Source organism: Variovorax sp. EBFNA2 (genome assembly GCF_033802765.1).
GTDB classification, from domain to species: domain Bacteria; phylum Pseudomonadota; class Gammaproteobacteria; order Burkholderiales; family Burkholderiaceae_C; genus Variovorax; species Variovorax paradoxus_H.
This window is the reverse complement of sequence record NZ_CP138496.1, coordinates 5071042-5127759: the sequence shown is the minus strand read 5'-3', so window position 1 is coordinate 5127759 and position 56718 is coordinate 5071042. Positions and strand designations below refer to the sequence as shown.

Annotated in this window: 46 protein-coding genes (2 of these 46 cut by a window edge); 28 read left to right on the top strand and 18 right to left on the bottom strand. The window is 69.3% G+C overall.

The window, feature by feature from the left end:
* Nucleotides 1-991 carry the 3' portion of an OpgC domain-containing protein gene (gene opgC, locus RZE79_RS24095; RefSeq protein ID WP_319357144.1) on the top strand. 152 nt of this gene lie to the left of the window's left edge, so the window shows 991 of its 1143 coding nt (coding positions 153-1143); the start codon falls outside the window, past its left edge; its stop codon occupies nt 989-991.
* A 47-nt stretch (nt 992-1038) separates the two neighbouring features.
* Nucleotides 1039-1848, top strand: a complete 810-nt coding sequence (locus tag RZE79_RS24090) for a hypothetical protein (RefSeq protein WP_319357143.1) — start codon at nt 1039-1041, stop codon at nt 1846-1848.
* Here RZE79_RS24090 and RZE79_RS24085 read toward each other — a convergent pair whose 3' ends face one another.
* The 3 genes from RZE79_RS24085 to RZE79_RS24075 are packed head-to-tail and all read right to left on the bottom strand — an operon-like array spanning nt 1849 to nt 4025.
* Nucleotides 1849-2625, bottom strand: coding sequence for an SGNH/GDSL hydrolase family protein (locus RZE79_RS24085; protein ID WP_319357142.1), 777 nt, complete (start codon nt 2623-2625; stop codon nt 1849-1851). It abuts the gene before it with no gap.
* A 46-nt stretch (nt 2626-2671) separates the two neighbouring features.
* Entirely contained in the window at nt 2672-3433 is a 762-nt protein-coding gene (locus RZE79_RS24080; RefSeq protein WP_319357141.1) for an anti-sigma factor domain-containing protein, read from the bottom strand.
* A 16-nt stretch (nt 3434-3449) separates the two neighbouring features.
* Nucleotides 3450-4025 carry a sigma-70 family RNA polymerase sigma factor gene (locus RZE79_RS24075; RefSeq protein ID WP_319357140.1) on the bottom strand — a complete coding sequence of 192 codons (576 nt, stop codon included), beginning with the start codon at nt 4023-4025 and terminating at the stop codon, nt 3450-3452.
* Nucleotides 4026-4216: 191 nt separating this feature from the next.
* Between RZE79_RS24075 and RZE79_RS24070 the strand changes: the two genes are divergently transcribed.
* The 6 genes from RZE79_RS24070 (at nt 4217) to RZE79_RS24045 (ending at nt 11124) form a co-directional block, all read left to right on the top strand.
* The gene (locus RZE79_RS24070; protein WP_153282432.1) at nt 4217-4777 is read left to right on the top strand and encodes a DUF3455 domain-containing protein; all 561 of its coding nucleotides are present in this window, start codon (nt 4217-4219) and stop codon (nt 4775-4777) included.
* Between the two features lie 97 nt (nt 4778-4874).
* Nucleotides 4875-5414 (top strand): hypothetical protein, encoded by a 540-nt coding sequence (locus RZE79_RS24065; protein WP_319357139.1) that lies wholly within the window; start codon nt 4875-4877, stop codon nt 5412-5414.
* 31 nt (nt 5415-5445) lie between these two features.
* Nucleotides 5446-6747: a hypothetical protein gene (locus RZE79_RS24060; protein WP_319357138.1), complete on the top strand. Its 1302-nt coding sequence runs from the start codon at nt 5446-5448 to the stop codon at nt 6745-6747.
* 71 nt (nt 6748-6818) lie between these two features.
* Entirely contained in the window at nt 6819-9011 is a 2193-nt protein-coding gene (locus RZE79_RS24055) for an ATP-binding protein (RefSeq protein ID WP_319357137.1), read from the top strand.
* Entirely contained in the window at nt 9008-9628 is a 621-nt protein-coding gene (locus RZE79_RS24050) for a response regulator transcription factor (RefSeq protein WP_101493265.1), read from the top strand. The genes RZE79_RS24055 and RZE79_RS24050 overlap by 4 nt, the downstream gene beginning before the upstream one ends.
* Before the next feature lie 146 nt (nt 9629-9774).
* On the top strand, nt 9775-11124 hold the full coding sequence (locus tag RZE79_RS24045) for an MFS family transporter (protein ID WP_319357136.1): 1350 nt from the start codon (nt 9775-9777) through the stop codon (nt 11122-11124).
* 46 nt (nt 11125-11170) lie between these two features.
* Here the strand turns inward: RZE79_RS24045 and RZE79_RS24040 are convergent, their stop codons facing one another.
* On the bottom strand, nt 11171-12649 hold the full coding sequence (locus RZE79_RS24040) for a rhomboid family intramembrane serine protease (RefSeq protein WP_319357135.1): 1479 nt from the start codon (nt 12647-12649) through the stop codon (nt 11171-11173).
* 33 nt (nt 12650-12682) lie between these two features.
* Entirely contained in the window at nt 12683-14080 is a 1398-nt protein-coding gene (argH, locus tag RZE79_RS24035) for an argininosuccinate lyase (protein ID WP_319357134.1), read from the bottom strand.
* 57 nt (nt 14081-14137) lie between these two features.
* On the opposite strand from argH, the gene RZE79_RS24030 reads away from it, so the two are divergent.
* From RZE79_RS24030 to RZE79_RS24010, 5 genes are all read left to right on the top strand, one after another.
* Nucleotides 14138-15223 carry a sensor histidine kinase gene (locus RZE79_RS24030; RefSeq protein WP_373696582.1) on the top strand — a complete coding sequence of 362 codons (1086 nt, stop codon included), beginning with the start codon at nt 14138-14140 and terminating at the stop codon, nt 15221-15223.
* The gene (locus RZE79_RS24025) at nt 15220-15972 is read left to right on the top strand and encodes a LytTR family DNA-binding domain-containing protein (RefSeq protein WP_319357133.1); all 753 of its coding nucleotides are present in this window, start codon (nt 15220-15222) and stop codon (nt 15970-15972) included. Before RZE79_RS24030 ends, RZE79_RS24025 begins: the two co-directional genes overlap by 4 nt.
* Nucleotides 15969-17243, top strand: coding sequence for an AI-2E family transporter (locus RZE79_RS24020; RefSeq protein WP_319357132.1), 1275 nt, complete (start codon nt 15969-15971; stop codon nt 17241-17243). The genes RZE79_RS24025 and RZE79_RS24020 overlap by 4 nt, the downstream gene beginning before the upstream one ends.
* Before the next feature lie 67 nt (nt 17244-17310).
* Nucleotides 17311-18492, top strand: coding sequence for a DUF1624 domain-containing protein (locus tag RZE79_RS24015; RefSeq protein WP_319357131.1), 1182 nt, complete (start codon nt 17311-17313; stop codon nt 18490-18492).
* Between the two features lie 10 nt (nt 18493-18502).
* Nucleotides 18503-19828 (top strand): OprD family outer membrane porin, encoded by a 1326-nt coding sequence (locus RZE79_RS24010; RefSeq protein ID WP_319357130.1) that lies wholly within the window; start codon nt 18503-18505, stop codon nt 19826-19828.
* A 13-nt stretch (nt 19829-19841) separates the two neighbouring features.
* Here RZE79_RS24010 and RZE79_RS24005 read toward each other — a convergent pair whose 3' ends face one another.
* Entirely contained in the window at nt 19842-20300 is a 459-nt protein-coding gene (locus RZE79_RS24005; RefSeq protein ID WP_319357129.1) for a helix-turn-helix domain-containing protein, read from the bottom strand.
* A gap of 120 nt (nt 20301-20420) precedes the next feature.
* Between RZE79_RS24005 and RZE79_RS24000 the strand changes: the two genes are divergently transcribed.
* Nucleotides 20421-21350 carry a nitrilase family protein gene (locus RZE79_RS24000; protein ID WP_319357128.1) on the top strand — a complete coding sequence of 310 codons (930 nt, stop codon included), beginning with the start codon at nt 20421-20423 and terminating at the stop codon, nt 21348-21350.
* On the opposite strand, the gene RZE79_RS23995 is transcribed toward RZE79_RS24000, so the two are convergent.
* Nucleotides 21268-22590 (bottom strand): MFS transporter, encoded by a 1323-nt coding sequence (locus tag RZE79_RS23995; RefSeq protein ID WP_319357127.1) that lies wholly within the window; start codon nt 22588-22590, stop codon nt 21268-21270. The genes RZE79_RS24000 and RZE79_RS23995 overlap by 83 nt on opposite strands.
* Nucleotides 22577-23110, bottom strand: a complete 534-nt coding sequence (locus tag RZE79_RS23990) for a GNAT family N-acetyltransferase (RefSeq protein WP_319357126.1) — start codon at nt 23108-23110, stop codon at nt 22577-22579. The genes RZE79_RS23995 and RZE79_RS23990 overlap by 14 nt, the downstream gene beginning before the upstream one ends.
* A 48-nt stretch (nt 23111-23158) precedes the next feature.
* Between RZE79_RS23990 and RZE79_RS23985 the strand changes: the two genes are divergently transcribed.
* Complete coding sequence (locus tag RZE79_RS23985) at nt 23159-24085, top strand: LysR family transcriptional regulator (RefSeq protein WP_319357125.1); 927 nt, start codon at nt 23159-23161, stop codon at nt 24083-24085.
* A gap of 13 nt (nt 24086-24098) precedes the next feature.
* Here the strand turns inward: RZE79_RS23985 and RZE79_RS23980 are convergent, their stop codons facing one another.
* From RZE79_RS23980 to ppc, 5 genes are all read right to left on the bottom strand, one after another.
* Entirely contained in the window at nt 24099-25358 is a 1260-nt protein-coding gene (locus RZE79_RS23980) for an MFS transporter (RefSeq protein WP_192195413.1), read from the bottom strand.
* A 211-nt stretch (nt 25359-25569) separates the two neighbouring features.
* Nucleotides 25570-26112, bottom strand: a complete 543-nt coding sequence (locus tag RZE79_RS23975; protein ID WP_153282449.1) for a hypothetical protein — start codon at nt 26110-26112, stop codon at nt 25570-25572.
* 35 nt (nt 26113-26147) lie between these two features.
* On the bottom strand, nt 26148-34403 hold the full coding sequence (locus tag RZE79_RS23970) for a GH36-type glycosyl hydrolase domain-containing protein (RefSeq protein WP_319357124.1): 8256 nt from the start codon (nt 34401-34403) through the stop codon (nt 26148-26150).
* Nucleotides 34400-34618 carry a hypothetical protein gene (locus RZE79_RS23965; protein WP_153282450.1) on the bottom strand — a complete coding sequence of 73 codons (219 nt, stop codon included), beginning with the start codon at nt 34616-34618 and terminating at the stop codon, nt 34400-34402. The genes RZE79_RS23970 and RZE79_RS23965 overlap by 4 nt, the downstream gene beginning before the upstream one ends.
* Before the next feature lie 166 nt (nt 34619-34784).
* Complete coding sequence (gene ppc, locus RZE79_RS23960; protein ID WP_319357123.1) at nt 34785-37631, bottom strand: phosphoenolpyruvate carboxylase; 2847 nt, start codon at nt 37629-37631, stop codon at nt 34785-34787.
* Nucleotides 37632-37688: 57 nt separating this feature from the next.
* Between ppc and hemC the strand changes: the two genes are divergently transcribed.
* From hemC to RZE79_RS23940, 4 genes are read left to right on the top strand one after another with little or no spacing between them, the layout of a single operon-like run.
* Nucleotides 37689-38642 carry a hydroxymethylbilane synthase gene (gene hemC, locus RZE79_RS23955; RefSeq protein WP_319361272.1) on the top strand — a complete coding sequence of 318 codons (954 nt, stop codon included), beginning with the start codon at nt 37689-37691 and terminating at the stop codon, nt 38640-38642.
* A 19-nt stretch (nt 38643-38661) separates the two neighbouring features.
* Nucleotides 38662-39432, top strand: a complete 771-nt coding sequence (locus RZE79_RS23950; protein WP_319357122.1) for a uroporphyrinogen-III synthase — start codon at nt 38662-38664, stop codon at nt 39430-39432.
* Complete coding sequence (locus RZE79_RS23945; RefSeq protein ID WP_153282453.1) at nt 39429-40535, top strand: uroporphyrinogen-III C-methyltransferase; 1107 nt, start codon at nt 39429-39431, stop codon at nt 40533-40535. The genes RZE79_RS23950 and RZE79_RS23945 overlap by 4 nt, the downstream gene beginning before the upstream one ends.
* A gap of 7 nt (nt 40536-40542) precedes the next feature.
* Nucleotides 40543-41829, top strand: a complete 1287-nt coding sequence (locus RZE79_RS23940; protein WP_319357121.1) for a heme biosynthesis HemY N-terminal domain-containing protein — start codon at nt 40543-40545, stop codon at nt 41827-41829.
* Between the two features lie 34 nt (nt 41830-41863).
* Here the strand turns inward: RZE79_RS23940 and RZE79_RS23935 are convergent, their stop codons facing one another.
* Nucleotides 41864-43432 (bottom strand): MFS transporter, encoded by a 1569-nt coding sequence (locus tag RZE79_RS23935; RefSeq protein WP_319357120.1) that lies wholly within the window; start codon nt 43430-43432, stop codon nt 41864-41866.
* A gap of 110 nt (nt 43433-43542) precedes the next feature.
* Between RZE79_RS23935 and RZE79_RS23930 the strand changes: the two genes are divergently transcribed.
* Nucleotides 43543-44421 (top strand): LysR family transcriptional regulator, encoded by an 879-nt coding sequence (locus RZE79_RS23930; protein ID WP_099795549.1) that lies wholly within the window; start codon nt 43543-43545, stop codon nt 44419-44421.
* 63 nt (nt 44422-44484) lie between these two features.
* On the opposite strand, the gene RZE79_RS23925 is transcribed toward RZE79_RS23930, so the two are convergent.
* On the bottom strand, nt 44485-47706 hold the full coding sequence (locus tag RZE79_RS23925; protein WP_319357119.1) for an Rne/Rng family ribonuclease: 3222 nt from the start codon (nt 47704-47706) through the stop codon (nt 44485-44487).
* Between the two features lie 547 nt (nt 47707-48253).
* Between RZE79_RS23925 and RZE79_RS23920 the strand changes: the two genes are divergently transcribed.
* The 4 genes from RZE79_RS23920 to RZE79_RS23905 are packed head-to-tail and all read left to right on the top strand — an operon-like array spanning nt 48254 to nt 51451.
* Complete coding sequence (locus RZE79_RS23920; RefSeq protein ID WP_319357118.1) at nt 48254-49354, top strand: RluA family pseudouridine synthase; 1101 nt, start codon at nt 48254-48256, stop codon at nt 49352-49354.
* The gene (locus RZE79_RS23915; RefSeq protein ID WP_319357117.1) at nt 49347-50030 is read left to right on the top strand and encodes an HAD-IA family hydrolase; all 684 of its coding nucleotides are present in this window, start codon (nt 49347-49349) and stop codon (nt 50028-50030) included. The genes RZE79_RS23920 and RZE79_RS23915 overlap by 8 nt, the downstream gene beginning before the upstream one ends.
* Nucleotides 50031-50040: 10 nt before the next feature.
* On the top strand, nt 50041-50409 hold the full coding sequence (locus RZE79_RS23910) for a Rieske 2Fe-2S domain-containing protein (RefSeq protein WP_062475569.1): 369 nt from the start codon (nt 50041-50043) through the stop codon (nt 50407-50409).
* Nucleotide 50410: 1 nt separating this feature from the next.
* Nucleotides 50411-51451, top strand: coding sequence for a S49 family peptidase (locus RZE79_RS23905; protein WP_319357116.1), 1041 nt, complete (start codon nt 50411-50413; stop codon nt 51449-51451).
* Between the two features lie 13 nt (nt 51452-51464).
* Here the strand turns inward: RZE79_RS23905 and RZE79_RS23900 are convergent, their stop codons facing one another.
* The 3 genes from RZE79_RS23900 to RZE79_RS23890 are packed head-to-tail and all read right to left on the bottom strand — an operon-like array spanning nt 51465 to nt 53979.
* Complete coding sequence (locus tag RZE79_RS23900) at nt 51465-52631, bottom strand: MFS transporter (RefSeq protein WP_319357115.1); 1167 nt, start codon at nt 52629-52631, stop codon at nt 51465-51467.
* Nucleotides 52632-52633: 2 nt separating this feature from the next.
* Nucleotides 52634-53401 (bottom strand): SAM-dependent methyltransferase, encoded by a 768-nt coding sequence (locus RZE79_RS23895; RefSeq protein WP_319357114.1) that lies wholly within the window; start codon nt 53399-53401, stop codon nt 52634-52636.
* The gene (locus RZE79_RS23890; RefSeq protein ID WP_319357113.1) at nt 53398-53979 is read right to left on the bottom strand and encodes a Maf family nucleotide pyrophosphatase; all 582 of its coding nucleotides are present in this window, start codon (nt 53977-53979) and stop codon (nt 53398-53400) included. Before RZE79_RS23890 ends, RZE79_RS23895 begins: the two co-directional genes overlap by 4 nt.
* Before the next feature lie 86 nt (nt 53980-54065).
* On the opposite strand from RZE79_RS23890, the gene RZE79_RS23885 reads away from it, so the two are divergent.
* The 4 genes from RZE79_RS23885 to RZE79_RS23870 all read left to right on the top strand — a co-directional run.
* Nucleotides 54066-54623, top strand: coding sequence for a DUF177 domain-containing protein (locus tag RZE79_RS23885; RefSeq protein ID WP_153282461.1), 558 nt, complete (start codon nt 54066-54068; stop codon nt 54621-54623).
* 173 nt (nt 54624-54796) lie between these two features.
* On the top strand, nt 54797-54979 hold the full coding sequence (gene rpmF / locus RZE79_RS23880; protein WP_007830466.1) for a 50S ribosomal protein L32: 183 nt from the start codon (nt 54797-54799) through the stop codon (nt 54977-54979).
* Nucleotides 54980-55040: 61 nt separating this feature from the next.
* A complete protein-coding gene (gene plsX, locus RZE79_RS23875; protein ID WP_373696502.1) occupies nt 55041-56138 on the top strand; it encodes a phosphate acyltransferase PlsX in 1098 nt (365 codons plus the stop codon).
* A protein-coding gene (locus RZE79_RS23870; protein WP_319361268.1) for a beta-ketoacyl-ACP synthase III crosses the window boundary here: on the top strand, nt 56138-56718 show its 5' portion. 397 nt of this gene lie beyond the right edge of the window; only the first 581 of its 978 coding nucleotides appear in the window; it begins with the start codon at nt 56138-56140; its stop codon lies beyond the right edge, outside the window. The genes plsX and RZE79_RS23870 overlap by 1 nt, the downstream gene beginning before the upstream one ends.

The following is a 56718-nucleotide window of genomic DNA, read 5'->3' as shown; positions in this document are numbered from 1 at the left end:
GGCCGGGCTGGTCTACAGCCGCATCGGCCACGTGCGCGGAGTCGACTCGATGCGCCAGGCGTTCTGGCGGCGCGTGCTCAAGGTCTACCTGTGCCAGGCGGCGATCCTGCTCTTCCTGTTCACGGTGATCGCGGCGCTCGGCGTGCACATCGACCAGCCGGCGGTCAAGAACCTCGTCTCCTATTACCTGGCGGAGCCGCGCGACGGCTTCCTGTTCGGGCTGCTGCTGATCTACGAGCCGCCGCTGCTGGACATCCTGCCGATGTACATCTTCTTCATGCTCATGAGCCCGTGGGTGCTGGCTTTTGCCATGCGCCACGGCTGGACGCTCGTGATGGTGGCCAGCGCCGCGGTCTGGGCGATGGCGCAGTTCGGGCTCAGCGAATGGGTCTACGGGCTGGCGGTGCGTTATCTCGGCGTGCCGGTGCCGTTCCACGAGATGGGCGCCTTCAACACCTACGCCTGGCAGTTCCTCTGGTTTGCCGGCCTGTGCCTGGGCGCCAGCCGCAACGCGCCCGACGCGCGGCCGCTGCGCTTTCCGGCCTGGCTGCTGGTGCTGGCGGCGGGCATTGCGCTCTACGGTTTCTACTGGCGCCACACGGGCATCAACGGCCAGGCGCCGTACGGTGGCGACGTGGAGATGAACCTGCTGTTCGACAAGTGGCAGCTCGGCCCCCTGCGGATCGTGAACCTGGTGGCGCTCGGCATCCTGGCGGTGGGCTTCGGGCCGTGGCTCATGCGCAGGATCCCGCGCCTGCACTGGCTCGAAGCCATGGGCTCGGCCTCGCTGCCGGTGTTCTGCGCGCACCTCGTGGCGGTGCTGCTGGTACTGGCCTTCTACGGCGACAACCAGATGGCGCGCCCCTGGTGGGGCGACGGCCTGCTGCTGGCGGCGGTGTTCGCGGGGATGTACTTCGTGGCGCGCTTCACGCGCGGCGCCGACGTGCCGCCGCCGGCGGACGATGTGCCTTCGCAGCCTGCGCCGGCGTAGGCGACGGCCCGAGGCCGCGCTCGTTTTTTGAGAAGAGGGAGAGGGCGATGATCGATTCCGTGGTTTGGAAACGTGCGCTAGCGGTTTGCGTGCTGGCGTGGGGCACGGCGGCGCATTCGGCGCTGCCGGAGGCGGTGCAGCAGGAAGTGCAGCGGTGGCTGGATTGCTACAGCCCGAACTACTCGTCGGCCTGCGAAATCGCACTCGACAGCAGCTCCGCCCTTGGCCGTGTGCGCCGTGGTTCGGCGCTCCTGCTGGGCTCGGAGGTCGATGCCGCGACCCGCGCCCGCGCGATGGAAGGCCTTCGCTCGGCGGCGGCAGAGGGCTATCCGCCTGCCTACGAATCCCTCGCGGTTTTTCTCGGGCGTGGCGCCGGCTGGAGCGAGGGCCTGCGCTGGCGCTGGCTCGGGGCCGAGCACGGCCATGCCGACGCGGCGAAACAGCTGAGCGGGCGCATCGGCCTCGATGGGGCGGACCGTCAGTCGGCGGCCGACCGGATGTTTTTGTCGTGGGTCTACTGCCACCCGGCATCGTTCGACAGCGACGGTCCCGTGATGAGCCAATTGAACACGGCGCGCAAGGCCTCACCGGGGGCAGACCTGGCGCAAGTGATCGCCCAGGTCCACGCGAAGCGGCTCAACGAAGGCAAGGCGAAGGCCGAGAACTTCCTGGGCGGCTGCGTGCCGGGCGCCTACTACCTGGGCAGCCTGCCGCCCGACGACCAGGCGTGGGTGCGCAAGACCGTGCGTGCGCGCATGGTGCAGACGCTGAAGAACATCAAGGAGGCGGTGCGCAAGTTCCCCGACCTGGAGCTGCTCACGCTCCCCGAATACCAGGACCTGCTGCCCCCGCCCTGATCAGGGCGCGTTGGCAGGCGAGACCGGCACCGAAGGCGGCATCGGCAAATGCGGCGCCACCACCGACTGCCAGAGCCGGTAGCCCTCGTCCGTCAGGTGCAGCCGGTCGCCGCGAAACAGCTCGGGGCGTGGCCGGCCATCGGCGCCGAGCATCGGCGTGTGGATGTCGATGTACTCGCTGTTGGGCAGCAGGTTCAGGTAGGCCGAGATCACGTGGTTGGTCTCGCGGATCTGCGGCATGAGCTGCTCGCGCGACGGGCTGGGCTTGATCGAGATGAAGCTGATGCGCACATCGGGCAGCTCGGCGCGCACCGTGTTGGCAAAGCGCGCGAAGCTGTCGAGCACCTGCAGCGGCGTGCGGCCTTCGGCCAGGTCGTTGTCGCCCGCATAGAGCACCACCTGCCGGGGCTTGTAGCGCACCACGAGGTCGCGCGCGAACAGGGCGCAGTCGGCCAGCGTCGAGCCGCCGAAGCCGCGGTTGACGATGCCGCCCGGCACGCGGGAAAAATCCTGCGAGAGGCGGGTCCACATGCGCACGGTGGAACTGCCGACGAACACCACGCCACCGGGTTGCGGAAAGCGTTCCTGGTCGGCGCGCGCGAAGGCGGCCAGTTCGTTGTGCCAGCGGGCCTTGGCGGCAAGGTACGCGGGGGCGGTGTCAGCGGCCGTCGAACCATCGGCTTCGTAGGGGAAGGCGGCGGCCGCGGTCTGGGCCTGGGCGGTGAAGGCAGCGGTTGCCAGCAGCAAAGCGGCGGTGGCCGCCAGCGCGGATTTCATCGAAGGCATCGGAAAGAAGACGAAAGCGGAGAAATTCAGGACAGAGTCAGAGCGTTTTTTCGATCAGCGGGCCATGGAACAGCACCGGCCCGGTCGGGCCGCCCGCGCTCGGGACGCCGCCCTTGGGCTCCAGGCTGATCGCCAGCGCCGGCACGCGCACATCGGATTCCGAGGCGGCCAGCCGCAGCGCCGGTGCATTGTCGAGCACGCCGAGCGAGCGCGGCGCGCCGCCGGGCGGCAGGGCCCACAGCTGCAGCGACTTGTCGGTGCCTTCGCGGAAGGTGCCCACGCGCTGCAGCACCAACTGCTTCTTCTTCGGGTCGAAGGTCACGAGCATGGAGGCGGCGGCCTTGTCGTCGGACAGCACGGCCACGTACTGCACGGCGGGCGCGTTGATGAGTTGCTCGCGCAGGTTCAGGCCCACGCCCACGGCCAGCACGGCCACGAGCGCGCCGGCCGCGGCGGCGCCGCGCCACAGCGCGAGGCTGCGCAGCCAGCCGCCAGTCGATGGAGCCGTGGGTGTGGTGATGGGCGCGGCCTTGTTGCGCTGCCGCTCGAGGGCTTGCTGCGCCTGCTCGGCGTCGATCAGGTTGCGGATGCGGGTCCAGACGGCCGGGTCGGGCGTGACGGGCTGCTGCAGCTCGGTCATGCTGGCCAGCCGGCCCTGCCAGACCAGCGCGGCGGCGCGCACGGGCGCCTGCTCGCGCGCCAGGGTTTCGAAGCGGCGGCGGGCGCCGCCGCGCAGCGTGCCGAGCGCATGGCTCGCGGCCAGCAGTTCGAGCAGTTCGGGATGGGCAAGGAGGTTCATGGGGCGGTCCTCGGGGTCAGGCGAAACGGCCCATGCAGGTGCGCAGCTTGTCGAGCCCGCGCCGGATCCAGGTCTTCACGGTGCCCAGCGGCAGCTTGAGCTGTTCGGCCAGTTCGCTGTGGCTCAGCTCGCGCAGGTAGGCCAGGCTGACCACCTCGCGCTGGCGGCCCTCGAGCTGGCTCAGGCACTGGTGCAGCGCCCAGGCCTGTTCGCTCGCATCGGCCATGTCGGCCGGGTTGGGCGTGTCGGATTCGAAGGTGTCGGCCATGAGCTCGTCGAATTCCTGCGTGAGCTGGGCGCGGTCTGCGGTGCGTCGGCGCAGCAGGTCGAGCGAGCGGCTGCGCACGATGAGCCCCAGCCAGGCCATCGGCGGACTCAGCGAGGCGCGGTAGTCGCCGGCCACGCGCCAGACGGTGAGGAAGGATTCCTGCAGCACGTCTTCGGCCCATTCGCGCTGGCGCACCACGCGCATCGCCAGCCCCATGAGGCGGGGCGAGGTGCGGTCGTAGAGCTGCCGCAGGGCGGCTTCGTCGCGATGGCCGATCCGGTCGATCAGCGCCATCAGTTCGGCGTCGGGGCTGGGTGCGGTCATCGGCGGATTGTGGGGCATCGGTGCGCATGCCCAAGGTACGGCCCGACGGTGCGGGCGGATTCAATCGCACCCGGCGTGAATCCAACGGGCCTTGCGCTGCGTACAGGGGGACGGGGAGGCGTCGACATGCAGAACTCCAGACGGCGGCCCTTTCTTTTTTTCACCATCGATCAGACACCGAGGAAACGACCATGCACATCCGCACCCTGACCGTCCTGGCTTCCACCACCGCAGCGGCGCTTGGCCTGGCCGCCTGTTCCGGCATGGGCGCCAAGCCCATGCCGATGTTCTCGCAGGCCAGCCTGCCCGACGCCGTGAAGGTGCCCGCCGGCCACCGCGTGGCCATGGAAACCGTGGGCGCGGGCGACATCACCTACGAATGCCGCGCCAAGGCCAACATGCCGGGCCAGCACGAATGGGTGTTCGTCGGCCCCGACGCCAAGCTCATGGACCGCGCCGGCAAGCAGGTCGGCAAGTACTACGGCCCGCCCGCCACGTGGGAGAACGCCGACGGCTCGAAGGTCACGGCCACGCAGGTGGCGGTGGCGCCGAACGGCACCGGCAACATTCCGCACCAGCTGGTGAAGGCCAACCCCGCCACCGGCATGGGCGCCATGCAGGGCGTGAGCTACATCCAGCGCGTCGCCACGCAGGGCGGCGTGGCCCCTGCCGCCGCTTGCGGCGCCACGAACATGGGCCAGAAACAGGTCGTGAAGTACCAGGCCGACTACATCTTCTACCGCGCCAGCTGACGCTGGAATGAGCCCCGTCCCGCTGCCGCTTTGAAACATTCGGCAACGTATACTGCGCCGCAAAACGGAGTGGGACCGCGTGCGCGCGGGGGCGGGAATGAAGCAAATTGCGATCGTGATCGCGCTCTGCGTGGGCGCGTGGTTCTTCTTTGTCGGCGGCCGCAAGCTCGACGAGGCGATGGTGCGCGACTACTACCAGAAGGACGCCCACGCCATCTACTCGCGTGACGCCGACGCGATCTGCAAGAAGCTCAGCCGCAAGGCAGTGATCGAGAGCAAGGTCACGGCCATGGGCCGCACCCTCGAGACCACCCAGAACCGCGACGAAGCCTGCGACTCGGTGAAGGAAAACATCGAGCTGTTCCGCACCGTCGGCGAGCGCATGGGCGGCATCCTCACCATCGAGTACGACTACCACATCGACAGCATCGAGGTGGCCACCGACCGCAAGAGCGCCATCGTCACGGGCACCAGCGTGCTGAAGATGGGCGAGTCGGTGCTGCAGTACAAGAGCGCGTTCACCCAGCGCCTGGAGCGCGAACTCGGCCAGATGCGCCTCGTGCATTCCAGCGGTGCCACCGTGGTGCGCCTGGGCGGCGCAGGCGCGATGAGCCAGAGCGATTTCTTCCGCAAGTAGCCGCAGCAGCAGCCGCAGAACAGGCCCCGCCATGATCGACCGCGACTCCCTGCCGCCGCCCCCGCCGTTCTGGCACCGGCTCAACAGCTTCTTCGCCTTTCCGTTGCAGCTGCGGCCGCTGGCCTACGGCCTGGTGCTGTCGTTCTGCAGCCTGCTGTTCGAGGCCGTGTTCTTCCTGCCCGATGCGCTGGCCTTCATCGTCATCGAGGTCGGCATCATCCTGGCGGCCAGCCGCTATGGCTTCAAGGTCATTGCGCTGGGCGCGCGCGGCATCCGCGACTCGGCCGACTTCGGGCGCGAATCGAGCGACGAGTGGACCTACCTGCCGTGGAAGCTCTTCGCCATCTCGCTGGTGCAGACGATGCTCATCGGCTGGCTCGCGTGGTACGAGCCGGTGCTGGGCACGCTGGGGCTGTTCATCATGTCCTTCACCTTCCCGGCGGCGGTGCTCGTGTTGGTGCAGTCGGGCAGCTTCTTCCAGGCGATGAACCCCGCGCATGTGATGGACGCCATGCGCACCATCGGCTGGCCTTACGCGCTGCTGTGCTTCTTCCTGTTCCTGCTGAGCACGGGCGCGCAGGTTGCGATCTCGATGGTGCTGCCGGTGTTCGACGGGCGCATCGTGCTGCCGATCGTCAACTTCGCCTTCATCTATTTCGGCTGGGTGATGGCGAGCCTGCTGGGCTACGTGATGTACCAGCACCATGACGCCTTCGGCATCGACCTTGCGCCCGGCGCGGGCGCCGACGAGGGCGCACCCGCCGACCGCCGCACGCCCGCGCAGATCGCCGCGCAGCGCACCGACGCCGAGGTCGCGCAGTGCATCACCGACGGCGACCTGGCTGCTGCATTGGGCATTGCCTACGAGGCGCAGCGCACCGCCGACACCGACGACCTGGCCGCGCAGCGCCGCTACCACCGCGTGCTGGCGCTCATGCCCGACAAGAAGGACACGCTGTTCGACCACGCGCGCCGCTTCATTCCGCTGTTGATGCGGCGCGACCTCACGTCGGACGCATTGAAAGTCTTCAAGGCCTGCCGCGCGATCGACAAGGCCTTCGTGCTCGACGACCCGGCGATGGTCATCGCCATGGCCCGTGCCGAATGGCGCGGCGGCGACGCCCACGGCACGCTCGCGCTGCTGTCGGGTTTCGACAAACGCTTCCGCGGCCACGCGGCGATCCCGCAGGCCTACGAGCTCGCAGCCCGCGCGCTGGTGCAGGGGCTGGGACGCACGGACATGGCGCAGCCGATCCTCACGACGCTCGAAGCGCGCTACCCGGAGAGTGAGCAGACGCAGGAAGTGCGCTGGCTGCTGCGGCCGGCGGCCTGACGGGAGGCCGGCCCACGGATCAAGGCAAAATTCCGCACGCCGCGCCGGCCGGACCTGCGGACCCGCCTCCCATGCCGCCCCTCACGCCCGAACCGTCCCTTCCTGCTTCTTCATCGCCACCGCCCGTGCGCTCCCGCCGCCGCGCGATAGCGGGCTGGGCGACTGCCCTTGCGCTGGCCTTGCTGCTGATCGCCGTGGCCGGCCAGTGGGCTGCGCGGCGCGAGGCGAACTTCCAGGCCGACTCGATCCGCCGCGCCATGGAAGTGCACGTGCTCGGCCTGCGCGATGCCGCCGGCAAGTACGGCTACCTGCCGTTCACCGCCGGCATGCACCCCGACGTGCTCGCCGTGCTGGCCCGCCCGCAGGACGCCGCCACGCGGCAGCGCGCCAACCACTACATCGAGGAAGTGAACCGCCTCGCGGGCTCCGACGCGCTGTACCTGACCGACCCGCAAGGGCTCACGCTCGCCGCGAGCAACTGGGCCACGCCGCAGAGCTTCGTCGGCGAGTCGTACGCCAACCGGCCGTACTTTCTCGACGCGCGGGCCGGGCGCCAGGGGCTGTTCTACGGCGTGGGCCAGACGACGGGCGAGCCGGGGCTGTTCATGTCGGCGCCGGTGCGCGCCGAGGGCGGCGGGGGCGAGGTGCTGGGCGTGATCACCGTCAAGGTCAGCCTGCGCCAGCTGCACGACGCCTGGGCCTTCGTGCGCGATCCGATCCTGCTGACCGACGCGCGCGGCATCGTGTTCCTGAGCTCGGTGCCGGGCTGGATGTACCAGGCCACGCGGCCGCTGAGCCCGGCCGACCTGGCCGGCATCGAACACGACCAGCAATACGGCGCGCGCACCCGCTTCGCGCCGCTGCCGTGGCGCGTCGAACCCATCGAAGATGCGCCGGGTTACCTCGTGCGCACGACGGTCGGCGGCAAGGCGCGCCGTTTTCTCGCCGTGGACGAGCCTTTGCCCGACCTGGGCTGGACCTTGACGGTGATGGCCGACCACGCCGAAGTCACCCGCGCGCGCGAGCGCACCTGGATGCTCGGCCTGCTGGGCGCTGGCGTGCTGCTGCTGGGCGCGCTGTACTGGCGGCTGCGGGAGCGCCGCTTTGCCGAGCAACGCGATGCGCGGCGCGACCTCGAGCTGCGCGTGCGCGAGCGCACCCACGAGCTGGACCAGGCCCACGCCTTCCGCAAGGCGATGGAAGACTCGCTGCTGGTCGGCATGCGCGCACGCGACCTGCAGGGCCGCATCATCTACGTCAACCCGGCCTTCTGCGAGATGACCGGCTACGGCGCCGACGAGCTGCTGGGGCGGCTGCCGCCGTACCCCTACTGGCACCCCGACGACGTGACGCAGCACTGGTTCCACTACGAGGCCATGATGAGCGGGCAGCCGGCGCGCTCCGGCTTCGAGTCGCGCCTGCGGCACCGCGACGGGCACGAGGTCATCACCATGGTCTACACCGCGCAGCTCATCGACGCCGACGGCCGGCACAGCGGCTGGATGAGTTCGGTGGTCGACATCACCGAGCAGAAGCGCGCCGAGCTGCGCCAGCGCCAGAACGACGAGCAACTGCAGCACGCGCAGCGCCTGGCCAGCCTGGGCGAGATGGCGTCCACGCTGGCGCATGAACTCAACCAGCCGCTGATGGCGCTGAGCAATTTCGCCAGCGCCGCCAAGGCCTTCGCCGAGCAGGGCAACCAGCCGCTGCTGGCCAGCAGCCTCGACGAGACCGTGGCGCAGGCCAAGCGCAGCGCCGAGATCGTGCGGCGCATCCGCGGCTTCGTGCGCCAGCGCACCGCCGGCACCGAAGACTGCGCGGTGGCCGCGCTGGTGGCCAACGCGCTGGCGCTGCTGCAGGGCGAGATGCGCCAGCGGCAGGTGCGCGCCGAGGTGCGCGTGGCGCCCGCGCTGCCGCCCGTGCGCGGCGACCGCGTGCTGCTCGAGCAGGTGTTGCTGAACCTGCTGTCGAACAGCCTGCAGGCGATGGAGCAGGGCACGCCGCCCGACCGGCGCGTGGTCGAAGTCGAGGCCGAACTGTGTGAGGGGCGCGTGCACATCCGCATCGCCGACCACGGCCCCGGCATCGACGCCGCGCTGGCCGAGCAGGTCTTCGCGCCGTTCTTCACCACCAAGGCCGGCGGCCTCGGGCTGGGCCTGAACATCTGCCGCACCATCGTGGAGGCCCACCGCGGCCGGCTGTCCTTTGCCGACCGGCCCGGCGGCGGCACGGTCTTCACCCTCGAACTGGAGGCTTCCCCGTGAACGCACCCCTGCTTGCCAACCACCTGTGCGTCGTCGACGACGACGAGGCCGTGCGCCGTTCTTTGGGCCTGCTGCTGCTGTCGCGCGGCCATGCGGTGCAGGCCTTTGCCTCGGGCGAGGCCTTCCTGGCCGGTGCCGACCTGCAGCGCCCGGGCTGCGCCATCCTCGACCTGCGCATGGAGGGCATGAGCGGCCTGCAGGTGTTCGACGCGCTGCGCGCCCAGGACAGCCCGCTGGTCGTGATCTTCCTGTCCGGGCACGGCGACATCCCGATGGCGGTCGAGGCGGTGCAGAACGGCGCCTTCGGCTGGCTGGAAAAACCTTGCAACGACGAGCGCCTGCTCGACAGCATCGCCAAGGCGCTGCAGAAAGCCGAAGAGGTCGCCGTGCGCCGCCAGGCCCGGCAGGCCGCGCAGGCGCTGTGGGCCAAGCTCACACCGCGCGAGATGCAGGTCGCCCGGCTCGTGGCCGAAGGCCTGCCCAACAAGCGCATCGCGCAGGAACTCGCGCCGCTGGAGCTGCGCACGGTGGAAACGCACCGGGCGCACATGTTCGCGAAGCTGGGTTTTTCGAGCAGCCTGGAGCTGGACCGCTTCCTGCGGGAGCACGGTCTCTAGAACTTAGGGTTTACCCCTGCGTACGGGTACGTAGCCCGGCGGCGGGGGGCCTACGGACGACAGCGCGGCCCCGGCGGACCAGACTCCCCGGCACGGCTTTCCGCGGGCTTCGCGGGGGCTGAAGCCAGAGACAAGGACCCCCTCGCATGACCGCCATTGCCAGCAGCAGCACGAGCGCCGGCGCCTCCAGCCCGGACGCGACCAGCGACAACCACACCCCCTACACCTTCGAGGAAAAGCGCAAGCGCATCTTCGCCATCTTTGCCGCCTCGTCCGGCAACCTGGTGGAGTGGTTCGACTTCTACGTCTACGCCTTCTGCGCGATCTACTTCGCGCCCTCGTTCTTCCCCAAGTCGGACCCGACGGTCCAGCTGCTGAACACCGCCGGCGTGTTCGCCGCAGGCTTCCTGATGCGCCCGATCGGCGGCTGGATTTTTGGCCGGCTGGCCGACCGCAAGGGCCGCAAGACGTCGATGGTGACCTCGGTCGTCATGATGTGCGTGGGCTCGCTGGTCATTGCCTGCCTGCCCACCTACGCGCAGATCGGCGCCTGGGCGCCCGCGCTGCTGCTGGCCGCGCGCCTGCTGCAGGGCCTGTCGGTCGGCGGCGAGTACGGCACCACCGCCACCTACATGAGCGAAGTGGCGATGCGCGGCCAGCGCGGCTTCTTCTCGTCGTTCCAGTACGTCACGCTGATCGGCGGCCAGCTCCTGGCCGTGGTGGCCGTGGTGGTGCTGCAGCAGCTGCTCACCGAGGCCGAGCTCAAGGCCTGGGGCTGGCGCATTCCCTTCGTGCTGGGTGCCCTGGCGGCCGTCGTGGCGCTGATGCTGCGCCGCACGCTGACCGAGACCGCCAGCACCAAGACCCGCGCCGCCAAGGGCGCCGGCAGCGTCGCCGAGCTGTTCAAGCACCACAAGCGCGCCTTCCTCGTGGTGCTGGGCTACACGGCCGGCGGCTCGCTGATCTTCTACACCTTCACCACCTACATGCAGAAGTACCTGGTGAACTCGGCCGGCATGTCGATCAAGACGGCCAGCAACGTGATGACGGCCTGCCTCTTCCTGTACATGTGCATGCAGCCGCTGTTCGGCGCGCTGTCGGACCGCATCGGCCGGCGCAGCAACATGCTGCTGTTCGGCGCCCTGGGCATGCTGATGACAGTGCCCGTGCTGAGCAACCTGCAAAGCGTGAGCAGCCCGCTGGTGGCCGGCGTGCTGATCACGCTGGCGCTGGCGGTGGTGAGCTTCTACACCTCGATCAGCGGCATCGTGAAGGCCGAGATGTTCCCGCCCGAAGTGCGCGCGCTGGGCGTGGGCTTGTCGTACGCGGTGGGCAACGCCATCTTCGGCGGCAGCGCTGAGTACGTGGCGCTGGGCCTGAAGTCGATCGGGCACGAGTCGTACTTCTACTGGTACGTGACGGCGATGATGGGCGTGGCCTTCCTGGTCAGCCTGCTGCTGCCGAAGCAGGCGACGTACCTGCACAACGACAAGTAAGCGCAGCGGCGTTTCGTCAACCGAACCCGGCCTCGTGCCGGGTTTTTTACGTGCGCTGCAACGCGCGCGTGACCATGTCGTTGGGCGCCAGCCGCAGCAGGTGCGGCAGCAGGCCCATCGCCCGTTCGCGCTCGCCCGCGTGCAGCAGCCCGTTGGCGCACACCGAGAGCGTGTCGGCCAGCTCGGGGTGGTCGGGCGCAATCTTCAGCAGGATGCGGCAGAGCTTGTCGGCGTCGCCGAACTGGCGGATGCGCGCGAAGCGGCGCGCCAGCCGGGCCATGTCGTCGGGCTTCAGGCGCACGCCGGGTTTGGCCTGGTCGAGGTAGGTCGTGAAGCTGCCGTGCTGCAGCGCCAGCGTGTCTTCATCGGTGGCGGGCAGGCGGAAGATGCGCCGCGCGGCCTGGTGGAAGTCGTCGCTGGCGGGCTGCAGGCGCGCGGTGTTGAACCAGGCGCGCAGCGTGTCGGTGTCGCCGGGGCGCAGGGCGGCGGCGGCGCGCCACTCGGCACACGCGGGCTCGAACTTCATGGCCGCCGACAGCTTGCGCGCGGCGGCCACGTGCAGGTCGAAGCGGTGGTCGTCGGTCACCATTTCCGACTTCACGGTCTCGGGCGTTTTCACGCGGCCCAGCCACATGGCGCCGGCCATCAGCGCCGCGCCCGTCAGCAGGCCGCCCAGGTGGGCCATGTAGCCGACGCCCTGGTCACCGAGCCATTGCTGCAGCAGTTCGTTGGCGATCCAGGCCGGCAGCAAGAGCAGGGCGGGCGCGGTGACGTAGCTGAAATAGAAGAACAGCTGGTAGAAAAAGCGGATGCGCCGCAGCCGGTACATCACGGCGTACATGCCCATCAGCGCCGAGATCGCCCCCGAGGCGCCCAGGCCGTGGCCGCCGACGCCGGCATAGGCCCAGCTGGCCAGCAGCGACGAGCCGACAGCGCCGAGCAGGTAGAAGCACAGGTAGGTGCCGCGCCCCAGCGCCAGTTCGACCGAGAAGCCGAACAGGAAGAGGAACAGCATGTTGCCCAGCAGGTGGCCGGTGTCGGCATGCAGGAAGGCGGCGGTGACCCAGGTCCAGGGCTTGAACGCGGCGCCCTTGTTCTGGTCGAGCGACCAGCGCTCGGTGAAGGGCGCGGGCAGCATCGCCTCGTACTGGCGGCGTTCGCGCTGCCATTCGTCGAAGCGCGGGTTCGCGGGCGTCACGACCTCGTCGGCGCGCAGCTTCTTCAGGAAGGGCTGGTCGTTCTGCAGGGCTTCGAGCAGCTGCGGGTACGCCTCTTCATGCCCCAGCATGCGGCGCGCCATCTTGCCGCGCTTGGGATCGGTTTTTTCGAGCCACTCGACGAAGGGCGGCAGCTCCAGTTCGGGCAGCACGCCCTGCATGTAGAACTGCGCGGCGCGCTCGCGGCCGTTGTCTTCGCTGCGCTGCGGACCCCAGAACACGATCATGTTCAAGAGGATCAGCAGCACCGTCATCCACGGCGGGTTGTGCCAGCTCGGTTTGTTTTCGAGCGGGATGGCGTAGAACATGAAGTGCGGCCCTCGGTGGTGTGGCCGCGGGCTTCAGCCCAGGCGGGCGCGGTGGCGGGCGACTTGCGCTTTGACCTGCACGGGCGCGGTACCGCCCAGCACGTTGCGCGCGTTGAGCGAGCCGCGCAGGCTCAGCACGTCGTACACGTCCTTCTCGATGTTCGGGTTGAACTGCTGCAGCACCGACAGCGGCAGCTCCGACAGGTCGACCTGGTGCGAGGTGGCGGCCTTCACGGCGTGGGCCACGGTTTCGTGCGCGTCGCGGAAGGGCAGGCCCTTCTTCACGAGGTAGTCGGCCAGGTCGGTGGCGGTGGCGTAGCCGCGCAGCGCGGCGGCTTCCATGGCCTCGGGCTTCACGGTGATGCCGCCGATCATCTCGGCAAAGATGCGCAGGGTGTCCTTGAGCGTGTCGACGGTGTCGAACAGCGGCTCCTTGTCTTCCTGGTTGTCCTTGTTGTAGGCCAGCGGCTGGCCCTTCATGAGCGTGATGAGCGCCATCAGGTGGCCGACCACGCGGCCCGTCTTGCCGCGGGCCAGCTCGGGCACGTCGGGATTTTTCTTCTGCGGCATGATCGACGAGCCGGTGGTGAAGCGGTCGGCGATGTTGATGAAGCCGAAGTTCTGGCTCATCCAGATGATGAGTTCTTCGCTCAGGCGGCTCACGTGCACCATGCACAGGCTGGCGGCGGCGGTGAACTCGATGGCGAAGTCGCGGTCGCTCACGGCGTCCAGGCTGTTCTGGCAGACGCTGTCCATCTTCAGGGTGCGCGCCACGAGCTCGCGGTCGAGCGGGTAGCTGGTGCCGGCCAGCGCGGCGGCGCCCAGCGGCAGGCGGTTGACGCGGCGGCGCACCTCGCCCATGCGCTCGGCGTCGCGGCTGAACATTTCCACATATGCCAGCATGTGGTGGCCGAAGCTCACGGGCTGGGCCACCTGCAGGTGGGTGAAGCCGGGCAGGATCACCTCGACGTTCTTCTCGGCGATGTCGACCAGCGCCTTCTGCAGGTCGACCAGCAGGTCGCCGATGAGGTCGATTTCGCCGCGCAGCCACAGGCGCACGTCGGTGGCGACCTGGTCGTTGCGGCTGCGGCCGGTGTGCAGGCGCTTGCCGGCGTCGCCGACCAGCTGGGTCAGGCGGGCCTCGATGTTCAGGTGCACGTCTTCGAGGTCGAGCTTCCATTCGAAGCTGCCGGCCTCGATCTCGCTGCGGATCTGCGTCATGCCGCGCTCGATGGCGGCGTGGTCCGTCACGCTGATGATGCCCTGGGCCGCGAGCATGCCGGCGTGCGCCAGCGAGCCCTCGATGTCGGCTTGCCAGAGGCGCTTGTCGAAGAAGACGCTGGAGGTGTAGCGCTTCACCAGGTCGCTCATCGGTTCGGAGAACAGGGCCGACCAGGCTTCGGATTTCTTGTCGAGTTGGTTTTGGGTCATGGGAGCCGTCCAGGAAGGCAATAATGGGTTGGTCACCCGATGGATCTGATGTCTGCGATGCGCAACCCGGCGATTTTATCGGCCAGCTCCCCCTCCACGTCCGCTGCGTCGCCGGAACGCGTGCGCGCGCCCGTGCGCGGCGGCCCGGCGCTGTTCGACGCCTGCCAGATCGGCGTGGTGCTGCGCACCGTGGTGTTCGTCGAAGCAGTGGTCGCGGTGGCGACGCTGTTCGTCGTCGGCTCCTTCGGCGAATGGCTGGTGCAAGCGGCCACGGTCACGGGCGGCGCGCTGCCCGCCACGCTGCTGTGGCTGGTGGCGGCCTGCGGGCTCAAGAAGCAGTTGCGGCGCCTGCCGCCCCCGGGCCAGTACGCCGCGGGCGCCGTGCTGGGCGCCGTGGCCTCTCTTTATGGCTGCGGCCTGCTGCGCCTGACCGGCGTGATCGCCAGCGCGCCCTGGCTGGCCAGTGCGCTGGCCGGCGCGCTGTTCGCGGGGCTGGTGATGGCGGCGATGGTGCTGCGCGCGCGCGGCCAGACGCCGGCCGCCACCACGGCCCGGCTCGAAGAGCTGCAGTCGCGCATCCGCCCGCACTTCCTGTTCAACACGCTCAACAGCGCCATCGCGCTGGTGCGCGAAGAGCCGGCCAAGGCAGAAACCATGCTCGAAGACCTGGCCGAGCTGTTCCGCCAGGCGCTCACCGTGCCCGGCGAATCGGGCACGCTGGCCGACGAGATCGCGCTGGCCGAGCGCTACCTCGCCATCGAGCAGGTGCGCTTCGGCGACCGCCTGCGCATCCGCTGGGACCTCGATGCCGCCGCCAGCGACGCGCGGCTGCCGCCCCTGCTGCTGCAGCCGCTGGTCGAGAACGCCATCAAGCACGGCGTGGAGCCCAGCCCCGACGGCGGCAAGCTGCGCATCCGCACCGAGCGGCGCGGCGGCATGGTCGTGATCGAGGTGGTCAACAGCCTGCCGCCGCTGCGCTGGGCCGACGAACCGCTGCCGCGCGGCCACGGCATCGCCCTGGACAACGTGCGCGAGCGGCTGCGCCTGCTGCACGACATGCAGATGCAGTTCAGCGCCGGCATGGACCAGAAGAACTACCGCGTACGCATCGCGATTCCCGCAGACTCTGCCGAATCCCCATGAGCCTCAAGACCCTGATCGTTGACGACGAAGCCCTGGCCCGGTCGCGCCTGCGCACGCTGCTGCGCGACTGCACCTCGCCCGCTGCCGAGGTGACGGCCGAGGCCGCGCAGGGCGAAGAGGCGCTGGCGCACCTGGCCGCGATGGACTTCGACCTGGTGCTGCTCGACGTGCACATGCCCGGCGTCGACGGCATCGAGGTGGCGCGCGCATTGCGCCATCGGCCCGACGCGCCGGCCGTGGTGTTCGTGACGGCGCATGCCAGCCACGCGGTCACGGCCTTCGAGCTGGAGGCGGTCGACTACCTCACCAAGCCCGTGCGCGCCGAGCGGCTGCAGCAGGCGCTGCAAAAGGTCGAGCGCTTCCTGAAGGAGCGCCGCGCTGCCGAGCCCGCTGCCGATGCCGCGCCCGAGTGCGTGCTGATCCAGGACCGGGGCCGCGCCGAGCGCGTGCCGCTGTCCGAGGTGCTGTACCTCAAGTCCGAATACAAGTACCTCACGGTGCGCACCGCCACACGCAGCCACATCCTCGACGGCTCGCTCAACGATTTCGAAGAGCGCTACCCGAACCGCTTTTTGCGCGTGCACCGCAACGCGCTGGTGGCGCGCGCGGCGATCCGCGCGCTCGAACGCTACGACGACGGCGAAGACGCCGACGGCTGGGCGCTGCGGCTCGATTCGGTGCCCGAACCCGTGGCGGTGTCGCGCCGCCAGCTGGCCGCCGTGCGCGAGATGCTCAAGGAGTCGCGATGACCGATGAAACCCCGGCCGGCCCGAAGCCCGCGCCCCCGCGCCCCGTGGCCGCCGACGAACCGCCGCCTGCGCCCGCGCCGGTCCAGGTGCCGGTACCGCCCCCCGAAGCCACCGCGCCTGCTGCACCGGTCGCGCCGAAGGACGATGCGAACTCCGCGCTGCGCAAGCGCCTCGTGCTGCACATGCCGGTCGACGTGCGCAGCGCCTCGCTCGTGGTGCTGGCCGTGCTCGCCAGCGTGTTCGCGCTGCGCTGGGGCCAAGCGGTGTTCGTGCCGCTGATGCTGAGCCTGCTGCTGAACTACGCGCTGTCGCCGCTGGTCGAGCGCCTGCACCACTGGTACGTGCCGCGCTGGATCGGCGCGGCGGTGATCCTGCTGGGCCTGTTCGGCGGGCTCGGGTGGACGGGCTATTCGCTCTCGGGCAGCGCTTCGCAGCTGCTCGACTCGCTGCCGGTCGCGGCGCAAAAGCTCGGCCAGGCCATGCGCCGCAACAAGAACGCCAGCGCCACGCCGCTGGACAGCGTGCAGCAGGCCGCCGCCCAGCTCGAGAAAGCGGCCGAAGAAAACTCCGCCCGCGTGGCCGCGCGCAAGGGCGTGGCGCGCGTCGTCATCGAGCGGCCGGGCTTCAACGTGCGCGACTACCTGCTCAGCGGCACGGTCGGCCTGCTCAACGCGATGGGGCAGCTCACGCTGGTGGCTTTTCTCACCTACTTTGCGCTGTGTTCGGGCGACACCTTCCGGCGCAAGCTCATCAAGATCACCGGGCCCAGCCTGCAGAAGAAGAAGGTCACGGTGCACGTGCTGGACGACATCACGCGCAACATCGAGCGCTACCTGCTGGTGCAGATCCTGGTGAGCGCGCTGGTGGGGCTTGCCACCGGCCTCGCGTTCTGGCTCATCGGCGTGGAGAACGCGGCCGTGTGGGGAATCATCGCGGCCGTGACCAACCTCATTCCGTACATCGGCTCGGTGATCGTGCTGGTGGCGGCCGGGCTCATGGCCTTCCTGCAGTTCAGCAGCATCGAGATGGCACTGCTGGTGGGCGGCGTCTCGCTGGCCATCCACACCGTGGTGGGCAACCTGCTCATGCCCTGGCTCACCAGCCGCACCAGCCGCATGAACCCGGTGGCGGTGTTCGTGGGCGTGATCTTCTGGGGCTGGCTGTGGGGCATCTGGGGGCTGCTGCTGGGCATCCCGATCACCATGGTCATCAAGTCGATCTGCGACCGGGTGGAAGACCTGCAGCCGATCGGCGAGCTGCTGGGCGAATAAACCGGCCCTTCAGGAAGGTGCATCGTCCGATGCTGTAAATTATTGCGAATACATTCGCAATAATTCAATGTCCGACGTTTCATCCGCTTCCTTGCCACCCGGGGCCGGCGCCCCGGCCCGGCTGCTTTCCATCGACGCGCTGCGCGGCCTCGTGATCCTGTTCATGCTGCTGGACCACGTGCGCGAGACCTTCTATCTGCACCACCAGGTGCCCGACCCGATGCTCGTGGCGCAGACGCCGGCGGCGCTGTTCTTCGGCCGCCTGCTGGCGCATCTTTGTGCGCCGGTGTTCGTGTTCCTGGCCGGACTGTCGGCCTTTCTCTACGGCGCGAAGCAGGCGGACGGCCGCGCGGCGGCGTCTTCGTTCCTCTGGAAGCGGGGACTTTTCCTCGTGCTGCTGGAGGTCACGGTCGTCAACTTCGCGTGGACCTTCCAGTTCCCGCCGGCCACGGTGTTCCTGCAGGTGATCTGGGTGATCGGGCTGTCGATGCTGGCCTTGTCGGCGCTGGTGTGGCTGCCGCGCCCGGCGCTGATCGTGGTGGGCGTGGTGCTGGTGGCGGGGCACAACCTGCTCGACGGCGTGCACTTTCCGGTCGGCCATGTGCTGCACGTGCCCTGGGCCGTGCTGCACGACCGGGGCTGGATCGAGGTGTCCGATGCCCTGAGGCTGCGCACCTCGTACCCGCTGCTGCCGTGGATCGGCATCATCGCGCTGGGCTACGTTGCGGGGCCGTGGTTCCTGCCCGGCACCGATGCGCCGCAGCGCCAGCGGCGGCTGCTCGCGGGGGCCGTGGGCCTGCTCGTCGGCTTCGTGGCGCTGCGCGCGCTCAATGCCTACGGCGACAAGCCCTGGGCCGCAGGCGACAGCGCGCTGACGACGGTGATGGCCTTCCTCAACGTCACCAAGTACCCGCCGTCCTTGCTGTTCATCGCGCTGACGCTCGGCGTGGGGCTGTGGCTGCTGCGGCTGTTCGAACGCCGGCAGGGCGAGGCATGGCTCGCGCCGCTGGCCGTGTTCGGCGCGGCGCCGATGTTCTTCTACGTGCTGCACCTGTACGTGCTCAAGTTCCTTTACCTCGGCGCAGAGGCGATCTGGGGCCCCAACCAGGGCCGTCTGTTCGGCTTCGACGCCATGTGGATGGTGTGGCTGGCCACCGGCGTGCTGGCCTTCGCGCTGTACCCCGCGGTGCGCGCCTTTGCCGCCCTGAAGGCACGGCGCCGCGACATCGCGTGGCTCAAGTACCTGTGAAGGGCCGGCGATGAAGCGGTTCTGCGGCGCGGCCCTCGCGATGCTGGGCACGTCCGCCCTGGCGGCCGAAGGCGGTGGCTTTGTCGAGGACACGCGTTGGCGCGTGCTCCAGCGCAGCGTGTACGAGCACCGCAGCTACCTGCACGGCGACCGGAGCAACGGCGGGCGCAACGCCACGCTGCCGAAGGCGCGGCGCAGCGACCACGCGCAGGAGTGGGGCTACGGCGTCATGGGCACCGTCGAGTCGGGCTTCACGCCGGGCTGGATCGGTTTCGGCATCGACGCGCACGCCTCGCTCGCGCGCAGCCTCGACGGCGACGACCTGCGCGTCGGCAAGATCCGCATGCTGCCGGTGGACGGCGCGGGCTACGCGCAAGACGGCATCGCGCGCGGCGGCCTGGCGCTGAAGGCGCGCGTCTCCACCACCGTGCTGACGGTGGGCGAGCAACGCGTGAAGACGCCGGTCTTCAGCGCATCCGATTCCCGCCTGCTGCCAGAGACCATGCGCGGCTGGCTGCTCACGAGCCGCGAGTTCGACACGCTCACGCTGCAGGCCGGCCGCTTCACCGGATCGACCGACCGCCATGCGCGCGGCACGAACAACCCGCTGATCGTGAACTACCTCGATCCGAAGTCACCGCGCGGCGACGTGTTCGACTTTGCCGGCGGCACGTGGAAGGGCAGCGCGTCGCTGTCGATCACGGCCTACGTCGGACGGCTGAAAGACACCTGGCGCACCGGCTACCTGGGCGCCCAGTACACGGTGCCGCTGCAAGACAAGCGCGCGTTGTCCTTCGACCTGCAGGTGTATCGCAGCAAGGACACGGGCCGCGCGCTGGCCGGCCCGGTGGACAACACCACCGCCAGCCTGATGTCGACCTACACCCACGGCCCTCATCGTGTGGGCCTGGGCTGGCAGAAGGTCGCGGGCGACACGCCCTTCGACTACGTGACGCGCGGCGCCGTCTGGCTCGGCAATGCGGCGCAACTGTCCGACTTCAACGCGCCGCACGAGCGGTCGTGGCAACTGCGCTACGAAGTCGATGCCGCGCGTTGGGGCGCGCCCGGGTTGAGCCTGGGCGCGGTCTACATCCGCGGCAGCGGCATCGACGGCAGCCGGGTGCCGGCGCGCGGAGGCTATGCATGGCTGGGCTACAGGCAGGGCGGCCGGCACTGGGAGCGCGACCTGTGGCTGCGCTACACGGTCCAGCAGGGCAGCGCGAAGGGGCTGGCGTTCCTGCTGCGCTATGGCGAGCACCGCAACAACAAGGCGCAGGCCGAACTCAACGCACGGCAGATTCGTGTTGCCCTGGAGTACCCGGTCGGCAGGGACTGAGCGGACGGCGCTGTCAGGCCGACGTGGCGGGCAGCTTCTGCACGAAGGTCGCGGCGGGGTCGAGCGGTTGGCCGTCGCGCGTGCGCAGGTCGATCGGCGCCACGGGCTCGCCACCCTCGCGCTCCAGCAGCACCGAATGCGGCTCGCCCGGCGCGAACAGGTTCGCCTCGCCCCAGTGCCGCAGGCCGACCACCACGGGGAACAGGCCGCGGCCCTTGGCCGTCAGCGCGTACTCCTGGTAGAGCGAGCCGTCCGACGCCGGCACGAGGTCGAACACGCCTTCCTGCACCAGCCACTTCAGCCGGTCGGCCAGGATGTTTTTGGCCACGCCCAGGCTCTGCTGGAACTCGCCGAAGCGCCGCATGCCGTCGAAGGCGTCGCGCACGATCAGCAGCGACCACTGGTCGCCGACGATCTCGAGGGCGCGCGCCATCGGGCAGGCGTCGAACCTCAGACTTTTTCTCCTGGCCATCGTGTGTTTGTCCTGTGCGTCCCTGGGATGGCGGGATTAGACCGCAGCGCTGGATTGGTTGCAAATTAAAACCAATAGCGCTAGCATTCGTCTGGTTTTAATTTGAAACCTGAAATGACCATGACCGTCCCAGCAAACATTCCCTCCGGCGGTGACGCCGTGCCCGGCCTGCGCGCCAGCCCCGTGCGCGTGGCCGTGGTGCAGTTCGATCCGCAGGTCGGCGTCGAGAACCTCGCGCGCAACGCCGCCGCCGTGCACCAACAGCTCGAGGCTGCCGTGGCCGGCGGCGCGCAGCTCATCGTGCTGCCCGAGCTGGCGACCACCGGCTACTGCTTCAGCGGCCGGGCCGAGGCCTTTGCCCATGCCGAGCCCGTGCCGCACGGCCCGACCGTGCAGGGCTGGGTCGCGTTCGCGGCGCAGCACGGCGTGTACCTCGTCGGCTGCCTGGCCGAGCAGGACGGCATGCAGCTGTTCGACACGGCCGTGCTCGTTGGCCCCGAGGGCTACATCGGCCGCTACCGCAAGACGCACCTGTGGAACAACGAGAAGCTGTGGTTCACGCCCGGCAACGAGGGCTACCGGGTGTTCGAGACGAAGATCGGCCGCATCGGCCTGCTCGTGTGCTGGGACATCTGGTTTCCCGAGGCGCCGCGCATCGTGGCGCAGCAGGGCGCCGACATCCTCTGCGTGCCCACGGGCTGGGTCTGGACGCCGCCGCCGCTGTACGACGCCAGCGGCGTGTGCATGCCGGCCTACCTGACGATGGCGGCCGCGCACACCAACAACGTCTTCATCGCCACCGCTGACCGCGTGGGCCAGGAGCGCGGCACGGGCTTCATGGGCAACTCGCTGATCGCGGGCACCAACGGCTGGCCGATGGGGCGCATCGCCGGGCCCGAGGAAGAAACCATCCTCTATGCCGACGTCGACCTGGGCGCCGCGCGTTCGGCACCGATCTGGACACCGCTCAACGACCTGCACCGCGACCGGCGAACCGATCTGTACGACGCGATGCTGGGCTATCGGGGCGGTGTGGCACTGCCGCGCTGAGGCGCGCGAAGCGCACGATCATCCACGGCCCGAGCAGCGCCCCGAGCCCGACCGAGCTCCACGCCGCCACCCACGCGTACGTGCTGCCGAAACCGAACTGCGCCTGCCCCCAGTCGAGCGCCAGCCCGAACACCCAGGGGCTGAGCGCGCCCGCGCCGAAGCCCATCACCGAGCGAACCGAGAACGCCACGCCGAGCCGGTGCGGCGCCACCACATCGGCCAGCGCGGTCGAGTAGACCGACGAATCGGCGATGGCCAGCAGGTTGTACAGCGCCGCCATCGCGGCCAGCGCCCACAGCGGCCAGGTCCACATCCAGCCGAAGGTGAACGACAGGCTCAGGCTCGCGACGGTGGCGATCATCATCACGCGCGCGCGGCCCAGCCGGTCGGACGCGGCGCCGCCCACCACGCTGCCGAACACGCTCACGAGGTGCGCGAACGCGGCCAGCGCGATGCCCGCGGCCGGCCATGCGCTCGCACCGCCGCGGGACGAGGCCATGAGGTAGGCGGGCAGCCAGGCCCACAGCGCCATGAGTTCCCAGCAGTGGAAGGTGTAGGCCCAGTTGCCGGCCATCGCGGGCCGGTCGCGCACGGTTGCGTTCAGCGCCTGCAGCACGCCTTCGCGCGGTGCGCCAACGGCCGGCGACACCGGCGGCTGCATGCGCCGCAACGCGAGCACGGACAGCAGCACGCCCGCCACCGTGCAGCCCGCTGCCACCAGCAGCCCGAGGCGCCAGTGCGCCACCACGCTGAACCCCGCCACCACCGCGAGCGACAGTGCATAGCCCATCGACGCCGCGCCGAGAAACAACCCCATCGCACGCCCGCGCACCGCCGGCCCGGCATTGAGCGACAGCAGCTGCAGCCCCGGCGTGTACGAGGCGCCCGCGCACAGGCCCGCCAGGCCGTACAGCAGCAGGGCGGAGCGGTGGTCGTGCGAGAAGAGCGCGAAGGCCAGCGCAGCCGCCGCACCGATCGCGCCGCCCACCACGAAGATGCGGTGCGGGCCGTAGCGGTCGGCCAGCAGGCCCACGGCGAACAGCGAGCTCATGTAGCCCACGTGCCAGGCGCTCTGGATGGAGCCGGCCTGCGCGGCCGTCATCTGCCAGTCGGCCATCATGAACGGCAGCACGCCCGAGTAGGCCGTGACGATCATCCCCTGCAGCAGGCGGCTCGCGCACAGCAGCGCGAGCCATCCGCGCTGCGGCGGCGCCGGGGTGGGGGTGTCAGCGCAGTGCACGCTGCATCAGCACCGTGTCGACCCACTGGCCGAACTTGAAGCCGACGTTGCGCAGCACGCCGACCGTCTCGAAGCCCAGGTTCGCGTGCAGCCGTTGCGAGCCCGCGTTGCCGCTGTGGCCGATGCACGCGACCATCTGCATGAAGCCGGCCGCGGTGCAGCGGTCGATCACCGCCTGCAGCAGCGCCGTGCCGATGCCGTGGCCGTGCATGTCGGGTGCGACGTAGATCGAGTCTTCCACCGTGTGCCGGTAGGCCGAGCGCGCGCGGTAGGGGCTGGCGTAGGCGTAGCCGGCCACCTCGCCATCCTTCAGTGCCACCAGATAGGGCAGGCCGCGGGACAGCACGTCGGTGCGGCGCGTGTGCATCTGCGCGACGGTGGGCACTTCTTCTTCGAACGAGCACAGGTCGTGCTGCACGTAGTGGCTGTAGATGGCCTGCACGCGGGCCATGTGGTGGGGCTCGGCATCGGCAATGTCGAGTGCAGCGAGCGCGGTGGATGCAAGGGTGGGGGAAGACATGGCCCGATCTTGACGCGCCGGAATCGATAAGTGAAGCTTGGTCAAGCTATGCGGTGCATAAGGAATACTTTGGAAAAAAACCTCAACCTCGACCAGCTCGCCACCTTCGGCCTCGTGATCGAAACCGGCAGCTTTTCCGCCGCGGCCGACCGGCTCGGCCTGTCGCAGCCGGCCGTGAGCCTGCAGGTGCGCCAGCTCGAACGACGGCTCGCGGTGCGGCTCATCGAGCGGGTCGGCAAGCGCGCGAGCGCCACGCCGGCCGGTGCGGAGCTGCTGCGCCATGTGCCGCAGATCGAGGCGGCGGTCGAGAACGCGATCGACGCACTGGCCGACCACGCGCGCGGCGTCACGGGCCGCGTGCGGCTGGGCACGGGCGCCACCGCCTGCCTGTACTTTCTGCCCGCGGTGCTGCGCCAGTTGCGCGAGGCGTTCCCGGCGCTCGGCGTGGTGGTGAGCACCGGCAACACCGACGAGTACGTGCGCAAGGTGGAAGACAACAGCCTCGACCTCGCGCTGGTCACGCTGCCCGCAGCCGGGCGCTCGCTGAGCGTGATCCCCGTGTGCGACGACGCGTTCGTCGCCATCGGCCGTGCCGACCTCGCGCCGCTCAAAGCCCGCGTCACGCCGGCCGACCTGGCGACGCTGCCGCTGGTCCTGTTCGAGCCCGCGGCCAACACGCGCAAGCTGGTCGATCGATGGTTTGCTGCCGAGGGCCTGCAGCCGCAGCCCGTGATGGAGCTGGGCAGCGTCGAGGCGATGAAGGAGATGGTGGCCGCCGGGCTTGGCTACGGCCTCGTGCCCGGCATGTCGATGGCGGGGCGCGGTGCCCACCCGGCGCTGAAGGTCAGCCGCCTCGCCCCGCGCATGCATCGCACGCTGGCAGTGGTGGTGCGCCGCGACAAGCCGCTCAACAAGGCGCTGCGCACGGTGCTCGAGGCGATCGTGGCGGCCGGCAAGAAGCCCGGCCGCCGTTAGAGAGCGAGCGCGCTTATTCCGGAATGGCCGCCAGCGGCGCCGCACCGCCGCGTGCGCGGCCCAGCGTGCCGACGATGAGCGCGGCTATCAGCACCAGCACACCGCTGAGCACCATCGTGGGCGAGATGCCGCGGCTGTCGACCATGAGGCCGCCGATCAGCGCGCCCGAGGCGATCGCCACCTGGAAGCCCGTCACCAGCAGGGCCTGGCCGGCTTCCTGCGCGTCGGGCACGGCTTCCATCATCCAGCCGGTGAGCGCCACCGGAATGAGGCCGAAGGCCACGCCCCAGATCACCACCACGACCGCGCCGGCCACCATGCCGGTGCCGATCAGCGTCGACAGCAGCAGCGCCGTGGCGAGCATCAGCGCTGCCAGCAAGGTGGTGCCGCGCACGCTGCGCGCCACCAGGCTGCCGCCGAGGAAGGTGCCGATGAAGCCGACGGCGCCATAGACCAGCAGCAGCGTCGAGACCTCGTTGGCCTGCAGGCCGAACACCTGCTGCAGCAGCGGCTTCAGGTAGGTGTAGGCCGCGAAGTGGCCGGCAATGAAGAACAGCACCGCGAGCAGGCCGACCTGCGCCATGCGGCGCGTGAGCGGCGTGAGCAGGTCGCGCGCACCGATGGCGCGTTGCGGCGGAATGGCCGGCAGCAGCCACAGCTGCACCAGCAGCACGGCCGCGGCCAGCGCGCCGGTCACGGCGAACGAGGCGCGCCAGCCGAACATCGTGCCCAGCCACGAGCCCGCGGGCACGCCGAGCACCGTGGCGGCCGACACGCCGGCCAGCACCAGCGACATGGCACGGGGCTTCGAGGCGTCGGGCACCAGCTGTGTGGCGGCAGCGGGCGCGAAGGTCCAGAAGCCGCCGACGGCCAGGCCGAGCATGAGGCGCGCGACCACCATCGTCGTGAAGTTGGGCGCGAACGCGGCCAGCAGGTTCGAGGCGATCAGCAGCAGCGTGAGCGCGATCAGCACCGTGCGGCGGTCGAGCCGGCCCGAGGCGACGATCAGCGCCGGCCCGGCAAAGGCGGCGAGCACGCCGGGCATCGTGATCATCAGGCCGGCCGTGCCGTCGGACACGTTCAGGCCGCGCGCGATGTCGGTGAGCAGGCCGATGGGCATGAATTCGGTCGACACCATCGCGAAGGTGCCGACGGCGATGGAGCCGACCGCGAGCCAGGCGGAGCGGGTGGGGGCGGCGTCAGAAGTGGCGGCCTCGCGCGCGGGCGCTGCGAGGTCGTCGATGCAGGGGTTGCTGCCGGAAGAATTCATCATGGAGATGCTGTCCTTGAACGCATCGGCGATGAAGGCGCCAATGCCGGTGTGGGGGCATTGGAGTGTGCGAGCGGGCCGCCTTGCGACCAAGGGGCGGTGGAGCAGTAGACAGTTTCCCTCAGGCGAACAATCGACCTCTTGGGTGTCTGAAGCCACCTGGGGATGCGGCAATGGCGCCTTTCGCCATCACCGTCTTTTTGAGTTGCCGAAATTAAGTGTGGGCGTGGCGCAACTGCAGCGCCTGTCCATCGGCCACGAACGATTCGTCGACCAGCACGCGGAAGGCCGTGCCCTGCACGAACTTCGGTTGCGCGACGGCCGGCGAGAGGAACTCGATGTCGAGCGCGACCGGCGTGCCGCGCGCGAGCGAGGAGCCCTGCGGCACGCGCCAGCGTGCCGAGAAGCCTTCGGTGCCGAGCACCAGCGCGCCCCGGTATTCGCCGGGGCCCAGCGGCACATCTTGCGCGGGCACCGAGGGCCGGCGAAAGGTCAGCTGGGCCTGCAGATGCGGCGTGAATTCGGGTAGCGTGTCGAAGCCCTCGGGCGGGGCCTGCTTGGTCGCGCGGCGCGGCAGCTTGCCGATGAGCCACGCGATCACGTTGCCGATGATCGGCACCCACAGCACCATCAGCAGCGTGCCGATGTCGCGCGTGGTGGAGCCGGGCGTGGCGTAGTGCCGCACGATGGCGCCGCCGACGGCCACGCACAGCAGGATCATGACGATGAGTCGTCGGCGGAACTGGATTTTGGTCATGAATGCGCGGGGTGAAAGCGGGTCCGGACCATAACCTACGCCGTCAACTGCCCTTCACCCGCCCCTTCACCCGCCCTTTCACCTGCCGCTTCAGCGACCCGCAGCACCGCATCCGCCGGCAGCGCCTGCCAGTCGATCCATTCGCCCACCGTCACATGGTGCGTGGGCGCGGCGGCGCCTTCGACGCTGCCCCATTGCAGCGTCAGCCGGTGCGTGCCGAGCCGCAGCGCCAGCTCGAAGCCCGGCCAGTGCGCGGGCACGTGCGGCGTCATCGACAGCTGCCGGCCCTTCACGCTCAGGCCCAGCAAGGTCTCGACCGCCGCGCGGTGCAGCCACGCGGCCGAGCCGGTGTACCAGCTCCAGCCGCCGCGGCCCACATACGGCGCGGCGCCGTAGACGTCGCCCGCCATCACGTAGGGCTCCAGCTCGTAGACCGGGCCGCGCGCGGGGTGCTGCGAACGGTGGGCCGGGCTCAGGCCTTCGAAGCTCTGCCAGGCCGCTTCATGGTCGCCCTGCAGCGCCTGCGCCATCAGCGCCCACACGGCGCCGTGCGAGTACTGGCCGCCGTTCTCGCGCACGCCGCGCGGGTAGGCCTGGATGTAGCCCGGGTTGTTGGTCGACTGGGCAAACGGCGGCACCAGCAGCCGCAGCAGGCCGGCCGGTTCGTCGTGCAGCTGCGACCGGATGGCGGCCATGGCCGGCCCCGTGTGGGCCGCGTCCGAGGCGCCCGACAGCACCGACCAGGCCTGCGCGATCAGGTCGATGCGGCACTCGTCGTTGGTCGACGAGCCCAGCGGCGCGCCGTTGTCGAAGAAGGCGCGGCGGAACCAGGCGCCGTCCCAGCCGGCGTCGTGCAGTGCGGCGATCCAGCCCGTGCGTGCCTCGGTCCAGCGCGCGGCGCGTTCGTGTTCGCCGCGTGCTTCGGCGATGGGCGCGAAGCGCTCGACCACGCTGCACAGGAACCACGCGAGCCACACCGATTCGCCGCGGCCTTCGTGGCCGACGCGGTTCATGCCGTCGTTCCAGTCCCCGGTGCCCATCAGCGGCAGGCCGTGCACGCCGGTGGCCAGGCTGCGGTCGATGGCGCGTGCGCCGTGGTCGAACACGGTGGCCATGCGGCCGCTGTGCTGCGGCGCGTAGTAGGCGTCTTCGGCGCCCTCGGGAATGCCGGGGCCTTCGATGAAGCCGACCATCTCGTCGAGCAGCGAGGCGTCGCCCGTCACCTCGACGTAGTGCGCCGACGCGTACGGCAGCCACAGCAGGTCGTCGGAGAAATGCGTGCGCACGCCGGCGCCGCCGGGCATGTGCCACCAGTGCTGCACGTCGCCTTCGGGAAACTGGCGTGCCGCGTTCACGAGGATCTGCTCGCGCAGGCGCGGCGGGTCGGTGAGCGCAAAGGCCATCGCGTCCTGCAACTGGTCGCGAAAGCCGAAGGCGCCGCCGGCCTGGTAGAAGCCGGCCTTCGACCAGAGCCGGCACGCCAGCGTCTGGTACACGAGCCAGCGGTTGACCAGCGCATCGAACAGCGGGTCGGGCGTGCGCACCTGCAGGCGGCCCAGCAGGTCGTCCCAGAAGCCGCGCACCTGCGCCAGCGCCTCGGGCACGTCGCGCTGCCGCCAGCGGCGTGCAAGCTCGAGCGCTGCGTCGGCCGTGCCCGCGTGGCCCAGTACGAAACTGAAGCTCGCGGTTTCGCCGGATGCCACGACGAACTCACCGCCGATGGCCGCGCAGGCATCGAGCCCGCTGCCGGCGCGGCGCGCCAGCGTGTCGGGCACTTCGACGATGCCGCGGCCGGCGAAGAATTCGCTGCGGTCGCAGGTCCATTGCGTGGCCCCGGTCGTCGCGCCCTGCAGGCCCGCGAGCAGCAAAAAGGCGGCGCTGCCGCCGAAGCCCGTGCTCGATTCGCGCTGCTGGCCGAACACGGCCGGCTGGTCTTCGGGCTTCCAGCAATGCACGGTGCGCCGTTCGCCGCGCGCGGCGCCCAATTGCCACTCGACCATCGCGAGCGCGCGCAGGCGGCGCTGGCCGGCGCCTTCGTTGCGCACGCGCACGTGCACCAGCTTGACGGCTTCGTCGCGGTCCGCGAAGAAGGTGGTTTCGAGCACGAGGTCGCCTTGGCGGACCTCGAAGACCGAGTAGCCCTGCCCGTGCCGTACGAGGTGAAGGGTGGCGCTATCGCCGCTATTGCCACCGCCGGCGGGCGTGAGCGGCAGCATCTCGCGCGTCGCCACGTCCTGCAGCAGGTAGTGCTCGAAGGCCGGGTCTTGCACGGGGTCGTTCGACCACGGCGTGACCTGGTGCATGCGGCTGTTGCCGGCCCAGGTGTAGCCCGTGCCCCACTCGGACACCTGGAAGCCGAAGGCGGCGTTGGCGATCACGTTGATCCAGGGGCGCGGCGTGCGGCGGTCGGGGCCGACCTCGAAGCGGAACTCGCCGCTCTCGGCGTCGAAGTCGCCGGTGGCGGTCGTGGATGTCGACGAAGCCGTCTGCCGCGTCAACAGCGGCGTGCGGTGCTGCACCGGTGCGCTGCTGTCGTCGGCGATCGTCGGGCTGCGCGCCTCGTGCAACGCAGCCACCTGCACTTCGAGCGCGCGGCCGTCGGCCGTGAACACCACGCGCGCCAGGCTGGAGAGCGCGGCCTTTTCCGACGGCACCACGTCCTGGTCGCGCAAGAGGTAGAAGCCGGCCGTGTCGTTGCGCGGAAAGCTGTTCTGCGTCTGATGCGCGACGCGCGAGCGCAGCGTTTCGATCTCGCGCTGCAGCGGCATGAGGTACGAGTTCGGTTCGCTGTTGAGCACCACGAGGTCGCAGGCCACGCCGCCGAAGCCCCACCACGGCTGCGCGCGCAGCAGCGTGTTGATGAGGCCCATGCCGTTCATCGAATGGATGTACACGAGCACGATGGGCTTGTCGCCCGAGATGCCGAAGCGCCAGATCTGGCGCAGGTCGATCAGCCCGCGGTCGCTCATCACGCGCGGCGTGGTGTAGGTGAGGATGGTCGTCAGGTCCTGCAGCGCGAGGTTCTGCGCGGGCGCAATGCTCAGGTCGCGCAGCCGCACCTGCGCCAGCGTGGCGGCCATGCGCGTGGCGCGCTCCACATGCATCGGCTGCAGGTAGCGGTCGATGCTGGGCATCAGCGCCTCGATGCTCTCGTCGGCGGCGGTGGCAAAGCTCAGGCGCGCGGTGATGCCCGGCGCAATCGACAGGCGCACGCGCAGGCAGGCGATCGGGTCCAGGCCGTTCACCTGCTTGCCCTGGGCTGTGAGCGGTTGCGCATCGAGCGCGGGGTCGGCCAGCGTGCGATTGCGGCCGATGAAGGCGCGCCGGTCGGTCATGCAGTCGATCGACAGCACGTTGGCATCGACCGAGGCCAGGAAGTGAACCGCGGCCACCACCGCGTCGCCATGCAGGCGCGGCTTGCGCGACAGCAGCAGCGCGCGCCACGTGGGCTCCCAGCGCGATTCGACGAACAGGTTGGCAAAGGCCGGATGCGCCTCGTCGGCCTTGGGGTTCGACAGCACGGGCTCGAAGTACGAGACGAGTTCGAGCGTGCGCGTTTCGTCGCCCGAGTTGTGCAGCGTGATGTTGCGCAGCTCGGTGTCGTCCTCGGGGCTGATGAGCACCGTGGTGCGCACCTGCAGGCCGGGGCCGGCCGCGTCGAACTGCACCTGGTCGGCCAGGAAGCGTGTGCGGTAGAGCCAGTCGGCACCGGGCGCGGGCAGGGCGGTGAGTGAGGTGAGGTCGCTTTGCCCTCCGTCTTTTTGGACATCGCGCACATAGAAGAAGGTGCCGTAGCTGTCGCGCAGCGGATCGTCGCGCCAGCGCGTCACGTTGAACGCGCGCCAGCGGCTCACGCCCGCGCCGTTGGCGCGCAGCGCCACCGTGTAGCGGCCGTTCGACAGCAGGTGCGTGGGCTGGAAGCCCGGCCCCATCGGGTCGACCACGCGCGGCTGGAACAGCGGCGCCAGCTCGGCCTGGCTGGGCTCGGGCGGCGTGCGCGGGTCGGCGCTGCCGATGATCTGCCGCGGCGTGCGCTCGTGCAGCAGCGCCTCGTGCGCCTGCACCAGCGCGGCACTGCCGAACCAGCGGCGCGGCGCGTCGGCGCACAGCAGGTTGCACAGCGCGACCAGCGACATGCCCTGGTGGTGTGCCATGAAGTTGCGCACCACGGTGAAGTCCTGGCCCTGGGCCTGGCGCGAGGTGGTGAAGTCGACCGCATCGAGAAAGCCGAACTCGCCGCGCGCGCCGAGCGCTTCGAGCCGCTGCAGGTTGAGCACCGCCGCTGCGGGCGCGAAGGGCGCGGCCATCAGGGTGGCGTAGGGTGCCACCACGCGGTCGGTCGGTGGCGTGCGCCGCAGCGCCAGGCGCGGCACGCCGAAGGGCGAGTACTGGTAGGCCAGCGAATGGTCTTGCGCGAAGTAGGCCGACTCGGACACGCCCCACGGCATGTTCTGCGCACGGCCGAAGGCCTGCTGTTCGTCAATGGCCGCGGCGTTGGCCACTTGCAGCAGGCCGTCGGTGGGCTCGGTCATCACGAGCGCCGGCATCAGGTACTCGAACATCGAGCCCGACCACGACTTGAGGCTGGGCTGGAAACCCACCAGCAGGAACGGCCGGCCCAGCGCCATCCAGTGGCGGCGCGGCACGTCGCCCTTGGCAATCGCCAGGAAGCTCAACAGGCGCGACTCGGAGGCCAGCAGGTCGTAGTAGCTGGCGTCGAGCACGTTCTCTTCGACGCGCAGGCCGATGTGGAACAGGTGGCGCTTGGCGTCGTAGAGGCCGCTGAAGTCCATGCCGTCGTGCAGCGCGTCGCAGCGTTGGGCCAGGGCTTCCAGCGCGGGGGCTTCGTGGCTCTGGCAGCCTTCTTCCGCTGAGAAGGCGCGGCAGGCCTGCGCCACGGTGACGAGGTGGCCCGCGAAGTTGCCGCTGTCCACGCTCGACACATAGTCGGGCGGCAGCGGCTTGAGCGTCTGCGTGTCGTACCAGTTGAACAGGTGGCCGTTGTGCTTCTGCATGCGGTCGACGGTGTCGAGCGTGGCCGCGAGGCGTGCCAGCAGGCCGGCCGTGTCGATCCAGCGGAATTCGCGCGCGCAACAGGCGGCCAGCAGGTACATGCCGATGTTGGTCGGCGAGGTGCGGTGCGCAAGGGTCGGCTGCGGTTCGAGCTGCAGGTTGTCGGGTGGCAGGTGGTTGTCGTCCGGGCCGACCACGTGCTCGAAGAAGCGCCAGGTGTCGTGCGCCAGCGTGTCGAGGTAGCTGCGTTGCGCGGGCGGGAGCGGGTCTTCGGTTTGTGCGTCAACGCGGCTGCCCCACCAGGCTGCGATGGGCGCCAGCGACCAGAGCACGAAGAGCAGCGGGCCGATCACCGGGTAGGCGCTCCAGTTCGCGAGCACGGCGAGCACCAGGCACACGGCGCTGCTGAGGGCTGCGCTGCGCACGAAGGGCTTCAGGCGCTGGCTCGATTGCGCCTGCGCCTGATCCGCTGTCGTCCATTGCAGCAGGTGCCTGCGGCTCACGAGCAGCCGCCAGGTGGCGAGGAAGGCCGCGTCGAGCAGCAGGCGCGTCTGCGCCGCCAGCTGCACGAACTGCCAGGCCGCGCCGGCCATGGCGCGCAGCAGCTCGACCGCGCCCACGTCGAAGAAGTGGCGCAGCTCGATCGCTCGCCGTGTCGGCACCAGGCCGGCCAGCGCGCCGAGCAGCGGGCCCAGCGTGAGCGCCGCGCCGACGGCGGCCAGCGCCCAGCCCAGCGGCATGGCCTGCGTGAAGATCACCAGCACCAGCAGCGCGAAAGACGCCGGCACGACCAGCGAGCGGCGCAGGTTGTCGCTCATCTTCCACAAGCCCAGTGCGTCGATGCCGAAGCGGCGCGCGCGCCACATCAGCGGCAGCAGCTGCCAGTCGCCGCGCACCCAGCGGTGCACGCGCGAGGCGGCCACACCGGCGTGGTGGGGATGGTCTTCGACCAGCACCACGTCGCTGACCATCGCGCAGCGCGCGACGCTGCCTTCGAGCAGGTCGTGGCTCAGCACGGCGCTGTCGGGCAGGCGGTCGTTCAGCGTGGCGTGCACCGCGCGCACGTTGAGCAAGCCCTTGCCGGTGAAGGAACCGCTGCCGAACACGTCCTGGTAGATGTCGGACGCGCCGCTGCCGTACGGGTCGAGCCCGCACTGGCCGGCGAACACCCAGTGGAAGAACGAGCGCTCGCTGCGCATCGGAAACGGCGTGACGATGCGCGGCTGCAGGATGCCGAAGCCCGCGACCACGCGCCGGCTTTGCATGTCGATTTCGGGCGCGTTCAGCGGATGCGCGGCAATGGACACGAGGTCGCGCAGCGCGCCGGGCGGCAGGCCGGTGTCGCTGTCGAGCGTGAGCACGTAGGGCGTGCGGCCGGGCGCGAGCTGCTGGCCCGGTGCGAGCGGAAGAAAGCCGCTGCCGTCGCCGCTGGCCAGCAGGCGCATGAGCATTTCGAGCTTGCCGCGCTTGCGCTCCCAGCCCATCCAGCGCTGCTCGGTTTCGCTCCAGCTGCGCGGACGGTGCAGCAGCAGGAAGCGCGGTGCAGTGCCTTCCGCCGGGGGGTACTTGGCGTTGAGGGCGGCGATGTGCTGCTGGGCATCGTCGAGCAGGGGCCCGTCTTCGGGCATTGAGGCTTGCGAGGCGTCGGCCCAGTCGGTCAGCAGCGCGAACTGCGCGTACGCCTCGCGGTTGGCGAGCCAGTGCAGTTCGAGGCGGTGCGCGAGCTTCGCGTTGTTCGCGGTCGAACCCAGCATCGTGGGCATGACGACGAGCGCGCGGTGCCGCTCGGGAATGCCGTTCGCAAAATCGAGACGTGGCAATGCCTGCACGCGCACCGACTCCGCCATGATGCGTTGCGCCAACGAAATCAGCGCTTCAGACAGGGGCCATGCGAGCAGCAGCAACGCCGCAACGGTGGTCCAGTCGCCGCGATGCGGCAGGCCGTGCACCACGGCCGCCAGCAGCAGCGCAGTGCCGAGGGTGACGGACCCCACGTAGACGGGCAGGCGCCAGCCGCGATGGCTGCGCGCGGACCCCTTATTTGATGTGTGTGCGGAACGGCCCGAGGGTCCGTTCGCCTGCAGCGACGCGATCAGCGCGGGCCGGCCCTGGCCGAAGAGGTAGTAGCCGGCGGTGCCGTCGGCGCGGTCGGTCTCGGCGCCGGCTTCATCGGCCGGCGCGGCGGACGCCAGCGTGACCACGGCCTGCGCCACTTCGCGCTCGGGCCGTTCGGTGTTGCGCGCCACCTGCTCCATCGCATGTGTGATCTGCTGGCGCGTGAGTTCGCTCTCGTTCGCAAAGCTCGGCAGTTCGCGCAGCACGCGCAGCGAGCGGCTCACCGGTTCGATGAGGTCGCTCCACTCGACCTGGCCGATCATGCGCAGCGTCGTGATGATGTTGCCGACCGTGAGGTTGGCCGCGGCCTGCGCGTTCTGCGCGTCGCCGATCAGCGCCGGGCCGTTGGGGCAGTGCTGCTCCGTCCAGCGCACCAGCGCGGGCATGTCGTCGCCGTGCTCGACGGGCAGGCGCTGCCACAGCTGCGTGAGGTAGTTGTCCTGCAGACCGTGGCTTTGCAGCGCGCGGTAGAGCACGTCGAGGTCCTGCACCGACAGGTGCGGCGCTGCGTCCCACGCAGCGTGCGCGATCTCGCGCGCGACCTTGTTCTCGGCAATGCTCTCGGCCACGCGGCGCAGGTTTTCGAGCAGCACCACGCGCAAGGTGGTGGGCAGCGCCCACAGTTCGCCGAGCATGAGCTCGTCGATGTCTTGATAAGCGTTGAGGAAGGCCGTAAACAGCGTCTTGTTGAGCACGCTGTCGGTGTGCGCCACATAGGCCCACGCAATGCCGTACACGCGCGGCAGCCCCGCCAGCGGCGGCGTGACGAGCTTGGGCAGGCGCGCGTAATAACTGCGCGGCACGCCGTCATGGATCTGCTGGAGCTGCGCCTCGACGAGGTGGAAGTTGTCGAGCAGCCACTCGGCCGCCGGCGACACATAGCGCCCGCTGCGCGAGATCAGCGCGATGTAGTCGAAGGCCGCGCGCAGCGATTCGAGGTTTTCGTCGACACGGGGAAAGAAGGGCGACCCTTCGCGGGCGCTGTGCGGGTCGTTCTCGACCACCTGGGCACGGGCCAGGCTGTGGCCGTGCTGTTCAAAACGTTGGGCGCCGAAGAGTTCGGCGCGAATCGGGAGTGCTACCGGGTCGTGCGGACCGAGCAGGAGGGACCGGGCGTAGTGACTGAGCCCTTGAAGGCGGTCGACGACGGCAGCGGCGCTCAAGTGACGGCGAACAGGCCGATGCCCAGAACCGCGGCCACGCAGGCCATCGTGACGATACGGCCCGCAGCGAGCGCGCGCACACGTTGCATGTGGCTTCGCACCGAGAACCATCGCCCGTGGGCACGTGCACAGTGGTGCATGTGTGAAGCCAGGGCTTCGAAATCGCTGCCGACAAAGTCGATCTGCGAATGGGAAAGGGACTGCGGGACGGACATTGCAACGGGCTCCTGTGAAACGACTTCGAGCTGCCGCGCGATTGCGAGAACTGTGAACGTGTCCCGACCGTACCCTTTTAAATGACCTTACAGGGACCTCATTGCCGACAGCGCACGTAGGAAAGGGCGCACAGGGCGCCCTTTGTCCATGGAGGCTGCGTGCAGATCAGCCCGTGTTGCGCAACCCCGCCGCCACCCCGTTGATCGAGATGTGGATGCCGCGCTGCAGCCGCTCACCGCCGTCGCCCGCGCGATAACGCCGCATCAGCTCGACCTGCAGGTGGTGCAGCGGGTCGATGTAGGGGAAGCGGTGGCGCACCGAGCGCTGCATTTCGGCATTGCCCTCGAGCCGTTGTTTCGCGCCCGTGATGAGCGTGAGCGCGTCCGACGTGCGTTGCCATTCAGACTCGATCATCGAGAACACCTTCTGGCGCAGCTTGCGGTCGGTGACCAGTTCGGCATAGCGCGAGGCCAGCGCGAGGTCGCTCTTGGCCAGCACCATGTCCATGTTCGACAGCAGCGTGCGAAAGAACGGCCACTGCGCATACATGCGCTGCAGCAGCGCCACGCGTTCCTTCTTGCCTGCGCCGTTGCCGGCAGCAGCCAGGAATTGCTCCACGCCCGAGCCGAAGCCGAACCAGCCCGGCAGCGTGAGGCGGCACTGGCCCCAGCTGAAGCTCCACGGCACCGCGCGCAGGTCGTCGATCTTGTGGCTCGGGTTGCGCGACGCGGGGCGCGAGCCGATGTTGAGTTCGGCGATTTCGCGGATCGGCGTGGAGCCGAAGAAGTAGTCGCCGAAGCCCGGGGTCTCGTACACCAGCTTGCGGTACGCGGCCATGCTCGCGGTCGAGAGTTCGCCCGCGGCCGAGAGGAAGGTGGCCGGCGCCGGCTTGCCCTGCGGCAGCAGCGTGGCTTCGAGCGTGGCGGCCACCAGCGTCTCGAGGTTGCGCCGGCCGATCTCGCGGTTGGCGTACTTCGAGCCGATGACTTCACCCTGCTCGGTGAGGCGGATCTGGCCGCGCACCGTGCCGGGCGGCTGCGCCAGGATGGCCTGGTAGCTCGGGCCGCCGCCGCGTCCGACGGTGCCGCCGCGGCCGTGGAACATGCGCAGGCGGATCGGGTTCTTTTTCTTCTTGTTCAGCTCGTCGAACAGCGACACCAACGCGATGCCCGCGCGGTACAGCTCCCAGTTGCTGGTGAAGATGCCGCCGTCCTTGTTGCTGTCGCTGTAGCCGAGCATCACGTCCTGCTCGCCGCCCGAGCGTTCGATGAGCGACTGGATGTTCGGCAGCGCGTAGAAGGCGCGCACGATGGGCGCGGCGTTGCGCAGGTCTTCGATGGTCTCGAACAGCGGCACCACGATGAGGTCGCAGGTCGCGTTGCTGTCCATCGCGCCGCGCAGCAGGCCCACTTCCTTCTGCAGCAGCAGCGCTTCGAGCAGGTCGCTCACCGTTTCGGTGTGGCTGATGATGTAGTGGCGGATGGCCGCGGCGCCGTAGCGCGCACGCGCCGTGCGTGCAGCCGCGAAGATGGCCAGCTCGCTTCTGGCGAGCGGCGAGTAGTCGGCGTCGGGCACGCGCAGCGGGCGCGCATCGTCGAGCAGCTTGAGCAGCAGCGTCTGCTTGGCCTCTTCGGCCAGCGAGGCGTACGACGGCTCGATGCGCGCCGTGGCCAGCAGCTCGGCGATCACGGCCTCGTGCTTGTCGGAACTCTGGCGCAGGTCGACCGTGGCCAGGTGGAAGCCGAACACCTCCACCGCGCGGATCAGGGGACGCAGGCGCGGCGCGGCGAGCACGGTGCCGTGCTTCTCGACCAGCGACTCTTCGATGGTGCGCAGCTCGACCAGGAACTCTTCGGCATTCGCGTACGGGTTCTGCGGCGCGACCGCATGGCGCGCAGCCTCGCCACCGCTGAGCTCACGCAGCGTGGCCGCCAGGCGCGCGTACACGCCCGTGAGGGCGCGGCGGTAGGGCTCGTCCTTGCGGTGTTCGCTGGTGTCGGGCGAACGCTCGGCCAGCGCCTGCATCTCGACCGACACGTCGACCAGCGTGGCCGACAGCGACAGCTCGCCACCGAGGTAGTGCACCTCGGTGAGGTAGTGGCGCAGCGCCAGTTCCGACTGGCGGCTCAGCGCGTACTCGAGCGTTTCGGCCGTGACGTTGGGGTTGCCGTCGCGGTCGCCGCCGATCCATTGGCCCATGCGCAGGAAGGTCGCGACCGAGGGCGTGACGCCGCTCTGGGCCAGCGCCTTTTCAAGGTCGGCGTACACACGCGGAATTTCGCGCAGGAAGGTGGCTTCGTAGTAGCTCAGCGCGTTCTCGATCTCGTCGGCCACCGTGAGCTTGGAGAAACGCAGGAGGCGCGTCTGCCAGATCTGCGTGACGCGGATGCGCATCTGGGTTTCGTTCTCGGCCAGCTCGATGGGCGAGAGCGCGTCCTTGCCGCCGGCATAGGCGTTCTGGCGCAGCTTGATCTCGTCGCGCGTGGTGAGCAGCAGGGCGATGGCGCGCTCGGCATCGAGGATGCTCTTGCGCTGCACTTCGGTCGGGTGCGCCGTGAGCACGGGCGACACGTAGCTGTGGGCCAGCGAGGCGACGATGTCGTCGGGCTTGATGCCGGCCTTGCGGATGCGCACCAGCGCGGTCTGCAGGTCGCCGTCGGCCTGCACGCCTTCGCGCTCGGCCTCGGTGCGGCGGCGGATCTGGTGGCGGTCTTCCGCCAGGTTGGCCAGATGGCTGAAGTAGGTGAAGGCGCGGATCACGCGCACCGTTTCGGCGGCGCTCAGGCCCTTGAGCAGGTTTTTCAGCGCACGGTCGGCGGCATGGTCGGCGTCGCGCCGGAACGACACCGACAGGGTGCGGATCTTCTCGACCAGCGCGTAGGTTTCGTCACCCTCCTGCTCCCGGATCACGTCGCCGAGGATCCGGCCTAACAGCCGGATGTCGTCGATCAATGGCTGGTCTTCGGTCTGGCGGCGCTTGGCGGGGATTGCAGGAGTCTTGCTGGCTTTCATTCGATGTTGTTCCTGGGGACTTGAATGGACGCGCCGCCTCCGTTGCTGCGGCGCAACATGCTAGCATTCCGGAGGTCAGAAACCACGTACTTTTTGGGAGCGATCTTGAGCAATATCGTGATCGCCACGCGCGAAAGCCGGCTGGCCCTGTGGCAGGCCGAACACGTGCAAACGCTTTTGCAAGAACGCGGCCACACCGTCAGCCTGCTGGGCATGACGACCCGCGGTGACCAGATCCTGGACCGCACGCTGAGCAAGGTCGGCGGCAAGGGACTCTTCGTCAAGGAACTCGAAACCGCGCTGGAAGAAGGGCGCGCCGACATCGCCGTGCATTCGCTCAAGGATGTGCCGATGGAGCTGCCCGAGGGCTTCGCGCTGGCCTGCGTGCTGGAACGCGAAGACCCGCGCGACGCGCTGGTGTCGCCGCGCTACGCCTCGCTCGATGCTCTGCCGCAGGGCGCGGTGGTCGGCACCTCGAGCCTTCGCCGCGTGGTGCTGCTGCGCGCGCAGCGGCCCGACCTGCGCATCGAACCGCTGCGCGGCAACCTCGACACCCGCCTGCGCAAGCTCGACGAAGGCCACTACGACGCCATCGTGCTCGCGGCGGCCGGGCTCAAGCGGCTGGGTCTCGAAGACCGCATCCGCGTCGCCTTCGACCCCGACACCATGCTGCCTGCCGCAGGGCAGGGCGCCCTCGGCATCGAGGTGCGCGCCGACCGCCAGGACCTCATCGACCTGCTGGCCCCGCTGGCGCACCGCGGCGACTGGCTCTCGACCACCGCCGAGCGCGCCGTGAGCCGCGCGATGGGTGGCAGCTGCTCCATGCCGCTCGCGGCCCATGCGCGTCGGCAGGCCGACGGCACGCTGCGCATCGACGCTGCCTGGGGCGACCCGGAAGGCGACGCGCCGCTGGTGCGCGTGCATGCCCAGGCCGAGGCCGGCGACTTCGCGACGGCCGATGCCCTTGGCCAACACGCCGCGAGCCTGCTGCGCGACGCCGGTGCCCACTGACCACCGTGGGCGCTGAGCGATGAGCGCGGGCCCCGTCATCGTCACGCGGCCCGCGCATGAAGCGGCGGCGTGGGTTCGCGATTTCCAGTCGGCCGGGCTCGAGGCCGTGGCGTTGCCGTTGATCGCCATCGCGCCCGCGCTCGATGTGGAACCGCTGCGCGCCGCCTGGGCGCGGCTTGCGGACTACGCGGCGCTGATGTTCGTGAGCGCCACCGCCGTCGACCACTTCTTCCAGCACCGCGGCAGCTCGGCACTCGCCGGTTGCCGCTTCTGGGCCACCGGCCCCGGCACCGAGCGCGCGCTGCTGCGCGCCGGCGTGCCGCCCGCCGCCATCGACGCGCCGCCACCCGGCGCCACGCGCTTCGACTCCGAAGCGCTGTGGGCGCTCGCCCATGGGCAGGTGTCATCGGGCGTGCGCGTGCTCATCGTGCGCGGCGGCGACGAAGCCGGCCAGCCGGCCGGCCGCCAATGGCTCGCGCAGGAGATCGACGCCGCCGGCGGCGTGCGCGACACCGTCGTGGCCTACCGGCGCCTGGCGCCTGCGCTCGACGATGCGCAGCGCCGCATTGCGACCGACGCCGCCGCCGGACACGGCATCTGGCTCTTCAGCAGCTCGGAAGCCATCGGCAACCTGCAGCGCGCACTGCCGGGCACTTCGTGGCAGGCCGCGCGCGCCATCGCCACGCATGCACGCATCGGCGACGCCGCACAGGCCGCGGGTTTCGGGGCGTTGCGTGTCTGCACACCCCTGCGGGAAGCGCTGATCGCGTCGATAGAATCCTTCGCATGAGCGCCGCGTCCCCGTCCGACGACCTTTCTCCCCCTTCCGCCCCCACGGCGCACCCCACGGTGCATGTGCCCGCCACGGTGGCGCCGCACCAGACGCCCGCCGCCCAGGCGGCCGCTGCCACCCTGCTGGCGCGCATCGGCGTGGGCCTCGTGGCCCTCGTGGCGCTGATCGCGCTGCTGTCGACCATTGCGCTGTGGCAGAAGGTCAGCGGCATGAAGGAACAGCTCGCGCGCCAGAGCGCCGAGGCCACCGCCCAGTCGATGGAAGCGCGCACGCTGGCCCGTCAGGCCAGCGACACCGTGCGCGATGCCGCCGCCCGCGTGGCCCTCATCGAGACCCGCGTGGCTGAAGTCACGCTGCAGCGTTCGCAGCTCGAAGAACTCATTCAAAGCCTCTCGCGTTCGCGCGACGAGAACCTGGTGATCGACATCGAATCCGCCGTGCGCCTCGCGTTGCAGCAGGCGCAGGTCACCGGCAGCCTCGAGCCGCTGCTCGCCGCGCTCAAGGCCGGCGATGTGCGCATCGCGCGCGCCGCGCAACCGCGGCTCGCGCCCGTGCAGCGCGCCATGCAGCGCGACGCCGACCGCCTGCGCAGCAGCGCCAGCACCGACAGCGCCGAAGCCCTGCAGAAGCTCGACGAGCTGGTGCGCAGCGTGGACGACCTGCCCACGCTCAACGCGGTGGCCGTGCGCGGCAACGGCGTCAACGCCTGGCGTCCCGAACCCATTCCCGCCGATGCGCCCTGGTGGCAGCGCGTGCTGCTGACCCTCCGCGGCGAGGCCCGCTCGCTGGTGCGCGTGGGCCGTATCGAGAGCCCCGAGGCGGTGCTGCTGGCGCCCGAGCAGTCGTACTTCCTGCGCGAGAACCTCAAGCTCAAGCTGCTCAATGCGCGGCTGTCGCTGCTGTCGCGCCAGATGGACGCCGCGCGCGGCGAGCTGGGCCAGGTGGCCGCGTCGCTCAACCGCTATTTCGACCCGGCCTCGCGCCGCACGCAGGCTGCGGCCACGCAGCTGCAGCAACTGCAGCAGCTCGTGCGCAGCACGGAGCCGGTGCGCATCGACGACACACTGGCCGCGCTGACCACCGCGGCCGCAGGGCGCTGATCCGTTCATGCGCGCTGCACTCTGGCTCCTCGCGCTGTTCGCCGTCGCCGCGGCGGTGGCACTGTTCGCCGGCAACAACCAGGGCACGATCACCGTGTTCTGGCCGCCGTGGCGGGTCGATCTCTCGCTGAACCTCGTGCTCGTGATCCTGCTGCTGACCTTCGTGCTGTTGCATGTGGCGTTGCGCGCGCTCGCGGCGCTGTTCTCGCTGCCCACGCAGGCGCGCCACTGGCGCCTGCAGCAGAAGGAACGCATGCTGCACTCCGCCTTGCTCGATGCGATGGTGCAGCTCATTGCCGGCCGCTTCTCGCGCGCACGCAAGGCCGCGCAGGCTGCGCTCACGCAAGAAAAGACACTGGCCGCGCTCGGCGCCGACCTGCCACAGGCGCAGCAGGTGCGGGTGCTGTCGCACCTGCTGGCCGCCGAAAGCGCGCAGGCGCTGCAGGACAAGGCGGCGCGTGATGCCCACCTGCAACAGGCCCTGAACGAAAGCGCCGACCGCACCGTGCTCGCGAGCCCGGAAACCCGCGAAGGTGTGCAGCTGCGTGCCGCACGCTGGGCGCTCGACGACCGCGACCCCACGGCCGCGCTCGCGCGCCTCGAAGAGCTGCCGCAGGGCGCGCAGCGTCGCACGCTGGCGCTGCGGCTGCGGCTCAAGGCCGCGCGGCAAGACCGTCGCACGGTCGAAGCGCTCGACACCGCGCGCCTGCTGGCCAAGCACCGCGCCTTCTCCGATGCGGCGGCGCAAAGCATCGTGCGCGGCCTCGCGACCGAACTGCTGACGGGCGCGCACGACCCGGCGCAGCTGCTGCGCGCGTGGTCCGAGCTGGATTCCTCCGAGCGCCAGATGCCCGAGGTGGCCATCCACGCGGCCCAGCGCATGGTCACGCTGCGCGGTGACTTGGCATTGGCGCGCGGCTGGCTGCTGCCGGCCTGGGAGCGCATGGTGGCGAACCCGCGCGGCCTCGGCGATGCGCTGCGCGTGAAGCTCACGCGCGCACTCGAAGCGGGGCTCGATTCGGTCGACGCCGACTGGCTCGCGCGCATCGAGAGCGCGCAGCGCAACAACCCACGCGACCCCAACCTGCAGTACCTCGCCGGCATGGCCTGCATGAAGCGCCAGCTGTGGGGCAAGGCCCAGCAGCTGCTCACGCAGGCCGGGCTCGGCTTGCAGGACCCTGACCTCTACCGGCGCGCCTGGCTCGCGCTGGCCCAGCTGGCCGAGGCGCGCGAAGACCATGCACAGGCCGCCGACGCGTGGAAGCGCGCGGCGCAGATCGACAACACGCCCTGAGTGTTGGCTGGGTCCGTGATGCGCCCTGGTTTCATCAGGAGCACGCGGATTCCTTGGCGGCCGTCAGGCCCGCCGCGCGCACCGAGGGCTTGCCGTTGCCGAAGATCAGCAGGCTGAGGCCGGCCAGCACCCAGACCCCGATGCCGCCGTAGAGCATCACCCATCCGAAGCTCTGCACCAGCGCCGCATGCACGGCCGCACCCGATGGATCGGCCTGCGACAGCGCCGGAAAGCTCTCGGGCAGCGACGCGAAGCTGCCCGCCGCGACCTTCTCCGCCAGCGCGCGCAGTTGCACCGCATCGAGCGACGCCGACAAGGTCTGCTTCAGGTGCGCGTGAATGCCTTCGAGCAGAAGGAACCCCATCAGTGCGATGTTGATCGCCAGCGTGATTAGCCGCGCGCTCATGTCCATGCCCGAGGCCATGCCCGCACGCGCGCTCGACACCGAGCCGGTGGTGGTGTTGGTGACGGGCGTGTTCGTCAGGCCCAGTCCGATGCCGGCCAGCAGGCAGCCGGGCAGCAGCGTGAGCCAGCTTGCGTGCGCCACGCCGCTGCCCCAGCGCATCGCGATGAAGCCGAGCCCGATCACGAACAGCCCGGCCGGAATGACCACGCCGGGCCGGTAGCGCATCGACAGCCGCTCGGCCAGCGGCGGCAGCACGAGCGTGGGCAGCGTGTAGGCCAGCAGCGCCGAGCCGGCCGTGACGGCGTCGTAGCCGAGGCCGCTCTGGAAGTAGATCGGCAGGTAGATCATGAATGGCCAGAAGCTGAAGTTCATGCCGATGGAGCCGACGATCGAGCCCGAGAAATTGCGGATGCGAAAGACCGAGAAATCGAACATCGGGTGCGGGTTGATCTTTTCGACCCACAGGAACACCGCGAAGCTGGCCAGCGTGGCCACGAGGATGCCGATGGCCACGGGGCTCGTGAAGCCGAGGCCCGGCCCCTGCGTGATGAACCAGGTCAGGCCGAACACCGCGAGCGACAGCGTGACGATGCCCGGCAGGTCGAGCCGTTTCGCGTCGGGGTCGCTCGACTCTTCCACGCTGCCCCCCACGAGCGCCAGCGCCACGACGGCCAGCGGCACGTGGACCAGGAACACCCATTGCCAGCTCGACAGCGCGACGATCGCGCCGCCGACGATCGGCCCAAAGCCCAGGCCCATGCCGAACACCACGCCCCAGATGGCGAAGGCCTTGCTGCGCTCCTTGCCTTCCTGGAACTGGTGTGAGAGCACCGCGAGCTGGCAGATCAGCATCGCGCCGCCGGCCAGGCCCTGCAGGAAGCGGCTGACGATCAGCACCGACGCGCTGCCTGCGATGCCGCATGCCAGCGAGGTGAGGCCGAACAGCACCACGCTGACGATCAGCACGCGCTTGCGGCCGTAGCGGTCGGCCACGGTGCCGGCCGCCATCAAGACCGTGGTGCAGGCGAGGGTGTAGGCGTTCATGATCCACTGCATGTCGCTGAAGTCGCCGTGCAGTGATTTTTCGAGCGTGGGAAGAATGACCGGCACGCTGGAGATTTCCAGGCCGAACATCAGGGCAATGAGGCAGACCGCGGACAGGGCGATCCGGTTCTTGCCGGCGGGAGAGAGAGGCATCGAGCGGCTTTCCAAAAGAGGTTCAGCCGATTCTGTTGAAACCCTCTTCATGATGGAAATGATTTGATTTCCTAGAATTCATTAGGAACCATCATTTATCCAGGATCGCCATGGACTTCGACCCCACGCTGTTGCGCGCCTTCGTGGCCGTCAAGGAAACCGGCGGCTTCACGCGTGCCGCCGAGCGCCTGCACCTGACCCAGTCGGCCATCAGCCACCAGATCCGCAAGCTCGAGGCACAGGTGGGCCGGCCGCTGCTGCACCGCACGACGCGCCGCCTCACGGTGACGGAAGACGGGGAAGACTTTCTTCGCTACGCGCAGCAGATTCTCGACACGCTCGACGCCATGACGCGGCGCTTCCAGCCCTCGCCGATCTCGGGCGTGGTGCGCTTCGGCGTGCCGGACAACTTCATGGGCGACCGCCTGCCACCGCTGCTCTCGCAGTTCGCCCGCGGGTTCCCGGCGGTGCGCATGGAGGTCTGCGTGAGCATGCACATCGACCTGCGCGCAGCCATCCGCGCCGGCGAGCTCGACCTTGCGGTCGTGATGTCGCCGCCCGAGGTGGTGGAGGGCACGTGCCTGCGGCGCACCCAGCTGGTGTGGGCCGCGGCCGAGACCTTCGAGGCGCCGAAGGGCGCGTCGCTGCCACTGGCGTTTTTTCCGAAGCCTTGCGTCAACCGGCAGGTGGCCGGTTCGGCGCTCGACCTCGCATCGCTCGACTGGCACGTGGTCTTCACCTCGGCCAGCCCGCAGGGCATTCGCGCGGCGGTGCTGGCGGGGCTCGCGGTGACGGTGCTCACGCGCGAGGAGGTGGAGCCGGGCATGAAGATCGTCGACGGCCGCTACGGCCTGCCGTCGCTGCCGAGCGTGAACTTCTCGCTGATCTGGAGCGAGAACGGCAAGACGCCGTGCGCCTGCCGCTTCGGGCAACTGATCCTGGAGATGCCGGACCTGCCCGGCGTCGAAGCGCTGCCGCAGCAGGCCTGAACTCCGAAGCAAAAAAAACGGCGCCACGAAGGCGCCGTTTTTACTTGCGAGGAAGCAGGGGGCTCAGAGCGAGCGCTGTTGTTCCTGCGGCTGCTGCTGTTCGAACGGCAGCGCCATCGAACCGAGGTCGCGGCGGGTTTCGACCAGCACCAGCGGACCTTCGTCGAGCACGATCACCGGCGGGCGCTCGCGTGGCACATGCACCGGCTTCGGCTCGGCGGCGATCGCGGCGCGCGCTTGCGCGATGCGGTCGGCATCCGAGTTGACCCACTGCAGGCCCGAGCTTTCGGCGATCTGCGCGAGTTCGTTCAGCGGCAGTTCGAAGGACTGCACCTTGGGCAGTGCGCGGCCGTTGCTGGCGGGCGCTGCTGCGGCGGGCTTGGCGGCCGTTTCGACCACGATGGGTGCGGCGACAGGTGCCGGTGCGGGGGCAGCGGGGCGCTCGAAGCGCGGCTGCTCTTGCACTTGCGGTGCGGGCTCGCGCACTTCGCGCACTTCAGTCGCGGCGACCACTGCAACGGCTTCCGACACCAGCGGCAGTTGCTCCTGCGGCTGGAGCTCGGCCTGGGCTTCGGCTGCCACGGCGCCTTCGGCGACCGGTGCGGCTTCTGCGGCATTGGCTTCGTTGCCACCGTTGCCGGCGTCGTCACGCGGACCACGTTCGCGGCGGTCACGGCCGTAACGGTCGCGCGAACGGCCACGGCGCTCTTCGCCTTCGCGGCGCGGGGCTTGCTGCTCGTTGCCTTCGTTGTTGCCTTGCTCGGCATCGCCTGCGGCAGCCGACTCGGCCACGCGTGCGTCGCCTTCATTGGCTGCAGGCGCGTCGTTGCGGCGCTCGCGGCGGCCGTCGTTGCGCTCACCGCGCGGGCCGCGCGACTCGTCGCCACGGCCGTTGCGGGGCTGGCGCTCGCCGTCGCCGGCGGGTGCTGCTTCATCGCGCGGCTGTTGCTGCGTGTCGCCGTTGCGCTCACCGCGCTCGTTGCGTTCGCCGCCACGTTCACCACGCTCGCCACGCTCGCCACGTTCACGGCGCTCGCCGCGGGCGCGCGGTGCGCGTTCCGCTGCGGCATTGCTGTTCTCGTCGCCGCCGGGTGCCGGCTGCTGTTGTTGGGGGTCGAGGTTCAGGTTGCCGTCGAGCAGGGCTTCGGCCGGCGCGTTGCGGCCTTCGCCACCTTCGCGGCGCTCGCCGCGACCGCCACGGCGCTGTTCGCCGTCACGCGGGGTGCGTGCTTCACGTGCCTCGCGCGGTTCGCGTTGCTCGCGTGCCGGGTTGGTGCTGTCGTTGCGCTGCTCGGTGTTGCGAGCCTCGCCGCGGCGTTCGCCGCCGCGTCCGCCACGGCGGTCGCCGTCGCGTCCACCCGAACGGCCGCCGCCTTCGCCACGGCCTTCGCCGCCGCGTCCGCCGCGGCGCTGTTCGCCGTCGGCGCCGCGCGCACCGCGCGTTTCGCCGTCACGGCCTGCACCACGGCCGCCGTCGCGGCGGGGCTTGGGTGCTTCGACCGGAATGGCGCTGGGCGCCGGAGCCGGTGCGGGCGCCGGCGAGCCGCCGCCGAAGAAGCTCTTGATCCAGGCCATGAAGCCAGTCTGTGCCGGGGCCGGGGCAACCACCGCGGGCGGGGCCACCGGTGCGGGAGCGGGCGCAGCGCGCACCGCTTCGGGCTTGGGCGGCACCACGGGCGCGGGTGCGTCGGGCAGCACGCCCTTGATGACCGGCGTCTGCTTGTTGGTGGGTTCTTGCGAACGGCGCGTGACCGAGGTCGGGTCTTCGATCTCGTCGGCCATCTTGTAGCTGGCTTCGATGTGATCGAGGCGCGGATCGTCGTGCTTCAGGCGCTCGAGCTTGTAGTTCGGCGTTTCGAGCGTCTTGTTGGGCACCATCAGCACGGTGACGCGCTGCTTGAGCTCGATCTTGGCGATTTCGGGGCGCTTTTCGTTCAGCAGGAACGAAGCGACTTCCACGGGCACCTGCACATGCACGGCGGCCGTGTTGTCCTTCATGGACTCTTCCTGAATGATGCGCAGGATTTGCAGGGCGCTCGATTCGGTGTCGCGGATGTGGCCCGAGCCGCCGCAACGGGGGCAGGGGATCGACGAACCTTCGGACAGCGCCGGCTTCAGGCGCTGGCGGCTCATTTCCATCAGGCCGAACTTGCTGATCGAGCCGAACTGCACGCGGGCGCGGTCCTGGCGCAGCGCGTCGCGCAGGCGGCTTTCGACTTCGCGGCGGTTCTTCGACTCGTCCATGTCGATGAAGTCGATGACGATCAGGCCGCCCAGGTCGCGCAGGCGCATCTGGCGGGCCACTTCGTCGGCGGCTTCGAGGTTGGTGCGGGTGGCGGTTTCTTCGATGTCGCCGCCCTTGATGGCGCGGGCCGAGTTCACGTCGACCGAGACCAGTGCTTCGGTGTGGTCGATGACGATGGCGCCGCCCGAGGGCAGCTGCACGGTGCGGGCGTAGGCCGACTCGATCTGGTGCTCGATCTGGAAGCGGCTGAACAGCGCCGCGTCGTCGCGGTAGCGCTTCACGCGGGCGGCATGCTCGGGCATGACGTGCGCCATGAACTGCTGCGCCTGGTCGTAGATGTCGTCGGTGTCGATCAGGATGTCGCCGATGTCGTGATTGAAGTAATCACGGATGGCGCGGATGACGAGCGACGATTCCTGATAGATCAGGAAGGCGCCCTTGCCGCCCTTGCCGGCGCCGTCGATGGCGGTCCAGAGCTTGAGCAGGTAGTTCAGGTCCCACTGGAGTTCGGGCGCCGAGCGGCCGATGCCGGCGGTGCGCGCGATGATGCTCATGCCCTTCGGGTACTCGAGCTGGTCCATCGCCTCCTTGAGCTCGGCGCGGTCGTCACCCTCGATGCGGCGCGACACGCCACCGCCACGGGGGTTGTTCGGCATCAGCACGACATAGCGGCCGGCCAGCGAGATGAAGGTGGTGAGGGCCGCGCCCTTGTTGCCGCGTTCTTCCTTTTCGACCTGGACGGTGAGTTCCTGGCCTTCACGGATCACGTCCTGGATGCGGGCCTGGCTGGCCGACACGCCTTCGGCGAAATACTGCTTGGAGATTTCCTTGAACGGCAGGAAGCCGTGGCGGTCTTCGCCGTAGTCGACGAAACAGGCTTCGAGCGACGGCTCGACGCGGGTCACGACCGCTTTGTAGATGTTGCCTTTGCGCTGTTCGCGCCCTTCGATTTCGATTTCGTAGTCGAGCAGTTTCTGCCCGTCGACGATGGCCAGGCGGCGTTCTTCGGCCTGCGTGGCATTGATCAGCATCCGCTTCATGATGCGTTGTCCTTATATGTATCGTTTACCGGCTCATGACGAGCCAACGATGCACGGACGACGCCCGCGAAACCAGGGAATTGCCGCTTGGCCCCGGATGCTGTGACTGCCGCGCCAGGCGCGAGCAGGCCTCTCGAGCGTCAGCTCAAGAAGACAGCCGGGGTGGGGGCGCGTGGATGGGCGCGAGCCAGATTCGGTGTTGGGTGGCTGTCTTTTTGACAGCCGGTTGCGCAAGGGTGGCGCGCACTGCGGGCAATTCAATGCCTGAGGCGACTGGTCGAAACCAGGTCGACCAGCGCAGGCATATTTGAATCAGCAGCATCAACACAACAAGGGACTCGCTTCGATCCGCCTGCAGCTTGGAAGCTGCAGGCTGGGTATTCCGTATCGGTGTTTCGTGGGTGTCGGCTTGACTTGGGTGCCTGGCCTGCCACTTTGCGCGATTGCGCGGGGTTTGCGGGCTGGACGCCAAAGCGGCATCGACCTCACAGCATGGTCGTCAGTGCTCTAAACTTCTGTCTAATCAAGCACTTACACGACCGCGCTGGTGAAAAACATTATAGGTGCGAAGAAAAGCCCCACGGGGGCTCCAAATCCCGCGGATCGACCCGCGGGCGCCGACGCCGGCACGCCGCACGCGGCAATCCACTTCCTGACCGTCGACGCCGAATCCGCAGGGCAGCGGCTCGACAATTTCCTGTTTCGCCATCTGAAAGGCGTGCCGAAGACGCATGTCTACCGGATCATCCGGTCGGGCGAGGTGCGCATCAACAAGGGCCGCGTCCAGGCCGACACCCGCATCGAAGACGGCGACCAGGTCCGGATTCCGCCGGTGCGAATCTCGCCGCGCGCCGAAGAGGGCGCCACGCCGCCCGCGCCGGCGCGCGAATTTCCGGTGCTGCTCGAAGACGAGGCCGTGCTGGCCATCGACAAGCCCGCCGGTGTCGCGGTGCACGGCGGCAGCGGCGTGAGCTTCGGCGTGATCGAGCAACTGCGCACGGCGCGTCCGGGTGCCAAGTTTCTCGAACTGGTGCACCGGCTCGACCGCGAAACCTCCGGCATCCTGCTGGTCGCCAAGAAGCGCAGCGCGCTGGTGGCACTGCAGGACCAGTTCCGCGAGCGCGAAACCGGCAAGACCTACCTGGCGCTGGTCGAAGGCGACTGGCCCGCCAACAAGAAGGTGCTCGACGCGCCGCTGGCCAAGTACCTGCTGCCCGACGGCTCAGGCGCCGGTGCCGGCGAACGCCGCGTGCGCGTGGTCGCCAAGGACCACCCCGACGCGATGCGCGCCATCACGCTGGTGCGCGTGCTGGCCCGCCTCAGCCTGCCGGGCGACGCCACGCCGCTGTCACTGCTGGCGGTGACCATCAAGACCGGGCGCACCCACCAGATCCGCGTGCACCTGGCATCGGCCGGGCATCCGATCGCGGGCGACGACAAATACGGCGAGTCCGATCGGCAGCGCGCCTTGCACAAACTCGGCCTCAAGCGCATGTTCCTGCATGCGTGGCGGCTGCAATTCAACCACCCGGCCAGCGGCGAGCGCATCGCGCTGCAGGCCGGACTGCCGCCCGAGCTGCATGCGCTGATGTCGCGCGCGGCGCTCGAGGCGATGGCGCAACACCCCACCCCCACGGCCCATGACTGATTCTTCCGCTCGCCCTGCACGTCCCCCGCGCTTCGACCTGATCGCCTTCGACTGGGACGGCACGCTCTACGACTCCACCCGCCTGATCGTGCGCTGCATCCAGGCGGCCGTGGTCGATGTCGGCGGCGCCAAGCCCAGCGAGGACGATGCCGCCTGGGTGATCGGCCTGGGCCTGGCCGAGGCGCTCGCGCGCGCGGCGCCCGATGTGCCGAAAGAAAAATACCCCGAACTCGGCGCCCGTTACCGCTACCACTTCCTGCAGCACCAGGACGACCTCGTGCTGTTCGACGGCGTGCTTTCGATGCTCGATGCGCTGCGCGCGCGCGGCCACAAGCTGGCCGTGGCCACGGGCAAGTCGCGCCGCGGTCTCAACGAAGCCTTGAAGACTGTGGCGCTGCGCGACCGCTTCGACGCCTCGCGCACCGCCGACGAAACCTTCGGCAAGCCGCATCCGCGCATGCTGCTCGAACTCATGGAAGAGCTCGAGGTGCCGGCCGAGCGCACGCTGATGATCGGCGACACCACGCACGACCTGCAGCTGGCACAGAACGCCGGCTGTGCCAGCGTGGGCGTGGGCTTCGGCGCGCACGCATCGTCGACCTTCGACGAATTCAAGCCGCTGTACGTGGCGCAATCGATCGCCGAGCTGCAGGCCTGGCTGCTCGACAACGCCTGAGGGGCACAGCATGAGCGACCAGCGCATCCCGCTGTGCAATGCCTCGGACCTGGTCGAGGGCGGCAACGCCGTGCCCTTCGACGTGGTCCACGGCGGCGAAACCTGCCGCGCCTTCGCGGTGCGCTTCGAGGGCCTGCCGCATGCGTACCTGAACCGTTGCAGCCACGTGGCGATGGAGATGGACTTCCAGCCCGACCGCTTCTTCGACGACAGCGGCCAGTGGCTGCTGTGCGCCACCCATGGCGCCGTCTACAAGCCCGACACCGGCGAATGCGCGGGCGGGCCGTGCCGCGGCGGGCTCGTGAAGATCGCGCTGAGCGAAGAAGACGGCGTGGTGCACTGGCATACTGACTGGAACCTTCAACCTCTTTCCTTCTGACATGACCGATCCGAACCGCAGGGAACCACAAGGTTTCGAACCGCTGGAGCCGGCCGTCCCCCTCACGACATCCCAAGACAGTTCCCGCACCATGGCCCAAGATCCCACGCAGCGCCCCGGGTGGGAGCGCGCCACCCTCGAGAAACTCGCTTTTGCCTCCCTGAACGAGCAGAAGGCCACGCGCCGCTGGAAGACCTTCGTGCGCCTGGGCTGGCTGGCCTTTTTCGTGTTCCTGGCCTGGTTCGCGCTGTCGCGCAGCACGCCCAGCACCGCCAAGACCACGGCTCACACGGCCGTCGTCGAGATCAAGGGCGAGATCGCCAACGGCGGCGACGCCAGCGCCGAGTTCGTGATCGCCGCCATGAAAACGGCCTTCGAAGACGAGGGCGCCAAGGGCGTGGTGCTGCTGATCAACTCGCCCGGCGGCAGCCCGGTGCAGGCCGGCATCATCAACGACGAGATCCGACGCCTGAAGGCCAAGCACAAGAAGCCGGTCTATGCAGTGGTCGAAGAAACCTGCGCATCGGCGGCGTATTACATCGCCGCCGCCGCCGACAAGATTTTTGTCGACAAGGCCAGCATCGTCGGCAGCATCGGCGTGCTGATGGACGGCTTCGGCTTCACCGGCGTGATGGAAAAGGTCGGCGTCGAGCGGCGGCTGCTGACGGCCGGCGAGAACAAGGGCTTCCTCGATCCGTTCAGCCCGATGAACGACGCGCAGCGCGCGCATGCCCAGTCGATGCTCAACCAGATCCACACGCAGTTCATCAACGTGGTGAAGACGGGCCGCGGCGACCGCCTCAAGCTCGACACCCCGGGGCTGTTCAGCGGCTTGTTCTGGAGCGGCGAGCAGGCCGTCGAGTTCGGTCTGGCCGACCAGCTGGGCAATGTCGACTTCGTGGCACGCGAGGTGATCAAGGCCGAGGAAGTCATCGACTACACGCGCCGCGACAACGTGGCCGAGAAGCTGGCCAAGAAGTTCGGCGCCGCCATGGGCGCGGCCTCGGTGAGCGCGCTGAAGACCTCGCCGACGCTGCGCTGAACGCGGCTTTGCTTCAGGCGGCGGTGTCGTCGCCGCTGCCGGTGAACTTGGCCGAGGCCGCCAGCGCGGCGGCAAAGGCCACCACCACATAGAGCGCGGCGGTCAGCGAGCTGACCCGCGCCAGCAGGCCGATCACCGCGGGCCCCGCCATGAATCCCAGATAGGCGATGGCCGACACAGCCGCAATGCCGTTAGCGGGCGCCACGCCCGGCACGCGGGCCGAGGCCCCGAACAGGATCGGCACCACGTTCGCAAAACCGACGCCGACCCCCGCAAAGCCCAGCAATGCGAGCCATGGCAGATCGGTCAGCAGCACCAGCGTCATGGCCGCCGCTGCGAGTAGTCCGCTGCCGCGCAGCAGGGCGGTCGGCGAAAAGCGCGCGCGCATTGCGTCGCCACCGAAACGCGCGGCCGCCATCGCGGCGGAAAAGCTCGCATAGGCCAGCGCGGCCTGCTGCTGCGGGCTGCCCAGTTCCTGGTGCATGTAGAGCACGCTCCAGTCGTAGATGGCGCCTTCGGCGATCAGCCCCAGCGCGGCCAGCACGCCGAGCACCGCGAGTACCCCGCGCGGCAGGCGAAAGCCGTGGTCTGCCGTGGCCGCACCATCAGCAGGTGCGCTTGGGGTGGGCAGCATGCGTGTCGACGCGATCGCGACCACGCCGATCATCGCCACGGTCACGGTCCACAGGTGCGTCTGCGGGGCCATGCCGGCGGCCAGCGCCGCGCTGCCGCTCGCGGCACCGACCATGCCGCCGAGGCTGAACATGCCGTGCATGCCGCTCATCAGCGGTTGATTGCCGCGCAACTCGAGCTGCGCGGCCTCGGCGTTGATCGCCACGTCGAACACGCTGGTGACGAGGCCGAACACCGCCAGCAGGCCCAGCAGCGCGGCGTAGCCCGGCATCGCGATGAGGCCGGCGATCAGCAATGCGTAGATGCAGCCGCAGAGCGCGGCCATGCGGCGCGGGCCGTGGCGGCCGATCCAGCGCCCGGCGCTGGTCAGGCCGACCATCGCGCCGGCGCCTGCCGCGAGCATGGCGAGCCCGAGTTGCGCCTCGTCGATGGCGTAGTGCGCCTTGACCGTCGGTACGTGCACGCCCCAAGTCGCAAAGATGAAGCCCGACGCGAAGAACTGGGCGCGCGACGCCCAGCGCGTACCGGCCGTGACGCCCGGCCCCACCGTCAGCGCCCGATCGCGAACACGGCGGGCAGGCGCTCGTCGGTCGTGGCCTGCGGCTTGGCGGCGCGCCAGGCTTTCACCGTCTCGCTGCGCACCTGCGCGGTCGCCAGCGTGAGGCCGCGCGCGACGGCGAGGCGGGTGTTGTGCTGCAGCGTCTGCACCAGCGCCTGCAGCAGGGCGGCGTTGCGGTACGGCGTTTCGATGAAAAGCTGGGTCTGGCCGGTCTTGAGCGCGAGCGCCTCCAGTTCGCGGATGCGCGCCTGGCGCTCGCCGCCGTCCTGCGGCAGGTACCCGACGAAGGCGAAGTTCTGTCCGTTCAGGCCACTCGCGGCGAGCGCCAGCAGCAGCGACACCGGGCCGATGAGCGGCACGACGGTGATGCCCAGGTCGTGTGCGGCGCGCGCCACCGACGAGCCGGGATCCGCCACGGCGGGCATGCCGGCTTCGCTCAACAGGCCGATGTCGTGGCCTTCGAGCGCGGCGGCCAGCAGCGGGCGGGCGTCGAACTGGCCCGCGTGGTCGCCTTTCTTGTGCACTTCGCGCGGCAGCTCCTGGATGTTCTGCGCCTGCAGCGGCGCGGCCAGCGGGGCGACCGCATCGATGCGCTTCAGGTAGGCGCGCGCCGACTTGGCGTTTTCGCAGATCCAGTGCGTGATGCCGGCGGCCGTCTGCAGCGTGCCCAGCGGCAGGGCGTCCTGCAACGGTGCCTGGAGATCGCAGCCGAAATCGAGCGGCGCGGGGACGAGATAGAGCTTGCCTGGGGTGGTCACAGCAGGTCGACCCCCGCGGCGCGCAGCATCCGGCAGGTGCGGATCAGGGGCAGGCCGACCAGCGCGGTCGGGTCGTCGCTGTCGATGGCGTCGAGCAGCGCGATGCCGAAGCCTTCGCTCTTGGCGCTGCCGGCGCAGTCGTAGGGCTGCTCCGCTAATAGATAGCGCTCGATGGCGGCGTCCGAGAGGTCGCGGAACACCACGCGCACGGGGGCGATATCACGCTGGACGAAGCCCGTGGCATGGCAGACGACGGCCACGGCGGTCTGGAAGATCAGCGTCTGGCCGCGCATTCGGCGCAATTGGGTGGTGGCCCGCGCGTGGTCGCCGGGCTTGCCGAGCGCTTCGCCCGCCAGGTCGGCGACTTGGTCGGAGCCGATCACGACCGCGTCGGGAAAGCGCGCGGCCACGGCATTGGCCTTTTCCAGCGCCAGACGCTCGGCCAGCGCACGGGGCGTTTCGTTTGCGTGCGGAGTTTCGTCGACGTCGGGCGCGTGCACGTCGAAGGGCAGATGGAGGCGGGTGAGCAGTTCGCGGCGGTAGCGCGAGGTCGAGGCAAGGATCACGGTGCGTTGCATGCAGCGATTGTGCGTGAGCGACCGGACCCGACCCGTCCGCTGGGTTGCTCACCTCGGAAGCCGGCCGGCGCGCTAGACTGGGACGGATGAAGAGAGAATTTGCCCCCGAAAGGCTCAATGTGCCCGCGTTCACCGCGGCGGCCGCCACGCTGGAAGGCGACGACCCGGTCCCGGGCTTTGCGCGCCTCGTCGCCGAACTGGCAACGCCGGCCACCGACGTCGTGGTCCGTTGGGAAGCGACCGGCGAGGAGCGCCCCGGTGCCGACGGCAAGGCGACGTCCTGGCTGCACCTGGACGTCGAAACCACGGTGCCGCTGGTGTGCCAGCGCTGCCTGTCCCCCGTCGATACCGACCTGTTCGTGGACCGCTGGTTCCGTTTCGTGGCCGACGAAGCCACGGCCGAGGCGGAAGATGAAGACTCCGACGAAGACCTGCTGGTGATCAGCCGCGATTTCGATCTGCGCGAGCTCATCGAGGACGAACTGCTGATGGAAATCCCCACCATGCCGGTGCACGACGAGTGCCCTACGCCGGTTCGCCTGTCCTCGAGCGACGACGATTTTCAGGCGGCCGAAGAGGCCAAGCCGAACCCCTTTGCCGTGCTCGGGGCGTTGCGTCCGCGCAAGCCGGAAGAGGGCAAGTAGCCCTTTCTCTGCGGCTGGGCTATAATCATGGGCTTCGCGCGCGCCGCCGTGAGCAGCAATGCAAACAAGGCAAAGGCAGAACGTGGCATTCCATGCATGCCGCCGGAGCTTTCGCCTCATTGCCACCGCTTGAGCCCGCATCCAGTCACCCACCTAACCGTCCAGGAGCCATCATGGCCGTCCAGCAAAACAAAAAGTCGCCTTCCAAGCGCGGCATGCACCGTTCACACAACGCTCTGGTTGTTCCCGGCATCGCCGTGGAGCCGACCACCGGCGAAACGCACCTGCGCCACCACATCAGCCCCAACGGTTTCTACCGTGGCCGTCAGGTGCTCAAGAACAAGTCCGAAGCCTGATCTCGAATCCCAAGGCCAAGGCCCGAAGCTACTTTTGCTGTAGCGTCGGGCCTTTGTTTTGATGGCTGCGCCTTTTTCTCCCGAACTCACTGCTGCGCCCGCCGCAATCACGCTCGCCGTGGATTGCATGGGGGGTGACCATGGGCCGCGTGTCACGCTCGCGGCCTGCCGCGCGTTTCTTGAGCGGCACAGCGAAGCCTCGTTGCTGCTCGTCGGCGCGCCGGCCGCGCTGGCGGGGTTTGCCGACCATCCGCGCGCCCGCATCGTGCCGGCCAGCGAAGTGGTCGGCATGGACGATCCCATCGAAATCGCCCTGCGCAAGAAGAAAGACTCTTCGATGCGTGTTGCGATCCAGCAAGTCAAGGATGGCACCGCGCAAGCGGCCATATCTGCTGGCAACACGGGTGCATTAATGGCGATCGCGCGCTATCTGCTCAAGACGCTCGATGGCATCGACCGTCCCGCCATTGCGCCCCAACTGCCGAATGTGAAGGGCGGGGCGACCACTGTGCTCGATCTCGGTGCGAACGTTGATTGCGACGCAGAAGATCTGCTGCAGTTCGCCGTGCTGGGTTCGGCGCTCGTTTCGGCGCTGACTGGCAATGAGTCGCCTTCGGTGGGGCTGCTCAACATTGGCGAAGAAGCCATCAAGGGCAGCGAAACCATCAAAAAGGCGAGTCAACTGCTGCGTACGGCGGCCAACTCCAAGGATTTGAACTTCTACGGCAACGTGGAAGGCAACGACATTTTCAAGGGCACGACCGACATCGTCGTGTGCGATGGATTTGTCGGCAACGTGGCGTTAAAGGCCAGCGAAGGCGTCGCTTCGATGATCGGCGAGTTCATTCGCGTCGAATTCTCGCGGAATATCTTCACCAAACTGGTCGCAGTTGTCGCTTATCCGGTCCTAAAAGCGTTCAAAGGTCGCCTGGATCACCGTCGCTACAACGGTGCGGCTCTTTTGGGCCTGCGCGGGCTGGTGTTCAAGAGCCATGGCTCGGCCGACGAAGTGGCTTTCGGCCATGCGTTGGATCGCGCTTATGATGCCGCTCGCAACAACCTGCTCGATCGTGTGCGGGCCCGCATCGCCCACGCCGCGCCATTGCTCGCGCGGCAGGAGTCGGCGGTGCCGGCCGACGCGAGAGCCCTTCACGCTTGATGACCCCTTTTTCGCGCATTACCGGCACCGGCAGCTACCTGCCCCCCCGCCGCGTCACCAATGACGACCTTGCCAAGGATCTGGCGACACGCGGCATCGAAACTTCCGATCAGTGGATCGTCGAGCGCACCGGCATTCACGCGCGCCACTTCGCCGCGCCCGATGTCAGCAGCAGCGACCTCGGCCTCGAAGCCGCGAAGCACGCGCTGGAAGCCGCCGGCCGCAAGGCAAGCGACGTCGACCTGATCATCGTCGCGACCTCGACGCCGGACATGGTGTTCCCGTCGTCGGCCGCGATCCTTCAGCACAAGCTCGGCATCGCCGGCTGCCCGGCTTTCGATGTGCAGGCGGTCTGCAGCGGTTTCGTCTACGCACTGACGGTGGCCGACGCGATGATCCGCACGGGCACCGCGCGCTGTGCGCTGGTGATCGGCGCCGAAGTGTTCTCCCGCATCCTCGACTTCAACGACCGCACCACCTGCGTGCTGTTCGGCGACGGCGCGGGCGCGGTGGTGCTTGAGGCCTCCGACGAGCCCGGCATCCTGGCCAGCGACCTGCATGCGGACGGCAAGCACGTCGG

Coding starts and splice junctions, on each gene's coding strand:
- RZE79_RS24020 (WP_319357132.1), top strand. CDS start 15,969: ATGACCGATGAAACCCCGGCCGGCCCGAAGCCCGCGCCCCCGCGCCCC.
- RZE79_RS23990 (WP_319357126.1), bottom strand. CDS start 23,110: ATGTCTTCCCCCACCCTTGCATCCACCGCGCTCGCTGCACTCGACATT.
- hemC (WP_319361272.1), top strand. CDS start 37,689: ATGCTAGCATTCCGGAGGTCAGAAACCACGTACTTTTTGGGAGCGATC.
- RZE79_RS23915 (WP_319357117.1), top strand. CDS start 49,347: ATGACTGATTCTTCCGCTCGCCCTGCACGTCCCCCGCGCTTCGACCTG.
- RZE79_RS24030 (WP_373696582.1), top strand. CDS start 14,138: ATGCGCAACCCGGCGATTTTATCGGCCAGCTCCCCCTCCACGTCCGCT.
- RZE79_RS23905 (WP_319357116.1), top strand. CDS start 50,411: ATGACCGATCCGAACCGCAGGGAACCACAAGGTTTCGAACCGCTGGAG.
- RZE79_RS23940 (WP_319357121.1), top strand. CDS start 40,543: ATGCGCGCTGCACTCTGGCTCCTCGCGCTGTTCGCCGTCGCCGCGGCG.
- RZE79_RS23885 (WP_153282461.1), top strand. CDS start 54,066: ATGAAGAGAGAATTTGCCCCCGAAAGGCTCAATGTGCCCGCGTTCACC.
- RZE79_RS24070 (WP_153282432.1), top strand. CDS start 4,217: ATGCACATCCGCACCCTGACCGTCCTGGCTTCCACCACCGCAGCGGCG.
- RZE79_RS24015 (WP_319357131.1), top strand. CDS start 17,311: ATGTCCGACGTTTCATCCGCTTCCTTGCCACCCGGGGCCGGCGCCCCG.
- RZE79_RS24080 (WP_319357141.1), bottom strand. CDS start 3,433: ATGAACCTCCTTGCCCATCCCGAACTGCTCGAACTGCTGGCCGCGAGC.
- RZE79_RS23935 (WP_319357120.1), bottom strand. CDS start 43,432: ATGCCTCTCTCTCCCGCCGGCAAGAACCGGATCGCCCTGTCCGCGGTC.
- RZE79_RS24040 (WP_319357135.1), bottom strand. CDS start 12,649: ATGTTCTACGCCATCCCGCTCGAAAACAAACCGAGCTGGCACAACCCG.
- RZE79_RS24005 (WP_319357129.1), bottom strand. CDS start 20,300: ATGGCCAGGAGAAAAAGTCTGAGGTTCGACGCCTGCCCGATGGCGCGC.
- RZE79_RS24000 (WP_319357128.1), top strand. CDS start 20,421: ATGACCGTCCCAGCAAACATTCCCTCCGGCGGTGACGCCGTGCCCGGC.
- RZE79_RS23980 (WP_192195413.1), bottom strand. CDS start 25,358: ATGATGAATTCTTCCGGCAGCAACCCCTGCATCGACGACCTCGCAGCG.
- RZE79_RS23950 (WP_319357122.1), top strand. CDS start 38,662: ATGAGCGCGGGCCCCGTCATCGTCACGCGGCCCGCGCATGAAGCGGCG.
- RZE79_RS24085 (WP_319357142.1), bottom strand. CDS start 2,625: ATGAAATCCGCGCTGGCGGCCACCGCCGCTTTGCTGCTGGCAACCGCT.
- RZE79_RS23925 (WP_319357119.1), bottom strand. CDS start 47,706: ATGAAGCGGATGCTGATCAATGCCACGCAGGCCGAAGAACGCCGCCTG.
- RZE79_RS23930 (WP_099795549.1), top strand. CDS start 43,543: ATGGACTTCGACCCCACGCTGTTGCGCGCCTTCGTGGCCGTCAAGGAA.
- RZE79_RS24075 (WP_319357140.1), bottom strand. CDS start 4,025: ATGACCGCACCCAGCCCCGACGCCGAACTGATGGCGCTGATCGACCGG.
- RZE79_RS24065 (WP_319357139.1), top strand. CDS start 4,875: ATGAAGCAAATTGCGATCGTGATCGCGCTCTGCGTGGGCGCGTGGTTC.
- RZE79_RS24010 (WP_319357130.1), top strand. CDS start 18,503: ATGAAGCGGTTCTGCGGCGCGGCCCTCGCGATGCTGGGCACGTCCGCC.
- argH (WP_319357134.1), bottom strand. CDS start 14,080: ATGACCCAAAACCAACTCGACAAGAAATCCGAAGCCTGGTCGGCCCTG.
- RZE79_RS23985 (WP_319357125.1), top strand. CDS start 23,159: ATGCGGTGCATAAGGAATACTTTGGAAAAAAACCTCAACCTCGACCAG.
- RZE79_RS23975 (WP_153282449.1), bottom strand. CDS start 26,112: ATGACCAAAATCCAGTTCCGCCGACGACTCATCGTCATGATCCTGCTG.
- RZE79_RS23965 (WP_153282450.1), bottom strand. CDS start 34,618: ATGTCCGTCCCGCAGTCCCTTTCCCATTCGCAGATCGACTTTGTCGGC.
- RZE79_RS24055 (WP_319357137.1), top strand. CDS start 6,819: ATGCCGCCCCTCACGCCCGAACCGTCCCTTCCTGCTTCTTCATCGCCA.
- RZE79_RS24025 (WP_319357133.1), top strand. CDS start 15,220: ATGAGCCTCAAGACCCTGATCGTTGACGACGAAGCCCTGGCCCGGTCG.
- plsX (WP_373696502.1), top strand. CDS start 55,041: ATGGCTGCGCCTTTTTCTCCCGAACTCACTGCTGCGCCCGCCGCAATC.
- RZE79_RS24060 (WP_319357138.1), top strand. CDS start 5,446: ATGATCGACCGCGACTCCCTGCCGCCGCCCCCGCCGTTCTGGCACCGG.
- rpmF (WP_007830466.1), top strand. CDS start 54,797: ATGGCCGTCCAGCAAAACAAAAAGTCGCCTTCCAAGCGCGGCATGCAC.
- RZE79_RS23945 (WP_153282453.1), top strand. CDS start 39,429: ATGAGCGCCGCGTCCCCGTCCGACGACCTTTCTCCCCCTTCCGCCCCC.
- RZE79_RS23890 (WP_319357113.1), bottom strand. CDS start 53,979: ATGCAACGCACCGTGATCCTTGCCTCGACCTCGCGCTACCGCCGCGAA.
- RZE79_RS24090 (WP_319357143.1), top strand. CDS start 1,039: ATGATCGATTCCGTGGTTTGGAAACGTGCGCTAGCGGTTTGCGTGCTG.
- ppc (WP_319357123.1), bottom strand. CDS start 37,631: ATGAAAGCCAGCAAGACTCCTGCAATCCCCGCCAAGCGCCGCCAGACC.
- RZE79_RS24045 (WP_319357136.1), top strand. CDS start 9,775: ATGACCGCCATTGCCAGCAGCAGCACGAGCGCCGGCGCCTCCAGCCCG.
- RZE79_RS23910 (WP_062475569.1), top strand. CDS start 50,041: ATGAGCGACCAGCGCATCCCGCTGTGCAATGCCTCGGACCTGGTCGAG.